The sequence below is a fragment of the Candidatus Atribacteria bacterium genome (genome assembly GCA_011056645.1).
Classification (GTDB): Bacteria; Atribacterota; Phoenicimicrobiia; order Phoenicimicrobiales; family Phoenicimicrobiaceae; genus Sediminicultor; species Sediminicultor quartus.
The window spans coordinates 1-57,533 of sequence record DSEL01000186.1 but is presented as its reverse complement, the minus strand read 5'-3'; the positions used below and the strand labels follow the sequence as shown (position 1 = coordinate 57,533).

Below are 57,533 nucleotides of genomic sequence, written 5' to 3'. Positions count from 1 at the left end.
TTTTCTTCTCTTTCTTAACTCGACAATAGATACTATATGCTTGATACTTTAATATCTCCCCTTGTAAAGTCTTGCGATACAATTTATAATTAAAATAGAAAAAAACTAAAAAAGTTAAACAATAGGGGAGCGGATAGGCTCTGGTGGGCCTTGCGGACTTCAAATCCGTGGGCGGTAATTATTTTTAATTGCTGCGGTGGGTTCGATTCCTACCCCTCCCGCCATTAATTTTTCACTTCGATATTTTTTTCTTCTAACTTTCATTATTATCTTTGTTTTAAAAAGATCAGTAAAGGAGAAATTTTACTAATTGAAGAATAATAAGGATTTAAACAATAATAAAATAAATTTATTGCTATCAAATATTCCCAGTGTAGAAATCATTTTACAAAATAAAGCGCTAAAACCTTTAATAAAAAAACATTCCCGAAAAGTGCTTACCCAAATAGTAAGAATAGTTATCTCTGAAGAGAAAAAAAATGCCCGTAAAAATAGCCGCCTCTATTCATCGAAAGAAAGGATAAATAAAATTAAAGGATATTTGGAAAAAGATAATCTTTCTATGTTGCAAGAAGTTATAAACGGCAGTGGGGTCATTCTCCATACTAATTTGGGGAGAGCACCGCTTGGCAAAGAAATGCTTTTAACAGTTCAAGCCTCTTTAAGCGGCTATAGCAATTTGGAATATGATCTTGCTGAAGGTGAAAGAGGGAAAAGAGGAGAAATTGTAGGAAAATTACTTAGTACCCTCAGCAACACAGAAAATAGCTTGGTAGTAAATAATAATGCTGGGGCGATATTCTTAATATTACACGCCCTGGCAAAAAATAAAGAAGTTATCGTCTCCAGAGGAGAGTTGGTTCAAATCGGAGGAGGATTCCGCATTCCCGAGATATTAGAACAAAGCGGGGCTTATCTTCGAGAAGTGGGCACTACTAACCAAACTTTCATCGATGATTATGAAAAAGCAATCAATGATAATACTGCTATGCTATTAAAAGTTCATCAAAGTAATTTTCAGATAAACGGTTTTGTTCATCAAACAGAAATCAATGAACTTAAAAAATTAGGAAAAAAATATAAATTACCGGTAGTAATAGATTTGGGCAGTGGAACATTTTTAAATACCGAGAATTTTGGATTGAAACACGAACCAACTGTTCAAGAAAGTATCAGAAACGGCGCTGATATTGTCTGTTTTAGCACAGATAAACTTTTAGGAGGTCCTCAGGGAGGAGTTATTTGCGGAAAAGAGATTTACCTGAATAAAATTTCTCAGCACCCTTTATTCCGAACATTAAGAGTGGATAAAATCACCTTAACCATTCTTCAGGAAATTTTATTATCCTATCTAAGAGGTGAAGCAGTAAACGAAATTCCCATCTGGAAAATGATTTCCTGTCCCTTAGAAAAAATTACTGCTCGCAGTCAGAATATCAGCCAAAAGCTGAAAGAAGAAAATATCCCCACATTTAACAAAAAAGGAGAGACTGCTATTGGCGGAGGTTCCTTACCCGGACAAAGCCTACCAACCGAATTAGTTGTTATAAAACCTCCCTGTCCGGCGAAAATTTTCTCCCAAGCATTACACTCCTATCGACCTCCTTTGGTAGGAAGAAAAGAAAAAGAATTTTTTATTTTAGATCCCCGCTGCATTGACCCATCTTTAGACAAGTTAGTGATAAATATAATTAAATCAACCTATTCTAAACTACAATAAAAAGAGGTTTCTATGTTTGTTTTTGGTACAGCAGGCCATATTGACCATGGCAAAACCGCTTTAATCTATGCGCTAACTTCCATAGATACAGATCGTCTACCCGAAGAAAAAGAAAGAGGTATGACCATAGATTTGGGGTTTGCCTGGATGAAACTTCTTTCCGGAGAAAAGGTAGGAATAGTCGATGTGCCTGGGCATGAAAACCTGATAAAAAATATGATCGCCGGCGCAACCGGAATTGATGCAGTCATTTTAGTGGTTGATGCCAATGAAGGTTGGATGCCCCAGACCGAAGAACATCTTCAAATTATAGAGTTCCTTAATATAAAATACGGTATCATCGCCCTAACTAAAATCGATCTGGTAGAGCAAGCCAGAGTGAATTTAGTGGAAAAACAGATTAAAGAGAGATTAAAAGACACTGTTCTCTCAAACGCGCCTATCATAAAAGTAAGCATAGTGAAAAATATAGGAATTGATCAGATAAAATCAGCAATCAAAGATTTAATCCCCCAGATGAAACCAAAAAGAGATGTGGGAAAACCGAGACTATCTATAGACCGAGTCTTTAATATTAAAGGAAGCGGCACAGTGGTCACCGGTACTTTAGCAGGAGGAACTCTCCAAAAGGGGATGGAAGTAACTATTTTTCCATCCCATAAAAAAGCCCGAATTAGAAATTTACAGAATTATAAAGAAAAAACAGAAAAAGTCTTTCCCGGAAACAGAACAGCCCTTAATTTAGCAGGAATAGAAAAAGAGGAGCTTCACCGAGGAGATATTATCTTCGGAAGTAAAGAGATTAAAGCCAGCAAGAATATAGATATCTATCTACAGATCCTCCCCCAGCTGAAAAAATATTCCTTAAAAAATCGGTCAGAAGTAGCTTTTTTTACTGGAACGAAAGAAATACCGGCAAAAATAATTCTCAACCAAACTGAAGACCTAAAACCCGGCGAAAAAGGGTTCGCTCAGCTTCGTTTTAAGGAACCGCTGTCAACTTATTTGGGAGACCGCTTTATTTTAAGAATACCTAGTCCACCCAAAACCATTGGCGGGGGATGGATTGTCGACCCTTTAGCCTACAAGCATCATTTTAAAGACAAAAACATCCTTAATCTCTTACAAAAAAGAATAAAATTGGAATTGAGAGAATTAATTTTAACTGAATTAAAAAAGAATCTTTTTATTAAAAAGGATGATCTATTAGTTAATAGTGGTTTTGCTGACTCAGAAATCAGGGAAGGTGTTGAATCTCTAAAAAAACAAGGTGAAATTATCGCTACTTCTCTCTGGCTGATTGAAAAAAACTACTGGCAAAAACAGATAAAAATATTTATGGAGAGATTAAATCAGGAATACAAACTTTATCCTTTACAAAACGGTTTCCCTACCAATAAATTCCAAAGTTATTTTCATTATTTAAAACCGGAAATATTTAAGTGGTTATTAGATGTTCTGATCAATGCAGAGAAAATAGGTTTAGAAAAAGGAAAAATGTTTTTACTCGAGCGTAAACCTAAAATTTCTTCACAGCAAGAAATATTAATTTTTAAAATATTAAAAATCCTGAAAGATAATCCCACCAATCCCCCTGACCAAAAAACACTTATTACCCAAATTTCAGGAAGCAAGGAAATAATAGATTTTTTAATTCAAGAAGGAAAAATTATCAAGTTAACCGATGGCATTTTACTTGAAAAGGAAAATTATGATATTATGAAAAATAAATTAATAAGTTTTTTAAAGATAAATGGCTCTATCTCGATTGCAAAGGTTCGGGAACTGTTGGGGATTAGTCGAAAATATATTATCCCTTTGCTTAATAAAATGGATGAGGAAAAAATTACCCAACGTAAAGAAAATGTGAGAATATTAAAAACTAAACTCAGCTAATTTAACTATCAAAAAGGAGACAAAAAAGATTTGACAGATAAAAGGAAACTAACCCAAATGGTTTCTGCTGCCGGATGAGCAGCCAAATTAAATCCTAAAGATCTCGGTGAGATCTTAAAAACAATTAATGTTAAAAAAGATATTAATCTATTAGCGGGATTCGAAAAATATGAAGATGCAGCGGTGTATCGATTACATGAAAACCAAGCTCTAATTTTTACCCTGGATGTCATTACGCCAATAGTCGATGATCCTTATACTTTTGGACAAATCGCGGCCGTTAATGCCCTAAGTGATATTTTTGCCATGGGAGGAAACCCTCTTATGGCTTTAAATATAGTTGCCTTTCCCGAAGATAGATTAGATGATTTAGAGCTTATTCTAAAAGGGGGAGCAGAAAAAGTAGCAGAAGCAGGTGCAATTCTATCCGGGGGACATACTATAAAAGACAAAGAACCAAAGTATGGATTAGCTGTAGTGGGATTAATTCATCCACAGAATATCATTTATAATGATACTGCCCGGGAAGGGGATTTACTAATATTAACTAAGCCTCTGGGAACAGGAATCTTATCTACTGCCCTTAAAGGTGGTATGGCCGAACCAAATTCCTCAGCCCTAAAGGAAGCAATTTTCTGGATGACTAAATTAAATCGCCTTTCTGAAGAATTATTAAAATCACCTATCCACAGTTTAACTGATATCACCGGTTTTGGTTTAATCGGCCATTTAAGTGAAATGCTCAGGAAAAATAATTTAGGAGCTGAATTATGGATTAATGATATTCCTTTCATTAGTAGCTTAGATAGATATATTTCCTCAGGAATGATTCCAGGAGGAACGTTAAAAAACAGGGAAATTTATTCCTGTTCTGTAGAAAAAATATCTAATATTTTACCGGAGCAAGAAATTATTCTTTATGATGCCCAAACTTCAGGGGGATTATTGTTGTCTATAAGCCCCGAGCAGGCAAAAAAAGCAAAAAATCTTTTATTCCAACAGGGATTTACTTCCAGCCAAATTATCGGGAAAATCATAAATGTTTTCTCAGGAAGAAAAATTAAAATAAAATAAATAAAAAATATCTTTATCTGTTTAACTAATTGTGATATTATTTATATAATTTTCAATAAATAATTTTATAAAAAACTACGATATATTTGCCATAGAAAGGAGGTGATTATCATTAAAAATAAGAAATTACTACTCAGCTTAAGTGTATTTTTAATGGCATTTTTATTTACCGGCTGCTTTCTTTTCAACAGCGCACCAGTTATTGAATCTGATCCGGTAACTACTGCAAAAGAGGGAGTTGCCTATACTTATGACGTAGAAGCTACTGATCCTAATGGAGATACTTTAACTTATTCCTTAACTGTTAACCCTACCGGCATGACTATTAGTTCTACGACCGGAGTAATCAGCTGGACTCCAACAGAAGACCAAATTGGTGAAAATGAGGTCGAGATTGAAGTATCTGATCAATATAAATCAACCACTCAATCATTTACCATTATTGTGGGCGAAACCTTGCTTTCTTCTATAGAAGTACTCCCGACCAGCATATCAATAAATGCAGGTAGCTCAAAAACCATTACTTCAATTACCGCTTATTATGATAATGGTTCTGAAGCAAATATAGCACTTACTGCTTGTACGTATACATCAAATAACTCTAAAATCACGGTCGCAAATGGAGTAATTACGGTTTTATCAACATGCTCGGCCACCACCGCAACTATTACCGTAAATTATACCGAAGATAGTGTAATGAAAAGTGATACAGTAACCGTCACAGTACCTTCAAGTGGTGGATGAGGGAGTTAAATACCACCAGTAGTTTACTGGTGAAAAATGAAGAACACTAAAATAGGGACACATCCCATTTTTCTAAGAAAAGAAAAATGGGATGTGTCCCTATTTTATTTTAATGTTGACAAATATACTCATATATAGTATTATCATATTCGCTTATAAAATTATATAAATATTTTAAATATTTAGAAAGGAAAGAAATGAATATAAAAGTTACCCACAAGGCTTTAGATGAAATAAAAAAAGTTTTGGCAGAAAAAAATAAATCTACTAAAGTAATAAGAATATTTTTAACAGGAATAGGTTGAGGAGGTCCAAAATTTAATCTTGCTCTGGATGAGCAGAAAGAAAATGACGAAACCTACTCAGAAGACAGCATTGACTTTGTAGCAGATAAAAACTTAATAAATCAATATAAAGGATTCAAGATCGACTATTCTAATTTTTTTCTACAGAGAGGATTTTTAGTCTATCCTTATAGTGGACCAGTTTCCACCTGTTAAGAAATTAAAAATAGGGACACATCCCATTTTTCTCTTCTTTATAGATAGAGAAAAATGGGATGTGTCCCTATTTTTTTTAGTGGAGGGTGCCGCCCAAGTTTAGCTTAGCTTCTCTTATTCCCAGGGTCCGACGATACCATCCGCCGCCCAATCCATAGTAGTCAGTTCAAATACAGACATTCGTAAGCCCTCGGGAACTTTCAGATTCCCGTCACGATCGTAGATGGGACCATTGAACGGATCGAATACCATCGATGGATCGGCCATCTGCTCCAACCTCTTCATCACCAGATCATAAACGCTAATCTTTCCCAGGACGGGATCATCTACATATTTCCCTTTTAATTTATCCTCGTAGGCGGGATTTATCAACATACCTGGCTCGGCTCCTATTTCTACTGCCTTTTCCTTTAGTAACCACCAGTAGTCTACATTAGTAAGGTTATGTGCTGTATAGACACCGGCATAGACTTTAGCAAGAAAATCAAGGTAGATCGCTTCCCAGTGGGCAATCTGTCCGGAAACGACATATTCGGGACTGAATTTGTACATCGGTGAGTAATGTCCAAAGGATGGAAAACCACTTTCTGCAGCGACCTGTACGACCGTCGGCGAGTCTTCAGTAAAGGCAAATACATCACATCCCTCGGCGAGCAAGGCTTCGGCTGCCTCCTTGGCCGCTGTGGGACTGAACCACTCATATATCCATCGTACATGCAACTCAGCCTCCGGATTGGTCTCCCTTACACCCACAGCGAAAGCATCCATATGACGTTTTACTTCGGGAATGGGGAAAGCACCTGCATAGGCAGTCTTATTAGTTTTGGTGAGCGCTCCGGCGATCAATCCATTCAGGTAGTAGATCTGGTAAAAATCAGCCATGTAGGTCATTAGATTTGGATTACGTTTAAAACCTGAGCAATGGGCAAAGATCTTATCCGGGTATTTCTGGGCTGCAATAAGTGTCCCATCCATAAAGCCGAAACTGGTAGTTAATACCACATCACAACCCTCTTCCACAATTAGCTTGTCAATATAAAGCCCCTCGCTTCCCTCAGCAACACTCTCTACATAGACCGTCTCCAACCAGGGGAAAGTATCCTCGCAGATTCTCCGTGCTTCATCGTGTGCATTACTCCAACCCAAGTCGCCAATAGGTCCGACATAGATGAATCCCACCTTAAGTGGTGTACCGGGAACGTACTCTTTAGCTATAACAAATGAAGCAAAGCTGAAGATGACTGTTATCAGTAACAGAGCTATTAACATGATTTTAATTCGTTGAACAGACATTTTGTAACCTCCTTTTTGGGCTGTTGAAACAGCCATTTTAATTTTTACAACTTTCACTGCTTACTTTAACCTATATTCAGGATTACCCACCTCACCTCCTACACTCGAATTATTTGTTGCCATTATTGAATATCGAATAATAATCTGCTTTCTCTTGATTTTTAATTATATTATTTTCCTAATTATCTTGTAAAGAATTGTTCGTCTTATTCTTGATCTTATTCTTTTTTTTATTTTACCATCATTATAAATTTAACAAACACTTTGGAAAAAAGCAAATCGTTCAAAGAAAGTATCGAACTCACTCCTCTCCCCTGGTGTAAGGTAAGGATAATGCAGCCGGTGATCCCATCCGCTTTTGTAAGGTTCCACGCGAGACAAATATTAATACCAGAATGGCAAATGCGTAAGGCATTGCTTTAAGCAATTCCGGTGATACCCACGGCTGTAGGCGATACGACAAATGATAAAGAGCGGCGAACAAGTAGGCTCCTAACATACCATTAACCGGATTCCAAAAAGCAAAAATAGTCAAAGCAATAACAATCCATCCCATTCCCGCAGTCATTCCCTCGGTCCATGCTGGTCGATAGGCAACCGAAAGATATCCCCCTGCTACACCGGCGAGGATCCCTCCTAAAAGTACACATACATAACGTACCCGATTAACATTTATCCCTAAAGAGTCGGCAGTAGCAGGGCTCTCCCCTACAGAACGGATGGTGATCCCGATTCTCGTACGATAGAGTATATACCACAATAAAGGCACAATAAGAATTGTTAGATAAACAATAAAATTCTGATTTTCGAAAAGTGCAGGCCCCAAAAAAGGGATACTGGAGAGTCCCGAAATGGTGATCTTGGGAAGCGGTACAGGAAGCGGCTTACCCTCCCAACCCCGTCCTAATACACCTGATAGACCAAGACCGAGCATGGTAAGGGAAAGTCCGGATATTACCTGGTTCGCTTTAAGTGTTACGCTGGTAAAAGCGTGGATTAAAGAAAAGACGCCACCGACAACTGCACCCATCAGGATCCCCAACCAGGGATTTTTAGTGATATAGGCAGTGGTGAAAGCAGAATAAGCCCCCATGATCATCATGCCCTCGACACCAAGATTCAATACACCTGAACGTTCCGCGTAGATCTCACCAAGTGTTCCCAAAAGAAGTGGCGTCCCATAAGCAAGAGAACGGCTGAGTGTTGTAATTATCCATGTTTCCCAACCCATAGCTACCTCCTCGATAAAAAGGATATTTTGTAACGAAGAATAATTTCACTTCCGATAAGGAAAAATAATATTAATCCGTTAAATACATTGATCAACTGGAAGGGTAGTCCAAGCGATACTTTAATTACATCCCCTCCGGTCATAATAGCGCCAAATAAAAATGAGGTGATGATTACCGCCAAAGGATTGCGCCTTGCCAGCCAGGCAACGATGATTGCAGTATAGCCATACCCCATCGAGATATTAGTCGGTCCCAATAGTCGTAGATGAATACCCGCTATCTCACCAACTCCGGCTAAGCCTGCAAAACCTCCGGAGATCAACATGACAAGCAGGGTGGTCTTAAGTTGGCTGATACCGGCAAATTTTGCTGCATCGGGATTTTCCCCGATAACTCGAATCTCAAATCCACTCCTGGTATGTGTAACCATTACGTACATCATAACAGCAAGAAAAAGCCCCAGCATTAATGTTGGCCAGTGGATGCGTGTATTGTAGATAGTCGGCAGCCAGGCAGCTCGTGGAAAGGTATCTGAATAGGCAAATCCGCGCGCAGAGGGTCCTTTCCATGGACCGTGGATTAACCATTCTATAAAGTAGATAGCAATATAATTCATCATTAGCGTCGTAATGACATCGTTTAATCCTAATATTACCTTTAAGATAGCCGGAATAAATCCCCATATTGCTCCGCCAATAAATCCACCAATAAACATCGCCGGTAAGAGTAGTGGATCCGGCAACCCACTAAAGAGAGCAATTCCAGTGGCAGCAACCGCTCCCATGAGGAGCTGTCCCTCAGCACCGATATTCCAAAAGAGGGCGCGAAAGGCAATGGTTAATCCTACTCCGCAGAGCAATAGAGGAATTGCTCTGCGTACTGTTTCGGCTAAACCAAATCTGCTTCCCAGTGATCCATGTAGTATTAGCTGATAGGCTTTGATAGGAGAAACGCCATAAACCCGGAAGAATATTCCTGCTACCAGGAATGCTGCAAGAATAGCCAGAAGTGATACAAAAAACACTTCCTGTCCAGAGGCAAGCGGTTTTCTCTCAATTTTAATACCTACATGTCTCTTCATTATTCTTCTCCCTTATGGTACCTTGTGCCAGCCATCATTAAACCAATCTGCTCTATATCGACTCTCTCTGTATTGAGAATACCCATTGCCTCACCATTGAATAGGACCAGAATCCGGTCAGACAGGGTCATAATTTCCTCTAAATCCTCTGAGATGAGCAAAGTGGCTGCACCTTGTTCCCGTTGTGCTAAGAGAGTTTGCCGCACCTGTTCGGTAGCACCGATATCGAGACCATAAGTAGGATGCACCGCAACAATCAGATTAGGTCTTTCGGATAGTTCGCGTGCCAGGATTACTTTTTGAATGTTCCCTCCTGAGAGGAGTTTTGCAGGTGTTTCACAACTCGGAGCAGTTATTTGGAAATCAGACATTGCGCAACGTGCATTATCTTCAATTGCTTTGTTGTTAAGAAATTCTCTATGAGAAAAAGGAGGTCGACAATATTTTTTCAGAATCAGATTCTCACGAATGCTAAGAGCAGGGACAATTCCCATCTTAATTCTCTCCGACGGAATGTGAGCAACATGCAGATCGTTCATTTCTCGCGCAGAATAATTAGTAACTTCTTTGTTGGCTAATAATATTTTTCCCCTTGTTGACTTACGTAGCCCGGTAATAACTTCCGCGAGTTCTGTTTGCCCGTTGCCTGATACTCCGGCTATACCCAGAATCTCTCCTCCGAAAAGATCAAAGGATAGTCCACGAAGAGCCGGGAGTCCGCGATCGTTCAATACATGCAGGTCATTTACCTCAAGAAGCTTCTCTCTTTGTTTCAAGGGGCTCTTCTTTAGACGAAAGACCACCTCGCGACCGACCATTAGCTTGGCCAAAGTTGGTTTATCCGTCTTGGTAGTAATGAGATTTGCTACAACCTTTCCCTTACGCAGTACTGTCACCCGGTCACTCACCTGCATCACCTCATCAAGTTTGTGAGTAATGAAGATAATAGTTAATCCGTCATCAACTAAGGTACGTAAGGTGGTAAATAATTGATCAACCTCCTGGGGGGTAAGGACACTTGTTGGCTCGTCCATGATCAGGATATTGACCTTACGATAAAGCGCCTTTAAGATTTCCACCCGCTGTTGTTGACCAACAGTTAACTGCCAAATCTTTGCCTGCAAGTCGACCGGTAGACCATATTCTCGAGCGATAGATGAAATCTTTTCTCTTATCTTGTGGAAATTCATAAATAAACCGGTTCCCTCATCTAAACCGAGAATAATGTTCTCCTCCACCGATAGCGTAGGAACAAGGCGGAAGTGTTGGTGTACCATTCCGATATGGTAATTAAGTGCAGTTCGAGGAGAGGTCATTTGAATTGGTTGGCCGTTTAGGATAATCTCCCCTTCGTCGGGTTGATAGAGGCCATAAAGGACACGCATTAAAGTAGTTTTACCTGCGCCATTCTCTCCGAGAAGACAATGAATCTCGCCACGACAAACCTTGAGATCAATACCGTTATTAGCAATTACACCGGGAAACCGCTTAACAATTCCTCGTAATTCGATTGCATAACCTTCTGAATTATCCAAGGTCACTCCTTTATCCTTCTTTGTTGTATGCGGGATTAATTAAAGCTCTTATCTGTACTATCTATTAAATTTATTAAATTAATGAGTATGGTAATAGGATTTTTTTTCAATAAAATCTTCTAATGATAGGACAGTAAATCAGTTGGTTTCCGGTAATACTCTTCGAATATATCGATACTATTCTTCCTAGATCGTGCTACTATTTTCATCTACTATAATTAGTATAAATATACCAAACGCCCAAGGAAAAAACAAGAGCCAACATTGGAAAATAGGGACACATCCTGATAAATTTAATGGGATGTGTCCCTATTTTTTTATTATAAACCATGCTCCAATTATTACTAATACAATTCCTGCTAAAAAAGCAAAATCAACAAAAAATAAATTATTGACCAAGAAAAATAGAGAAACGGTGCTCAAAATCCCGATTGGAATTAAGAGTCCCTTTTCTCGCGTTCCAAAAAGATAAAGCTGAAGTAAACCTATTGCTACCCCCAAAGGGAAGATAGGCCACAAATCTTCCATCAAGTGCCAGCCATATGTAACATTAACTAAAAATAATAAACCATAAGTAAGAAGTATCCCCCCTGGGACCAAAAGACCGGAATCATTCCTGTAGATAAAATAACTCAATTCAAAAATAATCCCCGGTACTAATAAAAATAAAGGCCATAAATTCTCCCAAATAATTTTTATTATCCCAAAGTTCGATAATATTAATACTATTCCTATAACCAAAAGCAAAAAACCAAATAGATAATTAATTTTTTTCATTGATTTCCTCCTCATTACACCATTTTTTTAAATATTCAAACAAAATTCTCTTCTTTTTTATTTTAAAAAATACTACTTATCACCTGCCAATCGAGTTAAAATCCATGTCCTTACTTTTTTCTTTCCCCAATCCAGGGCTTTTTGCTCATCCCCCAGGTCGTAACACACATCTATCCTGTTCCCTATAATAGCACTTCCACAATCATTGGCTAACCCTACTCCGTAACCTTCTATATATAACACATCTCCATAACGAAAAATACCGTATTCAGGGTCAATCGCTATGCTTCTATATCCGGCTTTGTAGTTCGTTGAAGTAAAACCATCAGCATAAGGCCAACATGATCTCTGGTGGGGAGTATAAGCGGTGGCCACTACGGTAAATTGCGGATAGGGCAGATCTTTATCCTTCCCGGCTTTCAATGCTTTTTTTATTTCTTCTGCTTTTGCTTCTGCTTTTTCCCAATCTATTTTATTAAAGCCATAAGGATCTGTCTCTTTGGGGAGACTATATTTTTCAATAATAGTGTAGCCTGCTGCCTTCTCTTCCCCGGTAATCTTATGCTGGGAAGTAAAGCGCACTATATTTCCCGCTTGATCCTTAATGACGTAAAACTTACTATCTGCTGAAAAATTACCTAACCACAGGAATATATTTAAGATCAGGATAAAAATTAGTAAAAAACTTATTTTATTTATTATAATTTTCTCCTTTGGAAAAAATGATGTTTTTATTATTTGCCAGTTAGATATAATTATAATTCTATAAATGTTTTTATAAATCCTCTTTTTTTACGAAAAAAATAAAAGCTCGCCTTGCCATGAGCAAAGCGAGCTTGTAAAGGAGGTATAATTATGAAAAAGATTGTTTTGTTGTTTGTTACCTTAATTTAGTACATCATTCAAACAATTATCAATTATACACTGAATAAGTATACTTATTTTTCATGCAATGTCAAGTAAATTTTAAACAAATTTTAAAAATATTTTTTATATCTTTATTATATAAAAATTGATCATCTATTGAATAAGCTTTATCCATATAAATAGGAGCTTTTACCTTCATAAAGACAGGGGGAGTTTTAAAATCGTTTCCAAAACTTCTCTGCTTGTTCTCTTACTCTTTTAGTAATTCTTTGGTAATCTATACCACATATCTCTCGATCTTCCATTAATATTTTACCTCCGACAATAGTGGTATCGACCATATCTCCACTTATACCAAATAAAATATGGAAATAAGCATTTTCACTGTTAATAGGAGTAGGCGGATAATAATCTACCACAATAACATCCGCTGGGACTCCAGCTTGAAGGACGCCCAAAGTTTCTCCAAAAAATCCGGATGCAATTTCACAGTTATTCTTAAAAACTATCTTAAAGACTTCTGCCCAGCCAGCCTGGGGATTACCTGAATCGTGTTTTTGTAATAGATTAGCTACTTTAATACTTTCAAACATATCGCTGGTATAACCATCTGTCCCCAATCCTACTATTACACCCTTATCCATGGCAGCTTTAATTGGAGCAGTACCCACTGCATTACCCATATTAGATTCTGGATTATGGATTAAGTAACTGTTGTGCTCCTTGATAACTTCTAATTCCTCTTCTTTAAGATAAACTCCATGGATAGCCAAAGTACCGGGTCGCAGGATATGAAAGCGATTTAAGCGTTCGGCTACCCCTTGATAACCCCTGGTTTTACTTTCATAGTAATCGGCTTTACCCTCAGCAACGTGAATATGAAAAGGGACTCTCAGCCTGTCTGCCAGAGCAGCCACTTCAGTTAAAGTCTCATTATTCAATGTAAAGGAAGCATGAAGTCCGATTAATCCTCCCAGGCAATTATTGCCTTCCTGCTGTGCTTTTTTAATAAATCTTTCGTTTTCTCTGATCCCATCTAAAGCTTTTTCATGACCATCCCGATCGGAAATCTCGTACGATAGATTTGCCCGAATACCGGTTTGTCGGACTGCTTCAGTAATAATGTCTAAACTACCATCGATAAGATTGCTGCTGGCATGATGATCAAAAATAGTGGTAGTTCCTTTTTTAACACTATCTAAAAGAGCATAAATAGCACTGCAATATATATCTTCTTCGTTTAAAATTTTATCTAATCTCCACCATAGTTTTTCTAATATTTCCACAAAATTTTTAGGTGGTTGCTCAGTTTTAAGGTTCATACCTCGAGCAAAAGTGCTATAAAGGTGCATATGAGTATTAATCATACCCGGCATTATTATCTTGCCTTGAACATCTTTAAATGCGGCTTTAGGATATTTGATCAGTAATTTTGCCGTATCCCCGACTGCCAAAATTCTCTCTTCCTCGATTACTACTCCGCCCTTAGAGATAACCCGGGAATTTTTATCAAAAGTAAGAACTGTTCCATTTCCGACGATCAACATCTTTCTCCCCTCCTCTATCCTTCAATCATTTTTTGGGAAATCTTGTTGGCCCTTTCCACCACTTTGTCTTCATTAACAGAGAGCAATCTTCCATCACGAACTACAATCCTGCCATTTACTATCGTAATATCCACAATTTGGGAATCACCGGAAGTAACCAGAGCAGAAACAGAATCGTGCAAACCCCCGGCAAATCCTAATCTTTTTACATTGATCAAAAACATATCTGCCGCTTTTCCTTCTTCAAGACTGCCAATCTCCGGCTGATTAAGGACATCACGGCCACCATTGGTCGCCATACTTAGCACTTCTTCGGCAGACATACTGGAGATACCATAAATTAATCGATGCATCAATAAAGCTGCTTTAAGTTCAGCAATCATATTAGAAGAATCATTGCTGGCGCTGCCATCAACTGCTAATCCCACCGGTACATTCTTTTTTAACATATAAGGAATATTCGCCGCTCCGGAAGCCAATTTCTGATTGGATACCGGACAATGCGCCACTCCTGTCCCTGTTTCAGCCAATAAATTTATTTCTTTTTCATTCAGGTGGACACAATGAGCAAACCAAACATCATTCCCCAACCAGCCGACTTTTTCCATATAATCTAATGGTTGAAGACCAAAAGTTTCCTGACAAAAATCATCTTCGTCTTTGGTTTCGGCTATATGGGTATGGCTCTCTACTTTATAACTCCGAGCTAATTTAATCGATTCCTTCAAAAGATTTTCAGTAACCGAAAACGGGGAACAAGGGGATAATACCACCCTTTGCATGGCAAAAGGCCGGTAATCATGAAATTTTTCGATAACCCGCTGAGAATCGTTCAAAATCTCTTCTTCTGTCTGTACTACTGAATCCGGAGGCAATCCGCCATCTTTTTCGCTCAAAGACATAGAGCCTCTGCTTCCATGAAATCGAATCCCAATTTCTTGAGCCGCTCTAAATTCTTCATCTACCAGTTCTTTGGGCTGGTCCTTGGGAAAAACATAGAATTGATCCACCGCAGTAGTACAACCGGTTTTTAGAAGTTCTCCCATAGCTACCAGACTACTGTAATAAACTGCTTCGGGAGTTAAGCGAGCCCAGATAGGATAAAGATATTTGAGCCAATTAAATAGCTCTACATTTTGCACCTGGGAAATATTTCTGGTTAAAGTTTGATAAAAGTGGTGATGGGTATTTATCAACCCAGGATAAAGAAAATAATCAGAACCATCAATTACCTTATCAGCTTCAAGTTTTATATCACGAGCAATTTTGCTGATTATATTATTTTTAATCAAAAGACTGTAACTCTTTAATCTGGTTCTTTCTCTATCCATAGTTACAATCTCTTTTATATTCTTAATTAATATAGAAGACATTTATAAAATCTCCTTCTTGCTATTGTCAAGGGGACGGTTCTACTGACAATATTAAATAGAAATATTGTCAGTAGAACCGTCCCCTTGACAATATTCAATCGCTTGGATAATTTGTTCATAACCGGTACAACGACAAAGATTACCTTCTATAGCAGTTTTAATCTCTTCTCGGCTGGGATGAGGATTGTGCATAAGTAATGCTTTGGCGGACATCAACATCCCCGGGGTACAGAAGCCGCATTGTATGGCATGATAATCAATAAAAGCTTGTTGTAAAGGATCAAGCTTTCCATTAGTTTCTAGCCCTTCAATAGTTAAAACCTCACTCCCTCCGATCTGCCCGGTAAGAACCAGACAGGAAGAAACTGCTTTTTCATCAAGGATAACCGTGCAGGCTCCGCATTCACCAACACTACAACCTTCTTTGGTTCCAGTTAATTTTAATTGTTCTCTTAAAGTATCAAGTAAACGCTCTTTAGGGCTTACTTTTAAGGTTACTTCCTTGCCATTAACCATGAAAGTAACTATAATCTTATTCATTTTTATTGATCTTTGCCTCCCCAATAATTTTTTTCAGCGCTCTCTTAACTAGAACAGCAATAGTCGGTTCTTTGTAAGGAGTAGACCATCTTTCTCCAGTGATAGAAATCATTTCCTTACTGATTATCTTACCAATCTCTTCTAAATCAATATTAAATATCGATTTACTATTAACCGCTTTTTCGGTCTCTGGAAGGGATTGGGGATAAGGTGTAGCTGAACCTGGTACAACTCTGGTATCTTGGAAAATACCTTCTTTATTTATTTTGGTAATCAGGGCAAGACTTAATCTGGCAATAGATAAGGCTTTTCTCCGGCCAATTTTTTTAAAATCACTATAATAATTATCACCAAGCAGAGGTATTTTTATCTTAGTCAGTAGCTCATTGGACTGTAATTTGGTCTTGTAAGGACCAGCTAAAAATGCTTCTAAAGGTAGTACCCTTTTGCCTTTCCTGAAAGTTAATTCTACTTCAGCTCTTAAGGCGATGAGAGGAGGTAGAAGATCTGCTGCCGGTGAAGCATTTAAAATATTTCCTCCGATAGTACCACGATTACGTATCTGGGTTGAACCAATGGTACAAGCTGCTTCCTTTATTATCGGAAAATTATTTTTAATAAGCGGCTCATTGATCAAACGGGAATGGGTTACCAGCGGCCCTATTTCTATAAAATTGTTATTTAAATTAATAATTTTTAATTCCGAGATATTGCTTATATCTAACAGGTAATCAAAGTCCGGTAAGCGAGAGCTTTTTTTATAAAGGTCAACTAAAAAGTCCGTTCCGCCAGCTAAAATATGAACCTTAGTTAATTTGTCTAAGTAATTCAAGGCTTCTTCTATTTTTCGGGTGGTCAAAAATTCATAAGATATCATTTCTTTGTTTTACCTTTTCTTAAAGAGTATCCCAGTAATACCCGTTCTAAATTAAGGGGTAAATGCCTAATTCTTTTTCCGGTTGCTTGAGCTACTGCATTGGCAATGGCAGGGGCACCCAGTTCTAAAGTTGGTTCACCGATAGATTTCGCTCCATAAGGACCATGAGGATCGGGATTTTCTATAATAACCGGGATAATTTCCGGCATATCTTTTACCGTAGGAATTAGATATTCATCAAAGTTAGTATTTTTGATATAGCCTTCTTCGCTTTCTAATTCCTCCATAATGCCATAACCCAAGCCCATCATTACGCCACCGTAGATCTGCCCTTTAAGGCAGGCAGGATTAATGGCTTTACCCACGTCATGAGCAGCGGTCATCTTTAATACTTCTACCTGACCGGTTGCGATATCAACTTCCACTTCTGCTATCTGACAACCATAAACATAGGTGAAATAGGGTCTGCCCTGACCAATTTCTTCATTCCAGGAAATATCAGGAGCTTTGTACCAACCATAAGCAGATAAAAATATTCCCTGCTGATCAGCTAAATTTACAACCTCATCAAAAGAAATGATCTTTTGATTTTTACTTTTATCATATATATTTTCATTCTTAAAATCCAAATGATCTGTTCTAATTTTAAATTTAGCGGCGACTATTTCAATAAGAGTTTCTTTTAATTGATAGGCAGCATTTTTTACGGCATTGCCACCTAATATAGTACTGCGGGAGGCAACCGTAGCCCCACTTTCAGGAGATACTGAAGTATCAACCTCCATATAGTTAATCCTTTGAGTGTACACACCTAATTCTTCGGCAGCTATCTGAGTAAAAACAGTCTTTAAGCCTTCACCATTTTCTGCTAATCCGCAGGAGATTAAGATACTTCCGTCACGCTGTACGGCGACTATGGCTCCTGCAGCATCGGTTGCTTCAGCACCCAGGCTACAGCCTCTAAAACTGACAGCCATACCGATTCCTCTTTTTTTATCTCCTGGCTGTGATTTGCTGTATTCTCTATATTTCTCCTTATAATTACTGACTTTAACCGCTTTATGAATAACCTCTTCCAGACTCACCTGGTGATTATCTAATTTCTGTCCACTGGCAGTAATAGAATTATTATGATAGATATTTTTCAAACGCAGCTCCATGGGGTTCATCTGTAGTGCTTCGGCCAGCTCATCCATTAATGATTCCTGGGCAAAGACAATCTGCGGGGAACCATAACCTCTCATTGCTCCGGTATATATATTGTTGGTGTAATAACCGTAAGTATCTGTCTTCACATTAGGCAGCTCGTAGGGACCGGTAGCCTGGACAACTGAACGCCAGGTAACAAAAGGAGTCTGGCAGGCGTAAGCTCCACTATCAGCCAAACACTTAATCTCCATTACTATCAGCTTGCCTTCTTTGGTGGCACCTACTTTGTATTTCATCCTATAAGGATGGCGTTTGTAGCTTTCGAGAATTGACTCATCTCTGGTATTAACCATCTTGACTGGTTGGTTGGTTATTAGAGCCAGGAGGGCAGCCCGGGCAGCCATGGAAGACATCACTTCGTCTTTGCCTCCAAATGATCCACCCATATGATTCTGAATTATTCTCACTTTATTCAAGGGTACCTTGAGTACGCTGGCCACAGCATTTCGGCAGGAAAAAGGGTTCTGAATTGAACCATAGATTGTTACTAAAGCATTTTGTTCATGGGGGACTGCGATGAGCGACTCAGGCTCAATATAAGCGTGTTCTACAAATTGTGTGGTATATTCTCTTTCCAGTATTACCTCTGCCTGAGTAAATCCCCCTTCAATATCTCCCTTTCTTAACTGATGATGAACCACCTGATTATTTTCTAGCTCCGGATGGATTAGAGGAGCATCTTTTTTCTCGGTTTCTTCCGGGTCAAAAATACCCGGTAATTCCTCATACTCTACTTCAATTAACTCCAGAGCTTTTGCAGCTGACTCTTTAGTCTCGGCAGCAATGACAGCAATGCCATCCCCGCTATAAAAAGTTTGTTGTCGAGCTAACACTTGTTGATTTTGAACAATAACTCCAAATTCATTATTAGGAATATCATCCGCCGTAATCACTGCTTTTACGCCCGGATAAGCCAGAGCTTTTTTGATGTTAATTTTCAAAATTAGAGCATGGGGATATTTACTTCGTAAAACTTTGGCATAAAGCATATTGGTAAAGAAAAGATCAGCACCAAATTTGGCTTTTCCAGTAACTTTTTCATAGGCATCAATCCGTTTTATTGGTTTATTAACTGTACTATAATCCATGCCTCGCCTCGCTTTTCAGTAGTTCTATCCCAAAAATACCAATAGATAATAAGATAGATAAATAATGTAGAATGCTAATCTAACTTCTCCATGCTACTCTATGCTAAAATTTTATACTTTTTGTTTGGATTTATTTTATTAACCACATAGAATTATCTTGTTTCTTATAAGAAGTTTATTCTTCGGCACCCAGAATTAATGCGAGCAAAGCCATTTTCAAAACAACTCCATTAAAGGCTTCCTGCCAATAACGTGCATGTCGGGTGATATCGACGTCTGGAGGCAGTTCATCCATTCTCGGCAGAGAATGCAATATAATTGAATTGGGTTTTGCTTTCTTCTCTAAAAGTTCGCGAGTTACCCGGTAATTATCAGGGGTTAAGCCTTTGTCTGACTTTGTATCTTCACGAGATTTGGTATAATCAGCCTGCACAACAGGTTCCATGTAGATAACATCCGCTTCATTAATTACATCAGCAACATGCTCTGCTGTCTTGAAACGCAAGTTGTAATTTTTTAACTCGGCTTTAAATTCTTCGGTCATTGACATTGCAGGTGGGGCTACGTAAATAACCTGGGCATCAAATTGGGTAAGTGCATAGGAAATGGAATGCATCGTGCGCATACGCATATCGCCAATACAGAGGAAAGTCAACCCATCAATAGTACCTTTTTCCTGTAGAATGGTATATAGATCGGTTAAAACCTGGGTAGGGTGCTCTCCCCAACCATCACCGGCGTTAATTACAGGAACGCTAGCCCATTTTGCTGTCTCAGCCGGGGCGCCCTGTTGAAAATGCCGCATTACAATAACGTCACCATAATATTCCAGCATTTTAACAGTATCTTTAATGCTTTCCTGATAGAAATCGCCCGCTCGGGTCATTTTTGCATCCGCAAAACCAAGTACATGGCCGCCAAGACGATGCATGGCTGCTTCATGAGACAAGCGGGTACGGGTGCTTGGTTGATAGAATGCGGTTACCATAGTTTTATCGGCCAGAATATTACTGTTTTTACGATTCTTGGCAATAGGTTCTAATTTTTTACAAACTTCAAAAATTCTAACAAAATCTTCCCTCTCAAAATCTTTCAAAGAGAGGATATCTCTTCCTAAAAAACTACGCATTGAAAACCTCCTATTTTATGTTCTAATTTTATTCTTTTATTTACTTTAACAGACCAGTCCTCTGATTAAATTCTCTAATCAATCTATCTATCTCATCGACCTGGTTATGAATACCACCCCAGTAATTTTCATAGTCATACCATTGGGCATCTAATTCCTCTAAACCCTTTCCCTGTTGTTCTATCCAGGTAAAGTATTTGAGGTTATGGATCCTTTTCTTATCATAGTAGGTTAATTCTTGCATATAATCAATAGTAAGTGCCTGCAGGTTACGATGAAAATCGATAGCTGCATCTATTTCATTATAGGGACCAAACTCTTCCTCTAACTCTTTTAACCGGGAGCCGTAAAGTTCCATGGAATCGGTAAAGACAGTTATGACGATGTCTTTTTCGGTTAATTCATAATATTTAGCAAACTTAATAGCCATGATCATATTAGCCACACTGGAGATTCCCATAAGAGGCAATTTTTTGATGATTTCTGCAGGGACACCTTTTTTGCTTAAATATCTCTGCCCAACCGGTTCATTAAATAGACGGATGATCCCCATACTGTTGTTATCATCTACGGCAATGACCAGATCGGTATTTTTGGCATTGTGTATCCAGGGGACATGTTTATCCCCTATCCCTTCAATGCGATGAGCACCAAAACCATTAGCCAGAAGTGTGGGGCATTGCAAAGCTTCACCGGCCGCGAGCTTGCTGGTAGGGAATCTTTCTTTCAGGTAATCTCCGCAACCCAGGGTACCAGCAGAACCGGTAGTCAGAACCACTCCGGCATAATGATCTTTTGAATTCATTACTTGAGATAAGACCTCTTCCATGGCATGACCGGTAACATCATAATGCCAGAGGTGATTACCGAATTCCTCAAACTGATTGAAGATGACCACATTATCCCTGGTCTTTTTTAATTCCCAGGTCTTATCAAAAATTTCTTTTACATTACTCTCGGTTCCCGGAGTAGCAATGACTTCTCCGGCTACTTTGGATAACCAGTCGAAGCGTTCTTTGCTCATCCCTTCCGGGAGAATAGCAATGGATTCGCAGGAAAGCAGGTCAGAATCATAGGCACCGCCCCGGCAGTAATTGCCGGTAGAAGGCCAGACTGCTTTCTGGGAAGTAGGATCAAACTGACCGGTCACTAATCTGGGGACCAGACAACCAAAAGTAGCTCCTACCTTATGGGCTCCGGTGGGAAACCATTTACCTACTAAAGCGTATATTTTAGCTTTTACTCCGGTTAATTCGGGAGGTAACTCTACAAAATTAACCCCATCGAATTGGCCACCCTTTTTTATCGGTTCATTCTTCCAGGTAATCCGAAAAAGATTATAAGAATTAATATCCCATAATCCTACATCTTTTAGATGATCTTTGATTTTTTGGGGAATAAGCTCCGGATTTCTCATCTGTTCAAAAGTGGGGATGACAATATTTTTTTCTCTGGCTCTCTTTACAGTTCTTTCTAATTGTTTTTCGTTAATAGTTAGATCAATCATTCTATATCTCCTTTATTTATTTGTAGACTGTAGGGGTCGGATTTATCCGACCCGAAACGGGTTTAATGAATCAAATCCCTACTCTCCAAATACTTTAAGTTATCAAATATTGTTCTTGATTCTGGTTACTGGCTTCTGAATTCTATCCTATAACCTTACAATTCGTAACTTTCAAGCTGACAGTTGCTTAACGAGAGATATTCTTGGTTATGTTAAGAATTTTATATAGGTATCTACTGCTTGATAAAGAGATTTCAATTCAATATATTCATCGTTTTGATGAGCCTGGGTAATATACCCGGGTCCAAAAATAATAAAAGGAATTCTCTTCCTTGGAATTATTGTCGCTCCATCAGTGCAGTATTTAGTAATTATTACCCCCTTTGCTCCGGAAACCTGCCGAAACTTTTCCACATAAGGATTATCTGAACTGGTAAAAATAGGAGGATGATAACTAAAAATCTCTTGCGCAAATCGCACTTTATACTTTTTTTCAATCTCTTCACCCGCCATTACCACTAATTCCACTGCTTTCTCTTTATCCTCATCTGAAATTACCCTGAAATCTAGTTGTATTTCTGAATAATCAGGGACAATATTTACCTGTGATCCTCCGTGAAACTGTCCGATATTTATTGAACTTTTGCCCCAAAAGTGATTTGCTTCAAATATTTTCCCACATCTTTCGGTGACTTTCACTACAAACTCACTTCCCGGTATAATTGTATTTACCCCCACCTCAGGAGTGGATCCATGGGCGGACTTCCCGAAAAATTTAGCTTTTATCCATAATTCTCCCTTTTCTCCGGTAGAAACTTGAAGGTTAGAGGGTTCAGCAATAATAAGAAAATCAGTCCGGTCAAAATAACCCTCATCAATTAAACTTTTTACCCCTCTATATTCCCATTCTTCATCTGCCGTAAGAGCTAATTGAATTGATTTTTTAGGAACAATTCCCTTTCTTTTTAAAAGTACTGCTGCGTAAAGAATGGCAGCCACTCCACCCTTCATATCTGATGTACCTAAGCCGTACATCTTCCCGTTTTCGATTAATCCCTGGAAAGCAGGTCTCGTCCACTCCTCTTCTTTTGCCGCTACCGTATCTAAATGCCCGCAAAGTGTAATATTTCTTTCCTCTTCTCCTTCAATTGTTGCTACAATCGAACTCCGGCTTTCTTCTAAAGGAACTAATTCGGATTGGATATTATTTTTTAAGAGAAATTTCTTTATAAAATTAGCAATTTGATTTTCGTTTCCCGGAGGGTTTATACTTTTAATCCGAATAAGCTTTTGAAGAAGATCTTGTATTTCTTTTTGTTCCGTAATATTCACTTTCTGTTCATTATCTCCTTTACCGCTTCTAAATTGGGGTCTATTACCAGGGCCTCTCCCCCGGCTTTTTTAGCACTTTCTACGTCCTTTAATCCATTTCCAGTAACTAATACTACAATTTTATCTCCTTTGGAGATTTTTCCCTCCTTTAGCGCTTTGACCATTCCGGCAAAAGCAGTAGAGCCCGCAGGTTCGGCAAAAATTCCTTGCTTAGAACCTAAATATTTAATCGCTTCCAATATTTCTTGATCACTAACTGCAACACCAAATCCTCTTGATTCTTTTATATCTCTTACTGCCATCAGTCGATTCCTGGGAATTCCTACAGCAATGCTATCGGCAATGGTATTCGGCTCCACAAATTTTACTTCTCCATCACCATTTACCGCCTCTACAATCGGCTTACATCCTTCTGCCTGTACAGCCACCAATTTGGGGCAATGGTCAATAAAGCCTAAAGAAAACATATCATGGTAAGCTTTGGCTACTCCAGAGATGATACAACCGTCTCCTACCGGTACAAATATATAATCTGGAACTTCAAAATTCATTTGTTCGATAATTTCCAATGCAACCGTCTTCTTCCCTTCCACCATATTGGGATTAAAAGCAGTATTTCGATTGTACCAGCCAAATTCTCTGGTAGCTTCAATGGACAGATCAAAAGCTTCATCATAGGTTCCTCTTACTGCAAAGACAGTTGAGCCAAATACTAAAAGTTGGGCAATTTTGGCACTTGGTGCGGTCTGGGGAACAAAAATGTAACTCTTTAAACCTACCGATGCAGCAGCTCCCGCCAGTGATGAGGCAGCATTGCCGGTAGAGGCACAGGTAACGATCTTCTCCCCCAATTCCCGGGCTTTTACTATTGCTATAGCAGACGGCCGGTCTTTTAAAGAAGCAGTGGGGTTCCTCCCGTCATCCTTGATCCATAGATTGGGTATTCTTAGATCTTCTCTTATTCTTTTCGCTTCATATAAAGGAGTCCAACCAACTTTTGACGGTCCAATTTTGGCAGGATTATCCACCGGTAAAAGAGGCAGGTATCTCCACATGGAAAATTCCTTATTTTTTTTGAGGGATTCCCGATTAAAAACCTTTTTTAGCTTAGGATAGTCATAAATTATTTCTAAAATCCCTTCATCCCCACATTCCGGACAATTGTATCTTACCTCTCCAATATCATATTCCCTTCCGCACAATAGGCATTTTAGTTTTTTTAGGTAACTCATCTCTATTTTTTCCTCCCCGGCTATATAATTATTTCTTTTTTCCCTCTTTTACCTCCCATTCATGGTTAGCATCATTACTGCTTTTGCCGTATGTAATCTATTTTCTGCTTCGTCGTAAATAATTGAATGAGGCCCATCAATCACTGAATTTTCAACTTCATTTTCTCTATCTGCCGGGAGTGCGTGCATATACATAACATCTTTGCTGGCAAGTTTCATCATTTTCTCGGTACATTTCCAATTTTTGCAAGATTCAAGCAAGGCATCCATTACTTCGCTTGTTTGATTAGTTGCCCAACTTCCCCAATTCTTGGGAATGACTACATCTGCTTCTCTATATGCCTTTTCTATATCGTGGGTTATGGTTAAAGTTCCCCCGTGTTTTTCAGCATTTTCTTTGGCTTGTTTAATAGCCCAATCCGGTAAATCATATCCTTTTGGATAGGCAAGAGTAACCTCCATTCCATATCTCGGAAATAAAAGAATTTGAGTAAGCGGAACTGAAATTGGTTTCTTGTGACTGCTTGCATAAGCCCAAATAACAGATACTTTAGTGCCTTTCAAATCTCCAATTTTTTCTTTCATGGTCATCAAATCAGCAATTCCCTGCATGGGATGATATAAGTCACTTTGCAGGTTTAAAATGGGAGCTGTAGACCATTTTTCCATTTCCTTTAGATATTTATTCCCTACTTCCCAAAAGCAATTTCTGCAAGCAATAGCATGGCCAAATCTGGATAAAATAATAGCTGTATCCTTTGCCACTTCACCATGAGCTATTTGCATGGTACTGGTATCAAGAAAAGTGCCATGACCTCCTAACTGAGCAATCCCTGATTCCATTGAGTTTCTGGTTCGTGTTGACTGCTCAAAAAACATTAAAAATATGGTCTTGTATAATAAATAAGGTGTTGGTATACCCATGGCAAATTTTTTCTTCAAATCAAAAGAGACATCGAGCAAGGTGTCTATTTCTCCTTTGTTCCAATCTTGAAGTGTAATAAAATGTTTGCCTTTAAATATAGTTTGCATTAATTTTTTCCTCCCTTTCTATGGATAATTTCTATTTGAGATCGTGATAAAGATAAATTACCAGAATTGCAGCAGAATCTGCTACTAATTTTTAAATATTAATTTTCCTTGCTTTCCACCAATTCACCGATTCCTTTTTCTCCAATTATTCCTTCATCTTCCTTGTATATTAATTCCCCACGGATAATCGTCATATATATTTTCCCTCTTAAAGTTTTCCCGGAGAGGGGAGAGTATTTTCCTTTGCTCATTAATTTCGATGGATCTACAGTCCATTCTTTATCCAGATCTATTATGGTAAAATCAGCATCATAACCAACTTGAATAGCTCCTTTTTGCTGGAAAAGTCCGTACCTTTTAGCAGAATTCTCAGACATTAATTTTTGAATCTCCCCTAACTTTAACCTACCGCCATGATAACCAAAATGAATTAAGGTTGGAGCAGCCAATTGAGCACCAGGAATACCAGCATAATTTTTCCAGATATTAGGTGATGATTTTTCCTCCGGATATTTTCCTGCCGCATGGTCGGTGGAAATAAAATCAATTGAACCATCTTTTAACCCTCTCCACAGTTCTTCCCTATCCTCTTCCTTGCGTAATGGTGGAGCGATTTTTAATATTGAACCAATCTGGTTAAAATCTTCTGCTGTAAAAACTAAATACTGAGGGCAAGTTTCAGCGGTCACATCCGTTCCCTGAGACTTCGCCCATCGAATAATATTTAAACCTTCTTTGGTAGAAAGATGAACAATATGAAGTTTATTTCCAACTTTTTTTGTAATTCCCACTACCGACCATATTGCTTCCGGCTCTGCTTCATAGGTCCTTCCTTCAGACCAACTCTCGGGGTCTTCTCTTCCCATTTCCTGCATAAGATGGGAATAATATTCTACTAAATAATAATCCTCTGCATGTACCGCACAAACTAGCATTAAATCCTTGAGAACTCTGAAGGCTTTATCCATATCGGGAATGGACATCCTGGGATAGAGTTCCATCCCGGAAATAGTGTAAAACTTCACTCCTACAACTCCCCTGTCTTTTAATTCTTTTACACTATTCTTGAATTCTCCCGATCCTATCTGTTCCGGAGTAATCCCTCCCCAGAAAGCAAAATCTACATAGGCTTTTGGTTTAACTATCTTTAATTTGTAATCAAAATTTTTACCATTCGTAACCGGAGGAATAGAGGTACAGGGCATATCGATAATGGTGGTAATACCGCCAGCTGCTGCACTTTTAGTCCCAGTCTCAAAATCTTCTCTCTCTGTAAATCCAGGATCATCAAAATGCACGTGGGAATCAATAAAGCCAGGAAATACTACATGGCCTTTGGCATCAATTTCTCTTTCAACTAAAAGCAATGCCTTATCTCCCGGTACAATATCTTTTATTTTTCCCTTTTCAACATATATATTTACTTCTTTCAACTCTTCATTTTTCACAATCCGGGCATTTCTGATCCTAAGCACCTTATCTCCTCTTTATTTCCTATTTTAAATAGAACTATTTTAATTATAACACTATCATTTTTCTATTTAAAGATAAATACTTTTCTCGAAGCATCCAAAAGGAGGGTTAAAAATTAAGAAGCTCGATGAATCGCACCTTTATCTACATTTGTTTTTTAGTCTTATGAATAATCATTAAATTCTTTAATTTAGTTTTTAGAGAATTGGGATCGGTAAAAAGAATAGAGCTGATACCGATTTTTTGAGCAGCAATAATATTCTCTTCGATATCATCCACAAAGACTGTGTTTTCGGGCTTAACCCCTTCTTTATTTAAAATATGCCGGTAAAAATCCGGGTTAGGCTTGGATATTCCCATTAAATTAGAGGCATAAACTTCATCGAAGATTTTATAACTGCCTTGGTTTAAAAGATAGTGATAATGCGCATCAATCGTGTTGGTCCCGCAAACAACTCTTGAATTATTTCTTAGCTGTTCTATTATTTCTTTTGTTCCCTCGATTATTCCCGGGTTAAAAAATTTACCAAATAATTCTTCTTTTACTTTTTTACCATATCTTTTAGAAAATCTTATCCAAAATTCATGACTGTTAATTTTTCCTTCAAGGAGTTTTTTAAAATTTTCACCGGTATAAATAAAAAAATTTTCTTCGGTAATTCCCAGATAATTACTTATGCCGGGAATATCATTAAAATCACAACATAGGACACCCCCCATATCAAAAATATACAGCGTCTTCATAACTATATCTGTTATCCTTTCCTTGATGAATACAGGGCTGCACCACCTAAAAAATACTTAGATAGTTTAAAAAATACTATTAATATTGGGATACTTGCTATAGCCGCAACTGCCATCATCGCCCCTTCGTCAGTGTGTTTTTCGGCCATAAATTTAACAATATACAAAGGTATGGTTTTCATTTCCTCACTCTGTACAACTAATAAAGGCCATAATAAATTATCCCATTGAGCTTTAAAGGTAAGAATAGCCAGAGTGGCTACAGCAGGAATACTGTTTGGTAAAATAATGGTTCGGAAAATCATTAATTCACTGGCTCCATCTATCCTGGCTGCATCCAATATTTCATCAGGGAAAGTAATAAAATATTGCCTCATTAAAAACACGCCAAAGGCATTGACCAGAAAGGGCGCTATTAATCCGGCATAAGAATCCTGAATTCCTAATTTAGTAGTGACCAGATAAAGGGGAATCATTATGGCTTCAAAAGGTATCATCATGGTGGCCATAATTAACATAAAAACCACGTTTCTTCCCTTGAAATAATATTTAGCCAGACCAAATCCGGCTAACGCTGATAAAATTACCGTAGTTACCGATACCACTGAAGCTACAATTATGGAATTTAAAATATTTCTGATATAGATAAAGCTTCCGTCATTTCCCTTTATCCCCTGCCAATAATTCTGCCAGTAAAAACCTTTGGGGAGCCAACGGTAAGGCATCTTCAAGATATCATTTGCCGGCATGAGAGAAGCAGTAAACATGAATATGATGGGAGCAAGGATAAATAAAGCCGCCAAAAGGAGAAAAATCCACACAAAGCTATCTATTACTAAAGATTGATGAGAAATCTTATTATTTTTTCTTTGCAAGGCAGGATTCATAAAAAAATATTCTCCTTAATAACTGATTTCATCAGCTCGTGAAGTTTTAAATTGAACCCAGGTAAATAACATCATAATAACAAATAAAATAATACTCATAGCACTAGCCCTGCCAATCCGATGATCTCTTATGGCAGTATGATAAATATTTAAAGTGATTACATTGATGGGAGCTAACGGTGCTCCCCCCTGAGTAAATAAATATTGGGTACTGAAAGTTCTCAAACACTGAAGCATAGAAATAATGGAAACTAAAATAGTGGTTGGTTTCAAAAGGGGAAGAGTAATATACCAAAAATTTTTCCAATCATTCGCTCCATCTATTTTGGCTGCTTCATAGATACTTTGGGGAATCGAAGCTAATCCCACAATAAAGATAATGGTAAAATAACCTACATATTTCCAAAAATAAACCAACATGGTAGACATTTGAACCATAACTGAATTAGCCAGCCATTTGTGATCAATACCGGGAGTGTTTATAATTAAATTCAACCATTGATTACCCAGCCCCCTGGGGTCAAAGATCAATAACCAGATTACTGCAGCCACAACAGAGGATAAAACTGCCGGAGAATAATAGGCTATCTGGAAAAAACTTTGAAATCTCTTTCTGGACATGATAAAAATAGCAAATATGAGACTAAAGATCAAAAGGGGCACAAAAGTACCTAAAGTAAAAACCACGGTAGCTCTCATAGAGTTCCAGAAATCCGGAGATTTAAGAAGATAACTATAATTATCAAGCCCGATGAAATCTGGCGGTCTTAACGATAACAGTTTTTTCTTGAATAAACTTGTATAAAGGGCATTAAAAATCGGATAGAAACTAAAAAGGGAAAAAAAGATGAGTGTCGGAGCAACGAATATCCATCCCCAGCGGGCTTTTTTCCGTTCAATGCTATAAGTTGGTATTCGTTTCCTCATTAACTACACTCCTTCTATGAGAACCACAGGGCTAAGCTAAATAATAAGCCAGCCCTGTGGTTTCAATTAAAGTTATTATCCTTCGTCGAGTACTTCCTGTACTTTTCTCTTTAATGTTTTCAATGCATCCTCTGGTGAGACCCCGGCTAACATGACTGATTCTACTGCTTCCCTGATATGTGACTGAATTTTGGCACTATTCTCTCCATAATATACGATATGGCCTTTTGCCATATCATTGGTAAATACATCAGAGTAAGGCATAGATTTATAGGTCTCTGAATTCATCAGTTCAACTGTAGGCTGGATAATATTGACTTTGGTCAGATATTCTTCTGGATGGCTAAGCATATAGGCAACAAATTTCCAGGCCATTTGCTGATTTTCTTTCGGTTTCTGCCCATTGACCATATAATAATGTCCATAATACGCTGCAGGAACATCTTTTACTGCATCTTCGAATTGCGGGAAGGGAACAATCATCCATTCTTTACTTTCATAAAAAGCAGGATTATCTGCGTTAATCCTTCCTACTTGATAAAGGCCGGTATTACACATACCTATATCATTATTATCCATGTTGAAAAGCTTTCTGGCATTGGTATAAGTCGGTGAACCGAGATTTCTACCGCTGGGACCCCATTCCTGCATAAATTTAAGAAATTTTAGCCAGGCTTGGTCATTGACAATAGCAGTTTTACCATCATCGCTAATTAACTGTCCTCCGAGTTGTTCAACCATAGGTACCATGGCTACAAGATAATAGGGGTATCTGAAGTCAAATCCTCTTCTGTTAAGAATTTCACCTTCGCGGATACATAATTTATCTGATACTTCCACCATTTCTTCCCAGGTTTTAGGATAATCCTTTTCAGGGTCTAACCCAGCATCCCTAAATACTTTTTTATTAATAAAGATACACCAATTAGTTAATTCTAATGGCAGTCCATAAAGTTGTCCTTTATAGGTTACCGGATCTAATACCCCGGGGATATAAGCATCGTAAACTGCCTGCAGACTGGGATAACCTGCCGCTTCGAAGTCAACAGGAGCAAGACGCTCATTGACTATATAGGCATATTCATCTTCAATCGACATATTGAAGATATCCGGACCTTGATTAGCAGCAAAGGCAGTAAGAACTAATTCCTGAATTTGACCTGAACCACTGGTAACTCTCTTGATGGTCACTCCTGGATTAGCCTGCTCAAATTCAGCAATATATCTATCTTCAATTTCCGTTCTATTCGGGTCCTCGTGCGTCCAGAAAGTAATTTCCATATTAGCAGCTGCATTCATGGTGATAGATAGAAGAAGCACAAAAAGAAAAATAGTGAATAACTTTTTCATAGATACAAACCTCCTAAAAAATAATATGGTAACTTTTATTTGTTTCCTATTAATTAAATTCTTTCTTCACCTCCCTTCGCTAAAAACTTGTTAGAGGAGATAACTATACAAATTCAAACTTCCTTTATATTAATATATTCAACACAACCTAACAAATTCCTGCATAAATATTGAAATTATTTCAATTTTTTTACCTTCTCAAATCAAAAACTAATCTTAGGGAGTCTGGATATTTCAATTTTAACTGAGGAGGACTATTGAAGTATGGAGCAGTATATCTCCTGAAAAAGCTAAATATACTTGGCAGAAAGGGGCAATATCTATGAAATTTTTCTAATGGTGCAGAGAAAATCCTATATTATAATAAAAGTTACTCTGGTAATCTCATTTTGTTAAAAATATCTATTCTATTAATGAATATTAGAGAGTACACTTCACTTTATTTTTCCTAACCTTTTCATAATATCCTTTAAAGACTCGTAGGCTTTCTTGTATTCTATGAAATACTGATCATATATCTTTTTCGCTTTTTTATCAGGATAAATGGTTCTGTCAAATCGTACCCAATCCTTAATCCTTTGATAGGAATCTAAAACACCTGTTCCAACACCAGCCAGTAAGGCATCTCCATAAGGAGCTTCCACATCTTGCGCGAGGGTTTTTATCGGATACCCGGTTACATCCGAAAACATCTTTACCCACAAGGGGGATTTCGTCGCCCCACCTACCATAATACATTCCTCTGTCAATTTTAATCCGCTTTCCAATCCTGCTTCTATATTGTGTCGTAAAGAATAAGCCACTCCTTCTAAAACAGATCGGTAAACATGTTTCTTGGTATGATATAAGGTCAGACCTATGATGGTTCCTTTTGCATCAGGATCCCATATAGGTGAACGCTCACCCATAAAATAGGGTAATAATAAAAGTCCCTCTGCTCCGGGGGAAATTTCCTCTGCTTGTTTATCTAAAAGTTCATAAGCAGAGGTTTTCGATTTTCTCTCGAGTTCTCTCTCGTTATAACCAAATTGATCCCGAAACCATCTAACTATTCCACCAGCAGTTGCTGCTCCGCCAAAAGTATAGATCATTTCATCATCGTAGGCAACGTAGGGAAAGCTTACCAATTTAGGAGACAGATGTTGTCCTTTATGAACGACCCCCCAACATATTGAAGTTCCTGCCATAGCAACATGACTTTTTTCTTCTAAAACACCTGCACTTAAGGAAGCTACCGGAGCATCTATGCCTCCGGCTACTACCGCTGTCCCTTCCAGTAAACCACATAATTTCGAGGCTTCTTTAGTTATTTTACCTATTACATCTGCAGATTTTACAATTCTTTGTGGTAACATGGATAGAGGGATCCCAAGAATTTTACACATTTCTTTTGACCAGGTTCGTTTCTTTAGGTCAAAAACCCCGCCAATATTTCCAGCCGATGAAAAGTCTGTAATATCTTCTCCGGTCAATTTATATATGACATAATCTTTGGGAGTTATAAAGCGGAATATCTTTTTCCAATTTTCCGGTTCATTATTTTTAATCCACATCATCTTGGTAAATCCATAGTAAGAATCGACGTAATTACCGGTGATTTTAAATATCTGATCTTTATCAACGTTTTCCTTTACCCATTGCACTTCATCCGTCGCTCGCCTATCCATCCATATCAGGCAAGGTCTTATTGGTTTCATATCTTTATCCACCGGTATACCTGAGCCGCCATAAAGCCCACTCAAGGCAATTCCTGCTATCTCGGAAGGTTTCACTTTTGATTTTAGCAATACATTTCTGATGGTATCAAAAGTAGCTTTTACCCATACATCCGGCCATTGCTCTGCCCAGGAAGGTTTTGGTTTTATTACATCATATTCTGAGAATGCTGAAGAAATTATTTTTCCATCAGGATTTACCAGTATTGTCTTTGTGCCTTGTGTACCTATATCTGTACCCAAAAGATATTCGTTACGCATCATATTTTATCTCCTTTAATATTATTGTCCATATTTTTCAGTATAGTTTTTATGAAGTATATTTATCATAGATCCTGGGATGGTTTGTGGTTCTCCCAAGATCTTGGACATAATTAACACTTTGGCAATTTCTTCTAAAAAGATTGCGGCTTGTAGAGCTTCATTAACATTTTTTCCAATGGTAAAAGGGCCATGATTTTTCATAATGATGGCTTTTGAGTTGCCGATCTTACTAACAATTTCCTTTCCTATCTCTTTTTCTCCTATCAGTACAAGCTCACCTACAGGTATATCGCCACCGAAGAAATCTGCCATAGCCGTAAGACAAACCGGAATCGGCTGGCCTATGGCTGCAAAAGCACTGGCGTAAGTAGAATGAGTATGAATCACAGACATAACCTCTGGTTTATATTTATATACATAAAGATGTGTAGTCATATCTACAGAAGGTTTTAGGTTTCCTTCAATTATACGGCCATTTAAATCAACAACTACTAAATGATCAGGGTGTAATTCATCGTAAGAAATGCCACTCGGCTTAATTACAACAAGATCAGTTTTTGGGTCCCTGCCGCTTACGTTCCCGGAGGTCCACATAACTAATCTATTCTCCCAAAGTTTCCTGTGAGCCTGGTATACTTCTTGTTTTAGATTCTCCAACATTCTTTCATCGTCCTCCCTGTATAATTTTTCTTATGAAATGATATAATAACGTAGGGTATTAATTCCTTTTTGAGGACATTCATCAAAAATTTTAACTTATTTTGAGATTATTTTACAAGAGCTTCGTATGACCAGCTCCGGATCATAAACAAAGTACGGATCATTTGCTTCTCTATTAATCATATCGATTATCATATGTGCTACTCGTTTGCCCATCTCTTCTTTTGGATGCTTAATAGTGGTTAATTTTACTTCAGTAGCCACTGCTAAATTTGAATCATCGTATCCTACCAATGAAATGTCCTGGGGAATCTTTAGGTTGCTACGGCGAATCGCCTCTATAACTTGAATAGCTATCTGGTCATTATAACAAACAATAGCGGTTGGTCGATTTTCTTTTTTTAACAAGTTTAAAGTAAAATTGTAGGGGAAAGTAAACATCTGCTCAGTTTTATAATTACCTAAAAATTCATTATTGACGGTAAGATTATATTTCTTCAAGGCAAATAAAAAACCTTCTTGTCGTCTTATTCCTTGCAAATCGTCAGATAAAAATATTCCGGCAATATTTTTATGACCTAGCTTTAATAAATACTCCGTAGCAATAAAGCCACCCTTTTCGTCATTCATAATTACATAAGCAGAATCTAAACCAGGATAGGTGGCATGTAATAAGATATAGGGGATATTACGTTTATCTAACTCCTGAAAGTATTTTTGATTGATATTAGGCTTAGCGCTTTTTGTTGGCTCAACAATAATACCCGAAATATCTTGTTCCAAAAATCTTTTCATACATTCTTCTTCTTTGAGCTTATTATTACCTGTACTGGCAATACTAAAGGAAAAACCTGATTCACATAATGTTTCCTCAATACCTCTGATAATATAGGGGAAAATATAGTTAGAAATATAAGTGGTTAGAACAGCTATTTTCTGCTCTTTTTTACTTCCTCTGAAAGCACAAAAAGTACCCTTTCCCTGTTCTCTATATATCCATCCTTCATTTTCTAATTCGCTAAAAGCATGGCGTACCGTATGTCTGCTTATTTTAAACTGGCGGACAAGGTCACTTTCCGAAGGTAGTTTTTGCGGTGGAATAATATCTCCATTTTGAATCATCTTCTTTAGGTATTCTTTTAGCTGGTAATATTTTGGTAAATACTTATCGGGTTTTATCATTTTTACCTTTCTCCAAATTAATAAAAAATAAATCACATATTCTGTTTTTACTTAATCACTTTTAGTTTACGATGTTTGACTATTATATTTAAGGTATTTTCCCTTTTGAAATTTAGGCAAATGGATTCTCATTTCTATACGGTAGATTGGAAGGTTGGTTAAAATCGATATTATTTATACCCAACATCTTCATAGCTTCAAATAAAACTTTTCCTGTATGTTTGAATGCTACAGCAGTATGATGAGGAAATCTTTTTGCAATAAGTATATGTCGATAGAATCTGGCCATTTCTTTAACTGCAAATACACCGATTCCTCCGAAAGATTTCGGGTTTATATCCAGCACTTCCCCTTGAGCAATATAACTCCTCAATTCATCATCAGCTGTACCTTGCAGCCTAAACAGGGTAATATCTCCGGGAATTATAGTTCCTTCAAGGGTACCCCTGGAAATATCAGGTTCCTTATTTGGTTCAAGCAACCGATGCATTATTAATTGGTATTTCATTTCAGCATGCTTTAAATAACAAATAGGAGTATTTCCACAATGGAATCCCATAAAAAGATCGTTCAATTTATAATTCTTTACTTTTTCTGTATTTTCTCCATACATATCCTTAGGAACTGTATTGTTGATATCCAGCAGGGTAGCCGGTAAACGAGTAGCCAAAGTGATTATGTATTCGCTTAATGCTCCATATATATCTGTCTCGCAAGATATGGGTATCCCTCTCTTGGCAAATCTCGAATTCACATAACAAGGCACAAATCCAAATTGAGTCTGGAAAGCCGGCCAACACTTATTAGCAAATATGGCAAATTCAGATGCACCAAGGTTCTGCTCCATCCAATCTTTTAGGGTAAGTTCATATTGGGCAAGTTTAGATAGTATTCCTGAATATCTGTTTTTATCACCTAATTCTTTTCCCATATCTTTAATTACTTCTGATATCCTTGAATCATTTTCGTGATGATTAAAAGCTTCGAAAAGATCCAACTCCGAATTTTCCATTATTTCTATCCCTAAATCATATAGAGGTTTTATAGGTGCATTACAGGCAAGGAAATCCTGAGGTCTGGGGCCAAAGCTGATTATTTTGAGTTTTTTGAGCCCAAGTAGTATTCTGGCTATATTTTCAAAATTCAATATCATTTCTGCTATCTCTTCAGCTGTACCAACCGGATATTCAGGAATATAAGGATTTAATTTCCTAAGTGCCAGACTATATGAAGCGTTTAGCATTCCGCAGTATGCATCTCCTCTATCACTTACTAAATTTTCTCCGCTTTCCTCTGCCGCAGCAACAAAGATAGTAGGTCCTGAAAACTTTTGAGCCAGCATTGTCTCTGGCCCTTCAGGGCCAAAATTACCCAGATAAATGACTAATGCATTAACTTCTGCTTCTTTCAAATCCCGTAACGCATTTAAAACATCCCTTTCATTTTCCACGACTGTCTCAATTCCCTTAATCAATATTCCCTTTTTTTTGCATTTCGTTATAACATTTTCTCTCCTACTTTTACTAAGTTCAACAGGAAAACAATCACGGCTTACTGTAACTATCCCTATCTTTACTTCAGGAATGTTAATCATTTAAATCTTCCTCCTAAAACATTAATAATCCTATGATGACCTATAGCTAAAATATCTAACAACCCGAAAATTTCAAGCTGAAACTAAAAATATTTTAGTTCTTTTTCCCCTTTTAATTTCATATAACTTTTTGCTTTATAATATTATATGATTTAAACCTGGTGCTTAAAACCTTGTTTTCTTCTCTTTGCCAGAGTATGAATAATAACCGAGACTATAATCAAAACACCGCAAATAAATTGTGTCCAAAAACCAGAAAGACCGGCAGCCACAATACCTGCTTCTAAAGAACCAATAATAAAAGCACCAATGAAAGTACCCTCAATGCTGGCTTCACCGCCAAACATAGAAGTACCACCCACAAAAGTAGCAGCCATTACCATCATTAAATATCCTTCTCCCATGGTTGGCCACCAGGTTCTCATCCGGTAACAACTAAGTATCCCGGCAAAGGAAGCTATTACTGCCATCAATATAAAGACCATGATTTTTGTTCTTTTTACATTAACGCCCATCATTCCCGCAGCTTCCTGATTATCACCTAAAAATAATACATGCTCACCAAACTTGTGTCTTAAAAGCAAGAAATAGAAAAAAATTGCTATTCCTACAAACCAAATTGACTGCACAGGAATTACCCATAGCTTTTCTGCAAATATTTTGTAAGAAATAGTTTTATCTAATACTACCGTCCTGGCTAAACCATTCGATATAATATTACTAAACCCCCTGATTAAAAATTGCATGCCTAAGGTAGCTACAATTGACGGAATGCCTATTAAAGTAACTAATGTTCCGTTAATAAACCCCACTACTACGCCGGATAAAAGACTACATATTATGGCTAATACAACATTGTTTGTAGCCTTAAAAATAATGGCAAAAATAAAACCAGATAAGGCCATCACTGAGGGAAAAGAAAGATCTATTTCGCCCATAGCCAGCACAAAAGTCAAACCGAGAGCCATAACCCCCATAATAGGAACTGTGGATAAAAATGATTGATATATCCTTCCTTTAAGGAAAACTTCGGGACTGGTAATCATAAACAACCCAAAAATACTGACCGTCATAATTAATAATGCAATTTGAGATTTGTATTGAATAGATTTTTTCACTGTGAACTTTTTTTCCAAATTATCCATATTATAATACCTCTACACCTTGATTAATCTGTGTGCTTGACTTAGTATATCTTATCAACTCCTCGCTAAGCTCCTGTAAAGATATGTCCTTACGATCATATGCACCTACTATCTTACCTCGGTCAATGGCTACAAAACGATCAGAAACAGGATAAACATTAGCGATATTATGAGAAATATAAATGCAAGATTTTCCTTTATCCTTAATATTTTGGATAAATTTCAAGACTTTTTTTACTTCTTGTAACGATAAAGCCATAGTCGGTTCATCTAAAATGACCAGGTCTGCTTCAAAGTACATTGCTCTTGATATGGCAACTCCTTGTCTTTCTCCGCCGGACAAAGTTTTAATAACTGAATCAGCGCTGACACCTATTCCTCTAAATTTCATTAAATCACGCATAATTTTATTGGTTTCCTCTTTTTCTTTTTTTATATTAAGAAAACCAAGTTTATTGGTAATTTGCCGACCGACAAAAACGTTTCTCCATAAGGTTTGCTTATCTGCAAGCGCTTTTTCCTGGTATACTGTTTCTACGCCCAGACTATGAGCCATCTTTACAGAATATTTTTTAGGATCAATTTTTACACCTCTAATATACATTTCCCCATCATCAAAGGAGTGCACGCCGGAAATAATTTTAATCAATGTGGATTTGCCTGCGCCATTGTCACCTAAAATACCTACCACTTCATTAAAGCCTACTTCAAAATCTATTCCCTTTAAGGCAACTACTCCATCATAGGACTTATATATATTTTTCATCTCTACCAATTTATCCATATATAACCCTCTCCTTTTTTATAGTCATTAATAGTGTAACCTAAAATAATCCTGCAGGAAGAATTTTTTTTAAATTCTTCCTGCAGGATACCATGAAATGAGTATTCTAACTATTATTTATCTTATTCCTTTTTCGGCTAAGGGGGCTATCAAATCTATATTATCCTTGCTAATTAAACCGCCTCCTGTATCAATATGTAATCCGGAGAACCCATACATCTTAGTTAAATAAATTTGCATAATGGGCAGAAATCCTTGCAAGAAAGGCTGTTGGTCTAACACAAGATCAGTATAACCACTCTTAATACTAGTTACAGTAGCCGGCGATAAATCAAAACCAGCTCCAAAAATATCATCCGGACCTAAACCTGCTGCTTCAAAATAAGTACGTTGTGTAGAAGTTAAATTACCATGATCGGTGACCACCACTTTACAATCAGGATTTGCCTGTAAATAACCGACTATAACAGAAATACCGTTGGAAGCATCCTTGTCTACTTCAGCTGAAATTTCCACATAATCTACTTTTACACCTACTTCTTCAAAAGCATCTATGGCTCCTTTTGTCCTCAATCCTCTGGTGGGTTGTGACAAAAGACCCCAAACAAGTGCTCTGTCTCCTGTTTTTAATCCTGCACCTTTAACCGCAGCTTCACCGAGAGTATAACCTGATTCATAAAGTCCCTGACCTACATAACCAAATCCATTGGCTGCGTAAGCTTTTTCCAGTTCGGGTAATGTTGTATTTTGACTGGTAACGATAATCCCCTGTTTTTCAGCTTCTTCAACGAAAGGTTTATATGCTTCATCTCCGGGATGCCCCATTATGGCTATACCATCAGGATTGGCTGCAATAGCTTGCTGAAGTTGATCAACCATTTTCTGCGGGCTCCATTCTGACCACAAATATCTTATTTCAACTCGATCACCTAATATTTCCTCTGCTGCTCTAGCGCCATTATAAACTACGGTAGCAAAGGTACCTCCGGCAGCGCCACCCGGGAAAAAGTAAATAACCACAGGACCTTCACTTGCCTGTGTCATTACCGGTAATACCAAAAGAGCAACACAAGTCAATACCAACAAAACTAAAATATTAATTTTCCTTAACATAACTTTTCCTCCTTTTTTAATATCTCTAAATATTTTTTCGCCATAAATCTCGCTCTAGCAACCTGAATACAAAGTGCTAACGTAGATCTTTGTTCTTTTTTCACCTCCTTTAATATTAAGGGGTCAAATACCCCTACTTATACGGACAACCGTACAACTATTATATATTTCATTAATTGTATATGTCAAATTATTTTTAAATTTTTTTAGAGATCCAATGGAAAATCAAAAAGAATATACTTTTTTATAATCACAATTAACATTTCGAGGCAGTAAGATAAATGTAGGGAGCAAGTTAAGTTAATAAAAATCCGCATAAAAGAGAAAAATTTGGGAAGCGGACAAAAATACTAACTTAATTGACAGAAAAACGGTGTATTGTAACCTGGTGGTAGCTTCCGTCCGGATATAGGATAGGAGAAGGAAACGCCGGTTCATTAATTGAATTGGGGAAAAATTCTGTTTCTAAGCAGAGACCGCTGTACTTCTGAAAGTGTACTCCGTCTGCACCTTTAATAGGGTGAAGAAAGTTCCCGGAATAAAATTGGATGCCTGGTGTGGTGGTCAAAATTTCCATCGTGCGCCCACTTTCCGGTTCGTAAAGCATTGCCGCTAAATTGAGTTCTTGATTTGAGGATTCGATAACAAAGCAGTGATCATAACCGCCTGCAGTCTCCTTTATATCTTTTCCAATTAATTTCGGTTTGGTAAAATCCAGAGGGGTGCCGTACACAGTCTTAATTTCTCCGATGGGAATTAGATTATTATTAACCGGAAGGTATTTTTTGCTGTTCAGAGTCAACTGATGATCCAAAACCGTTCTAGAACCAGCACCAGCCAGATTCCAGTAAGTATGGTTAGTTAGATTCACGATAGTCGGTTTATCTGTTTTAGCATTATATTCAATTTTAAACTCATTATCTTCATTCAAACTGTAGGTTATCTCTACTTTTAGATTTCCAGGGTATCCTTCCTCTCCGTCTGAACTGAGGTAGGAGAAGGTCACTCCACAAAAATCAGGTTCTTTAAAACTCTCGGCTTGCCAGATAACCTTGTCAAATCCTCTATTCCCACCATGCAAGTGATTCAAACCATTCTCATTACGGGCGAGACAATATTTTATACCATCCAACTGAAAAACTCCGTTGGCGATACGATTGGCAAAACGACCAATTGCAGCACCAAAATAAAAATGACTGGACAAATATTGTTGAAGATTATCAAAACCGAGAGTTATTTCTTTAATTTCTCCTTCCCGGTCAGGCATTTTAAGGGATATAACGGTACCTCCCAAGCTCATTACTGTAACCGTAATCCCTCTAGAGTTATTTAAAAAGTATTTTTCGATTTTTTCCCCTTTTGGGGTCGTTCCAAATAATTCGTAGTTAACGCTCATAAAATAACCTTTCGGATTTTTATTTTTTATTATATCTATATTTGAGATAATTTCAAAAATATTTTTAAAGAGAGTCTTAATAATGGCAATTCACTTAACAACTACTTTAGCTTTTTATAATCTCATATCGGGAACCGACCTCGGGTAACTTGTTTACCTCGATTCTTACCGGAAAAGCGTCTTTTAATGATTCCAGGTGAGTTATAACTAATATTTTATCAAAATCATCACTTATCGATTGGATAGCCTGTACCAGATTATCGATTCCTTCTTCATCCTGGGTGCCAAATCCCTCATCCATAACCAGAGTCCTTAACTTAGTCCCCGCTCTTCTGGTCAGTAACTTAGACAGAGCTATTCTTAATGAAAAATCTATCCTAAAGGCCTCCCCGCCGCTATACAACTCATAGTCCCGGATTCCCAACTCATCACTTATTTTGATATCCAAAGTTTCTTTTATTTTTCCACTCTTCAAATCACGGAGGGACTCGATAGAAATCTGGGTGCTGTTGTTAGTCAACCGGGCTAACAGGTCATTAGCCTCTCCTTCAATTTCCGATAAAACATTTTCGATAATCAGGGCTTGAATTCCATTCTTTCCAAAAGCTACAATCAGTTTTTCGTAAATATTCTGCTCTTTTTTATTTTCTTCCAATTCTTTTTTTATCTCTTTCTTCTCTTTCTCTAACTTAAAACACTGCTCGAATTTACTCTGATATCCGCCTCTTTCTTCTAAAATTTTGTCTTTAAAGATATGATCGGAATTTAATATCTGTTCTCCTTGAACTAATTTTTCTTTCAGAGAAGGAAGTTCTTTTAATTCTATTTGTATTTTCTCTCTCCCCTTTTCCAAATTTTTTAAGTCTAATTCTTTCTGTTGATAATGCTCTTGTAATTCGAATAGTTCGTCTCTTAAAACATCAATCTTCTTCTCTGCCTCTTCTAATTTTGCTTTTCCCAGAGGAGCATGAATCAATTCTTCTATCTTGCGGTTTAACTGACGGTGCTTTGCTTCATCGTAACCCATATTTTTGATTTGGCCTTCAAACTCTTTTAATCTTTTTTGTTCTTTTAGGGCATAATCCTTTTCCTGAATAATTTTTTCTAATTTTTCAATCTCTTTCTGTAAGTCAATCATCAGTTTTTCAGCTTGCTTGGATTCTTCAAGTTCAAAATGCGCCTTGCTTAACTTCTGCTGCCAAACATTTTTAACTTTTACCCGTTGACTAATTTCCTTCCATTTTTCTAACAATTTGTCCTTCTGTTTGTTTGAATCTTCTTTCTCTTTTATTAGTTTCTCTATCTCTTTAAGATTTACACTTATTTCGTTATTTATATTATCCTCGATCTTCCCTTTTCTCTCCGCATTTAAATTCGCCTCACACAAAGGGCACTCTCCCTCCGGATTCTCTTGTAACAAACGTAGTTTTTCTTGGTTATCTTTATTGCCTTTTTCTAATCTTTCTATCTGACTTCTAATACTATTTATTTTTACCTTTAGTTCGCCGCCCTGGTTTCGAATTTTATCCATCTGCTCTTCGAGTAACTTTATCTCTTCCACCTTTTTTTCTAATTCCGAAACCTTGGCCATGTTCTTTATCCCCTGCTGAGCTTTATTCTCAAAATCCTTATATCTGTCTTTTTTATTCCTAACTTCTACTTCTAAATCTGCCCGCCTGCTTTCTATCCTTCTTTCGATAAGAACTTCCTCTTCTTCTATTTTCCTTATTTTTTGGAGCTTTCGGCTAAATTCATTATTTTCATTGTTAAATTTCTGATAATTTATGAAATCAACTAAAATTTTCTCCTTTTGGGAAATCATCTTTTCATATTCAATAATTTCTTTCTTTCTTAATTCAATCTGTTTTTTCCCTCGTACAATCTCTTGCCGATACTGCCCTATTCGATCTTCCAATTCTGTGCATTGTTTACTTTTATGTTTTAAGAGATTTATTTCCTCTTTTAATTGACCTGTTTTTGTCTCTTCTGTCTTTATCTTCCGGGAAATTTCTTTATAACTTTCTGACAATTCCCCTATTTTCTCTTTATAAAAATCAAAGTTGGCCGTTTCCTGATAGATGTATGCCAATCTGCCTTCTTTAATCATGAGAATATTATTCATTTCCTTAAGATGGGATTTGGCTAAATTGGCTAACTCATCGTAACGGGAAAGACCTAAAATTTCGGATAAAATTTCCTTTCTTTCCCGGGCACTCTTTCGGCTAAATTCATCTATTCTACCTTGAAGGATAAAAGCGGAGTTGATGAAGGTCTGGTAATCTATCCTCAGGGTTTTAGTAATTCTTTCCTGGGTTTCCCGAATAGAAGGACAGGTGAGAGAAATATATTTATTTTTATCTTTTTGTTCAAAAACCTGAAATTCTAAACCGGAGCGAGCGCTTTTCCCAGCCAGAGAATAATTCCTGATAATTCGATATCTATCCCCTTCCAGATCAAATACAAATTCTACTTGCATATCTTTCTGCCCTATCCGCAAAAGACTATTATCGGCTTTCTTCTCCTGGCTGGCTTTTCTTCCCTCTCCCCATACTGCCCAGGTTAAAGCGTCCAGAAGAGCGGATTTACCCTGACCGTTATTTCCCGAAAGACAGGCGACATGAAACTGGGTAAAATCGAGAGGGGGAACACCTTCCCCATAACTTAAAAAATTTTTCAAGGTTAATGTGACCGGTATCAATTTTTAATCCTTCCTTCTTTAACCATTCCCTTCTAATTCTTTTTCTAATTTTTGGGCATAAATTTTCAATTCACGAGATAAAAGAACTAAATCGGAATTATTTTGAATATATTTATCCATAGCCTCTAACATTCCTAAATTTTCTGTCATTTCCTCTACTCTTTTTCTTCGCTCTAGCGGTTTAGATTTTTTGGCAATAGTACTTACTAAAAAGGCTTTTTCCAGGGCAGAGTTTATCCTCTTAAAATCCAGTAATTCTTCCCTCTCTGCAGGTATAGTATAAAATACTCTCACTACTTCCTCAGATAAATCAAACTTTTCAATTTCCTCCACTAAAGTCCTGGTGGGATCTTGCTCTCCGCTAATTACCACATCTATGGTGATAAACTTTCGAGCGGGAAGAGGAATAAATTCATAAGAAGTGTTGCCTTTTTCTATATTCACCAAACAAACCCCTTTGTCATCCTTCTCCTCACCAAAGTTTATTCTTTCGATACTCCCCGGATAGACTACCGGGGGATGATGGTTAAGATTTAAATCCTGAAATTTATGGATATGACCTAAGGCTACATAATCAAATTCTTTTTGAAGCAATACTTGTGTAGGAAATACCGGGTCTCTTCCGATGATTGCCGACCTCTCTGAACCGGAATAAGTGGCTTCTGCAGCAGCCAGGTGGGCAGCAAAAATTGCGGGAGTACCCGGCTTTATCCTCCGGGCAAATTCTCTGATTTTTTTACCTGCTCTCTTTTGAATTTCCCGGGTGATTTCCTCATCGGTAAAATCTTTATATTCTTCTTTATTAAGAAAAAGGGCTTTGGTAGGCCAGGGCAGCCCAAAGACTTGAACCTGCCCTCCCTTAGTCTTAATATTTAGCAGCTCCGGCTTGGTTACCACTCTTACTCCGGAGATGTTTAAAGTTTCGAAGATATCCAGTGAGGCAGCTCGACCGAAAGATACGGGATTATCATGATTTCCATTTATCAGGATTACCGGAATCTCTGCTTCGCTTAATCGATAAATCTGCCGGGCGAATTCACGCTGATGAGTAGAATTAGGATTGCTATTTTTGTAAGCATCACCGGCAAATATTACCAAATCCACCTTTTCTTCCAGAGCAATATCAATCGCAAAGCTAAAACATTTTATAAAATCCTTTAATCGGGTATGTAAGCCGGTGGAAGGGTCTATCCGTCCATAATTTTCCATCCCCAGATGAATATCGGCCAAGTGAAGAAATTTCATCTAATTTTTTACCTTTCCAATTTTTCCTCAAGGTTAAAATTACTATGTTTTCCTGATCTTCTACATTAAGGGAGATTGCTTTTTAATTATAACACAAAGTCTTAGTTCATTTTACAGCGCTTTGGCCGGCCAGGTATCCGGTGCTCCAACATTCCTGTAGATTATATCCCCCTGATGGTCCGTCAAGATCTAAAATCTCCCCGGCAAAAAAAAGATTTTTCATCCTTTTGGAACCCATAGTATTCGGATCCACCTCTTTAAGGGAGACTCCTCCGCTGGTTACTACCGACCACTTAAATCCCAACAGCTCTGTGGGAGTTAATTCTAATTCTTTTAACAGGTGAACTAACTTATTTCGTTCTTCCCGGCTAATGTAATCCACCTTTTTCTCAGGATTTATAGCGGAAAGCTTAATTATTACCGGTATCATCGATAAAGGTAATAACACCTTTAGGGAATTTTTAAACATTCTCCCCCTAAACTCCTGAAAATCTCGCTGGATGCGCTGATCTAATTTTTTAAAATCCAGAGCAGGCTTTAAATCTAAGAACAATTTTAGCGAACCATTTTTCAACAACGCTCCGATGTTTTTACTCATATCCATGACAATAGGTCCACTTACTCCAAAGTGAGTAAAAAGCATCTCGCCAAAACGTTCATCCTGTTTCTTGCCATTCTGAAACAATTTGAGTGAGACATTTTTAAGAGATAAGCCCTGTACCTCTTTCGCCCAAACTTCAGAGGTCTTTACCGGATTGAGTGCGGGAGCAGGTTCAACTACCGTATGTCCTAATTGTTTGGCCCATTGGTAGCCGTCACCAGTAGAACCGGTCTGGGGATATGCCTTTCCTCCTGAACAAATAATTAATTTATCGGCACTTATCTGGCGGTCTCGAAGAAGAACCTGGGGTATTTTTTCCTTCTCCTGTGTAAATCCGATTACCTCAGAACTGATTAAAATATTGACTTTTCCTTCCGTCAAATATTTTAAAAGCATGTTCAATATATCCTGGGCATCACCATTCTCCGGAAAAACTCTATCTCCTTGCTCTACCTTTCCTTTAATCCCTCGGGAGGCAAAAAAATTGATCACCTCTGGCACTCCAAATACCGCTAAAGCGCTATAAAGAAAGCGTCCATTTCTGCCGAACTTTTCAGCAAATTTTCTTATATCTAACTCGTAATGGGTAAAATTGCAACGTCCCTTGCCGGTAATCAGTAATTTTTTCCCCAGAATTTCGTTCTTTTCGATTAAAACGATTTTTGCTCCTAATTCAGCTGCCCGACCAGCTGCCATCATCCCGGCTGGCCCTCCGCCTATTACCGCAACATCAAACGAATTATTTTCTTTCATAGCAAGTACATCCTTCACCGTGTCAGAGGGACGGTTCTTCTGACACGATTTCCAATGAAAATAAATATCTGTTTTCCATTATATCTTACCATAATATCTAAAAACAATAATTTTAAATTTCGGGGCAAATGTTTAAAAATATTTTGAATTTCGTGTATAATAGATTCATTAATTTACCAATTGACCAATTAAAGATTCGGAACAAAAGATTTAATGATTAACCAACTAATCAATAAACGAATCAAAATTTAGAGGAGAAAATATTGATGATTTCCCTTGAAAATGTCAGCATTGGTTTCCAGGAGAGAGTTCTCTTTGATAATTTAAACTGGAGAATCCCCAGAGGCAGCCGTATTGGTTTGGTAGGCAATAACGGTACCGGAAAAACTACCCTATTTCGATCCATTGTAGGACTTGTTCTACCAGATAAAGGCAATATTGCTTTACCACGAAATCAGCGGATTGGCTATCTTCCTCAAGATTTAATAGAACTTAAAAGCAACATCGACCTTATCTCTTACTTGAAAGAAAAATCAGGTATTACTAAATTAGAACATTCCCTAAAAGCTTGCGAAGAACATCTGACTTCACTATCTGCTGAGTCAAAAGCATATCTGGCAGCTTTTAAAAAATATGAACAGATAACCAATCTCTTTGAGCACCGGGGAGGCTATACTTTTTCTACCCAGGCACATAAAGTACTTAAAGGTTTGGGCTTCCGAGAAAAAGATTTTACCCGACAATGTACTGAATTCTCCGGAGGATGGAAGATGCGTATAATCCTGGCTTCCATACTTCTTTCTTCACCGGATATTATTTTGCTCGATGAACCGACCAACCATCTGGATACCGAAAGCCTGGAGTGGCTGGAAAATTGGCTCTTAAATTTTTCCGGTACTATCTTAGTCATCTCTCATGACCGGTACTTTATGGACAAACTTATGACCCAAATTGCAGAATTAGCCCATCAGAGATTGACACTCTATCAGGGAAATTTTTCCTATTACTTGGAAGAAAAAGATAAGCGGCATGAACTATTGCAAAAAGAAGCGAAAAATCAACAGGAAAAGATAGCCAAAACCGAAACTTTTATTGAAAGATTTCGTTACAAAAATACTAAGGCAACACAGGTGCAAAGCAGAATAAAAATGCTGGAAAAAATGCAAATAGTAAAAATTGATAAAACCCCTAAAAAAGTAGCCATCTATTTTCCTAAATGCCCCCGAAGTGGGGATCAAGTGGTAAGTGTAGAAAACTTGGCTAAAGAATATGAAGAAATTAAAGTATTCAACGGTCTTACTTTTACCTTACACCGCGGCGAAAGAGTAGCTCTGGTAGGGGTAAATGGAGCAGGTAAATCTACCCTCTCCCGATTGATTAGCAAAAGAGAAAGACCGACTTCCGGAACAGTACACCTGGGACATAAAGTAAATCTGGCTTTCTTCTCTCAGGAAAGCTCTGACAATCTCAACTACAACCATTCTGTCCTGGAAGAAATATCTGCTGAACCAAGTTCTATGACTTCCGGAGAAAGGAGAAATTTATTGGGAGCCTTTCTCTTTTCCGGTGATGATGTCTATAAACCAATTAGTGTTCTTTCCGGAGGAGAAAAATCCCGGCTATCCCTGGCAAAGATTCTGATGCAAGAATCTAATTTTCTGATACTTGACGAGCCGACCAATCATCTGGATATAATTACTAAAGAATTATTTCAACAAGCCTTGCTAAAATATAGCGGGACTATATTGATTGTATCCCATGATCGTTTCTTTCTGGACAATCTAATTAGCCGGGTAATCGAGATCCGTGATGGACGGATCTATGATTATCCTGGGAATTATTCCTACTTTATAGAAAAACGGAATCAACTACTGGCAGAAACTAATGAAAGGAACTTATATATAAAAAAAACAGAGCAGCCAAAACAAAGCGCAAAAACTTCTGATAAACTGAGAAAACAGAAAGAAGCAGAAGAACGGAATCGTATCTATCGGCAAAATAAGGATGTTCTAAATAGATTGAAATTAGCCGAAGAAGAAATAAAGCTCATAGAAAAAAATAAAGTTGATATAGAAAATCAGCTATGTGATCCGATAGTCCTTAAAGATTCAAAAAAAGTCCAAAACCTGATGATTGATCTAAAAAAATATAACCAGGAACTCGTCAACCTAAATAAAACTCAAAAACAACTTATCTTAAGTTTGTCAAAGGATAATCCTTTAATAGACTAAATTAATAACTATTTGTTGCAGGTAATGGGTTAATCTAAAAAGTTATTTCCCTAAGCTTATTTATGAGGATTTTGAGAATGGATTGCGGAAAAACACATTTCTTCCCGTGAATTTTTAGAACATTCTTTAAGAATTAATTTTTCTCTATTCAAATATTATAAAAAATAATTTATAAAACGATTATCTTATATATTATTTTTTCAATTCAATTAGATGTTATAATATTAGCTGGAATTTCACCTTGAAATACTTGAATTATTTTTTTCGCAGCTTCTTTAGTCATTTTAATATTCGTTTCTACTGTATTTGTCCCCATGTGAGGAGTTAATACCACATTAGGAAGGCAAGTTAGTTCTTCTGGAACATATGGTTCAGTTTCAAATACTTCTAAGGCTGCTCCTTTTATTTTCTTTTCTTTTAAGGCTTTTATTAATGCATTTTGGTCTATTACCGCTCCTCGAGAAGCATTTATTAGGTAAGAGCTTTTCTTCATCATATTTAACTCTTTTTCACCAATTAAATGATGAGTACTTTTCATATAAGGAACGTGTAAAGTAATATAATCCATTTCGCTAAGTATTTTTTCAAAAGATAAGAAATTAACTTCTAACTCAGTTTCTCTATCATGCGAGACATCAAAATAATAAACTTGCATTCCAAAAGCTAATGCCCTTCTTGCTACGGCTTTGCCAATTCTTCCAAAGCCCACAATACCAAGAAGTTTGCCAAAAAGTTCGTGGCTATTAAATAAAAACGGGTGCCAGTTTTTATCATTTGCATATCTTATATATCTATCTGCTTCAATTAGTCGGCGACTTACTGCTAACATAATCATAAATGTTAATTCTGCTGTACTTTCTGTAACTACATCGGGTAAATTTGTAACTATAATTCCTTTTTTATTAGCGGCCTTTATATCTAAATTGTCGTACCCAACACCATAATTACTAATTATTTTCAATTTTTTAGCTTTCTTTATAAAATCCGCGCCAATTACGTCACCAACCGAAATAATTGCATCCAAATGAGGTGCTAAACGAAATAGCTCTTCCTGAGAAAATGATTTGCTTTCAGTTTCAGGCATATAAATATTACAATATTTTTTTAAATCTATTAATCCTTCGCTTGGTATATGTTTTGTAATTAAAATATGATAAGCCAATATTATTTTCTCCTAATATCTACTTATTTTTTGTTTCTATATTTTTAATATTTCTTCAAACTTTTTTTTAAAAAATCAAGGGCTTGTAAAATATGGGCTTTAATCTTTTCTTGAGCTTGTTCAACTTTTCCATCAATTATTAAAGAAAGCAATTCCCTATGCTCAACCGCTAATAATTGGAAGCGTTCATAAAAACTACTCTCTAAATCAATCAAAACTTCTATTTGCGTTTGAAACCCTTCCCAAATATCAATTAATTTTTTATTGCCAGAAAAAATGCAAATATTACGGTGGAATTCAATATCTTTGCTAACCAATTCTTTCAATTGGTTTTTTTTCACATCTTTTTCTATGTCTTCAATATTTTTTCTTAAACATTTTAAAATTTTCTCATTTTTATTTTCTATTACTTTTTCTATAGCGTAAGCCTCAAGTAATCCTCTTATAATATACATATCTTCAATATCTTTTTTCCCAAGCAAGTTTACAAATGTTCCCTTATAAGGAATACTGACCACAACTCCTTCTTTTTTCAGCATTTGCAATGCTTCTCTAACTGGAGAACGACTAATACCCATATCTCTTGCAATTTGTGTTTCATTAATTTTTTCACCTGGCTTAATAATGCCATTCGCTATTGCTCTCCTAATATCGGTAGTTATTTCTTGGGCCATTATCTTTGGTTCCTTTTTTAGAAAAATCATATTTATTCCTTCCTTCAAAATATATATATTTATTAGGTGATTCCTCATTTTTTATTGTTTTAAAAAATTAATAAGAATTTAAGGTCATTTACATTTGTTCCGGTAGATCCGGTGATAATTGCATCACCCATTTTTTCAAAAACTTCCACAGTGTTATGCCAATCAAGTTCATGCTGGAGTGATATGCCTATTTTTTTTGCCATGAAAGTAAAGTCGGTGTCTACAATAGCTCCGGCAATTTTCGTTGGTCCATCCGTACCATCAGTATCCAATCCTACTATCACTATATCTTTCAAACCTTCTAAATAGAGCGCAGCACTCAGAGTAAACTCTTGATTTGGACCACCCATTCCATAATTCCCTTCTAACTTTATGGTAGTTTCACCCCCACCAATTAAAGCACAAGGAGTTTTAAGCGGTCTCTTATTTATTATAATTTCTTTAGCAATTGATACAAAAGCTCTCCCTAATTCCTTGCTTTCTCCTTCAAACATAGTTGAAAGGATCATTGTATTAAAACCCATTTCTTTTGCTTTTGCTTCTGCTGCAACACAAGCTGTATCTCCAGCTATAATAATAAAATTATATAAATGATAATTGGAAAGATCTTTTGGAGTTTCCATTTCTGAAGTAGCATTTCTAAGGTAGTTCGCTACAGATACCGGTAATTTCTCCCAAAGTGTATACTTGGAAATTACATTTAGAGCATCATTAAATGTAGAAGTGTCGGGAACAGTCGGACAGGTAATATAATCTAAAGGGTCACCAATAACATCAGATACAGTCAAGTTAATTAAATGTGCTTCTGGGTGAATGTTTTTTGCGAGTCTACCACCCTTTACTTGGCTTAAATGTTTGCGAACAGCATTTATTTCAATTATATTAGCACCACAAGTAAGCAGTAACTTATTTACTACTTTTTTTTCTTCTAAGCTCACTTCAGATACCGGTAAGGGCATAAGTGCAGAACTACCACCGGTAATGCAGGCAAATACTATATCTCCCGGTCTTGTTTTTTTAGCTAATATTATAGCCTCTTTGGTCGCCAGAAGCCCAGCTTCATCCGGAATAGGGTGATTAGCTAAGTATAATTTAGAATACTTTAGGTATCCTTCTTGCCCGTATTTACAAATCACTATTCCATCAGTTATTTTATCCCCCAAAATTTCCTCTAGTGCTTTCGCAATTGGAAAAGTAGCTTTTCCGGCTCCTAGAATAAAAATTCTTTTATGATTTTGCAAATTGAAAGTTAAGCTTCCAACATGTAAATTATTATTCTTTAAAGAGACTAAATTCTTAGTTGCAATATACGGGTCGGCTTTTTCTAATGAATGCTCAATTATTTCTAAAGCAGCCTTGCGCATTTCTATATTACCATGAGATAATAACTGTTTTTTGTTTTTAATGTAAATCACTTTTCCCTCTTCTCTGGTTCCACACCAAATTTGTTTTAAAAAGACAATTATCTTAAAGGGCCATCTTAAAATCTCTTCCCGCATATTTAGCCAAAGAACCAAGTTCTTGTTCAATTTGTAAAAGCCTGTTGTATTTCGAAGTTCTTTCACTGCGCACTCCAGCACCGGTTTTAATCTGCCCAGCGTTAAGGCTAACAGTAAAATCTGCTAAAATTGGATCTTCTGTTTCACCTGAACGTTCTGAAACCATAATCCCCATACTGTTTCTAAAGGCTATTTGTGCGGCATCCAAAGCCTCTGAAACAGTACCAATTTGATTAAATTTCCACAATAAAGCATTTGCTCCCCCTAAACTGGAACGTTCTTTGATTAAAGCAGGATTGGTACAGAAAAAATCATCTCCAACAATTTGAATACCTAATTCCTTGGTCACCTGGATAAAACCTTCAACATCATTTTCATCTAAGGGATCTTCGATCGTTGCTATTGGATAACTTCTTATTAAATCTTTATAATAATTAATCATATCATTAGTAGTTAATTTGTTTCCTTCTAAATTGTAAAGCTTGGTGTCTTTATCATAAAAATGACTGGCGGCAGAATCAAATCCGTATACAATTTTATCAGCAAATCCAGATAGCTCTACTGCATGAACTAAATGATCCATTGCTTCACGAACTTTGACAATTGGCGGAGCAAATCCCCCTTCATCTCCAACATTTGCTGCAATTTTACCGTAATTGTCGATAATTATAGTTCTTAACTCTTCATTTACAGCATACCCAATTTCCATTGCCTGTTTAAAAGATTTAGCGCCTACTGGGAATATACACACTTCTTGAAAATCAAGGTCATTAGAAGTAAGTTTTCCGCCATTAATAAGATTTAACAATGGAACTGGTAATACGTGAGCATTTGGATTAATATATCGATATAATGGTAAACCCATTGCATTAGCTGCAGCGCGAGTACATGCTAAAGATACTGCAATTATTGCATTTCCACCTAAATTTTCTTTATTCTTAGTTCCATCAAGTTCTATCATTTTATAGTCTATTTTTCTTTGCTCAGTAACATCCATACCGATTAATGCTGGGGCAATAATTTCGTTAACATTTTTAACTGCCTTGGTTACTCCTAAACCATTAAAACGCTCTTCATTATCTCTCAATTCACTTGCTTCATTTAATCCAGTAGAACGTCCTGCCGGTGCATCAGCTTGCCCAACAATTTCATTGTTTACCTGAACTTCTACTCTAACAGTAGGAGTCCAGCGGCAATCTAAGATCTCTCTTGCTTTAATGGCTGTAATTTTAAATTTATTCATCTTTTTCTCCTTTTTAAAATAATATTTTTACATTATATAATCTACGCATTAAAATATCATAAAAAAACAAAAACTATAATTTTGTTCTTAAATTTTCTCAAAATTTAAACCAGGATCGGTAAAGTCCTCTGTGGCTGCGGGAAAAACAATACTTTAGGTTTAAATTTTCCGGATATATCTAAAGCTCTATTTACTGCTTCTTGTGGATTTCTAAAATACTCCAGATATATTTTGTTTAATGTTTGTTCCTCTAAATTAGGTGATGAAGTAATAATTTTTATATTCTTCTTTAATATTTTACATAAAAGAAGTGCATGATCCATTTGTATTTTATAATTTTTCATAAGCTTACTGACTACCTCATCCAAACTTTTCACCCCTTTAAATGGTAAGAGCATATCATCTGAGTTAAAACCATCGGGACACAAACTATACAATACTATTATCCCCTTTTCAGCCATAATCGACTCTAGAGAAATTAATGGTTTAATAGATTGATAAAAATCAATATTTAGTGGAGGCCCGGGCGTAGTAACTACAATATCAGGTTTCTCTTTTATCTTTACTTGACAAAATGATTTTATAAATTCAACTGCTCTTTGATGAGCATCAAAAATATTCCCCGCAAAAAGACCAATGGTATGACCCATTGAATTAAGTACAAAATTTATACTGAAGTGAATTCCTAACATTTTTGTTGCCTCTATCATATCTTTATGTATTGAATTATCTTTTAAACAACCAGGTCTTGATCCATATTTCAGGATCATTTCAGGTCTATGATTTTCTTTTATGGTCCTTTCACTGCTAATTCCAGGTAAAACTGACTTTCTCCCACCGGAAAACCCTGCAAATTCATGAGGTTCAACTTTTCCTATATTTATCCTTAAATCAGCTTGAAAAACGGTTTTGTTTACCTCTATTGGAGTACCAAAAGAAGTCTTACCTAAAAAAACCAATTCCTCTTTATTGTAAGGATCGTGATTTATAATTTTTACTTTTTTTAAATAATCTTTACCAATAATTTCTTCAATTTCTCTTGAAGTTGCTGGTCTATGAACTCCAAGTGCAATTACTATAACTATTTGTTTAAAATCTACTCCCGCACTTTGAAGTTCCTTAAGAATTATCGGTATAATTTTTGAAGTAGGTACTCCCCGGGTAGAATCAGAAACAATAATAACTACCTTGTTAACACCTTTCGCTAACACTCTTAGTAATTTACTATTAATAGGTTTTTCAAGGGATTTCTTAAATTCTTCCGGCCATTTTAATTCTTCTGGCTCTTTTATACTGATTAAACCATGATATTTTTCTTCATTTATTGTAATTTTTATTTTCTCTTCTGTATCATAGTAAATAACATTTTTATCTTTGGTCTCAGTAAAATACATAAATAAATTCCTCTAAAAGATTTAATTTGTTAATTATTTTTTACTTTTAAAGCAACTTTGAAATCTTCGATTATATGAGCTATTCCATATAAGGTCATTAAAATAAACGATATTGGAATAGCGGCATAAGGTAAAGCAACCGGGATCCTTAAAGCTGGTGAAAACTGTCCTTGTACTCTTATCATTAAATTTACACCATAAATAGCAGTCAACGAAGTAGCTACTAATGCTAAATAGGGTAAAGATCTCTCTAAAAATATCTGAATTTTTTTAGGCATCATTTCCCGAAAAGTAACTATACCTAAATGACCACGTTTTTTGTGAATAATGCTGGCACTTAATAAAGCAAACCATACTAAAGAGAATCTAAGAAATTCTTCAGACCAAGTTAAAGAATTATTAAAAATATATCTTCTTATTACATGTACCCAAGCTACAATTAACATTGTTGCACATATTATCATTACAGTATATAAAGTAATCTTTTCTAATATATCACAAAGTTTAAAAAACCAGTTTTTTTCTACTTCATTCACTATATTACCCACCTCTTACTTGAATAGCTGTTCTTTTACAATAATTTCGATATTATAAAAAGGTTTCAGGAGAAAAGCAGGTGCGCCTTTCTCCTGAAACAGAGTTAATATTATAGACCTGCTTTAATATCTTCCCCGGCTTTATCAATAGCTTTTAGCCACTCATCTACGAAAGCTGGATCAGTATTTTTCTTGATCGCCTCTACTACTTTAGCCTGAGAAGCATCTCTCATTCTTGCTTTTTCCTCATCTGTAACATCATTAATTATCATTCCTTTTTCAGTTAATAGTCTGGCCAACTCTTCTTCGCGGGCGTTGTTAACAAATCTACTGTAATTTTGCGCTAAAATTGCACCTTTTTCAATAATGCTCTGTTGTTTAGGAGTTAAGCCATTAAACCATTTTAAATCTGCAACTAATGGCATAGGATCATAAATATGACCAGTTAAGGAAGCGTATTTTTGCACTTCGTACATCTTAACTTCCCATAAATTTGCCAAAGGATTTTCCTGACCATCCACTATTTTTTGTTGTAGAGTTAAATATAGTTCAGTCCATGGAACTGGAGTAGGATTAGCACCTAATAATTTAAAATTCTCCATGTGCATTGGAGCTTCCATAGTACGAATCTTAATATTTGCAAAATCTTCTACTTTAGTAACTGGTCGTACGTTGTTAGTAACGTGACGAAAACCATTTTCCATAAAGCTCAATCCTTTTAGTCCAACTTCTTCACAAGATTCAAGTAATTTCTGCCCAACCGGACCATCTAAAACCATCCAAGCTACATCGTAACTATTGAAAGCAAAAGGAATATCTAAAACCATAAATTTACTATTAAAAGTAGTCAATGGACCAGCAGAAGCAGTAGCCATTTCTAAAGAACCATTCTTACATTGTTCTACTGATTCTCTTTCGGCACCAAGTTGTGAATTAGGATATACATCTACTATCATTTCGCCATTAGTTTTTTCTTCCACGTAATTCTTAAATATTTCCAAACCAATATTTTGTGGATGGGTGGGGGCATTACAAACCGAAATTCTCACTTTTGTTGCAGCAAACCCAACACTTGATAGAGACAATACTAATAGTAATACTAATAAAACTGCTATACACTTTTTACTCATAATAAAATACTCTCCTTTTATAAATATTTTTTAATTTTTAAAAACAGATATTTTTACTAGTTTTTTCTATAAGCATCCTCTCCTTTCTGTTTCATACTTCTAATAGCCAGAAAGTCTAGGTAACCATAAAGTGAGCTGTGGAATATAAGTTATTAAAATTAGCGCTGCAATACTTACAGCTATAAAAGGTAAAGCTTCTTTAACGGTATCTTCAATTTTTACTCCTGCCATAGGACTAGTGACAAAAAGAGCGATACCAAAGGGTGGAGTTGCAAGTCCAATTACCAAATTTACGCATACAATCGCCCCAATTTGTAAAGGGTCAACTCCCAATTTCCAAGCAATTGGAGCAAGAATTGGACCTAATATTACGACTGAAGCATAATCATCCATAAACATTCCATTTATTAATAGTAATATATTTACTAATAATAGAAAAACCCATGTAGGAACATTAGAAAGTGGTTCAACCAACATATAAATGATCCGTTCATTAGCAATAGCCCAAGCAGTTACTGTAGCAGTGCCAGCTAATAAAATAACTAAACCTGATGTTAAGGCAGTTTCTAAAAAAATACCTGGCAGATCTGACCATTTTGCTTCTCGAAATACAAAAAAACTTACAATAAAAGCATATAGTGCAGCGACTGCAGATGCTTCAGTAACTGTAAAAATACGACCAAAAATTCCACCTAGAATAATTATAGGCAAAAAAAGGGCTGGTATAGATTTTCTAAATTGAGTCCACTTCTCTGGCCAATTAGTCTTTGAATGGCTTGGGTAATTACGCTTTTTTGCAATAAAATAAACAGTTACCATCTGAAAAAAAGCAATAATAAATGCTGGAATAATTGCTGCAAGAAATAAGCCTGCAATCGAGGTTCGACCTACTGACATACAATACAGAATCATTAGTACACTGGGCGGCATTATAGGTCCAAGTAATGAAGCACTTGCCATTACAGCTGAGCTAAAAGCTGGTTTATATCCCTCCTCTTTCATCATTGGAATTAAAAATGAACCCAGAGATGCAATTTCTGCAAGAGCTAAACCTACAATTGATCCCATAAATAAACAAGTTCCGATTGTTACCAGAGCCAAAGCTCCTCTTACATGACCGATAAAAGCATTAACGAAATCCGTTAAAGAACGAAGAAGATGCCCTTTTACCATAAATTGTCCGGTAAGCACAAAAAATGGGACAGCTAATAAAGCAAATCCATTCATTCCTTCAAACATTCGTTGAGTAACTAAAGTTAAAGGGTATCCTCCAACTATTAAATAAATTATTGAGCTTAGCAATAAGTTAAATGCAATAGGAAAACCGATAATTAATAAAACTACGAAAGAAATTAATAAAGATAATAGTGCCAAAATTATTCACTCCTTTTAGAAAAGTAATTAACTGCAAAAGCTTCAACTATATTTCTACAAACTTTTTTCTTAATTATTTTCATCTTGGTAATATGACTTATATTAAAGAAAATCACAATATATAAATATAAGATAACCGTTATA

General features: G+C 36.7%; 45 protein-coding genes. 5 read left to right on the top strand and 40 right to left on the bottom strand.

Annotated features, from left to right (window positions below):
- The first annotated feature begins 310 nt into the window (after positions 1–310).
- From ENO17_09025 to ENO17_09010, 4 genes are all read left to right on the top strand, one after another.
- Positions 311–1,720 (top strand): L-seryl-tRNA(Sec) selenium transferase, encoded by a 1,410-nt coding sequence (locus ENO17_09025; protein HER25176.1) that lies wholly within the window; start codon positions 311–313, stop codon positions 1,718–1,720.
- 12 nt (positions 1,721–1,732) lie between these two features.
- Positions 1,733–3,616 carry a selenocysteine-specific translation elongation factor gene (selB, locus tag ENO17_09020; protein HER25175.1) on the top strand — a complete coding sequence of 628 codons (1,884 nt, stop codon included), beginning with the start codon at positions 1,733–1,735 and terminating at the stop codon, positions 3,614–3,616.
- Positions 3,617–3,727: 111 nt separating this feature from the next.
- Positions 3,728–4,690 (top strand): selenide, water dikinase SelD, encoded by a 963-nt coding sequence (selD, locus tag ENO17_09015; protein ID HER25174.1) that lies wholly within the window; start codon positions 3,728–3,730, stop codon positions 4,688–4,690.
- Between the two features lie 102 nt (positions 4,691–4,792).
- Positions 4,793–5,434: a hypothetical protein gene (locus tag ENO17_09010; protein HER25173.1), complete on the top strand. Its 642-nt coding sequence runs from the start codon at positions 4,793–4,795 to the stop codon at positions 5,432–5,434.
- A 614-nt stretch (positions 5,435–6,048) separates the two neighbouring features.
- On the opposite strand, the gene ENO17_09005 is transcribed toward ENO17_09010, so the two are convergent.
- The 32 genes from ENO17_09005 to ENO17_08850 all read right to left on the bottom strand — a co-directional run bounded on the left by ENO17_09005 (position 6,049) and on the right by ENO17_08850 (position 46,116).
- Positions 6,049–7,227 (bottom strand): BMP family ABC transporter substrate-binding protein, encoded by a 1,179-nt coding sequence (locus tag ENO17_09005; GenBank protein ID HER25172.1) that lies wholly within the window; start codon positions 7,225–7,227, stop codon positions 6,049–6,051.
- Positions 7,228–7,528: 301 nt separating this feature from the next.
- Positions 7,529–8,458, bottom strand: a complete 930-nt coding sequence (locus ENO17_09000) for an ABC transporter permease (protein HER25171.1) — start codon at positions 8,456–8,458, stop codon at positions 7,529–7,531.
- Positions 8,459–8,460: 2 nt separating this feature from the next.
- Positions 8,461–9,540 (bottom strand): ABC transporter permease, encoded by a 1,080-nt coding sequence (locus tag ENO17_08995; GenBank protein ID HER25170.1) that lies wholly within the window; start codon positions 9,538–9,540, stop codon positions 8,461–8,463.
- A complete protein-coding gene (locus tag ENO17_08990; GenBank protein HER25169.1) occupies positions 9,540–11,075 on the bottom strand; it encodes an ABC transporter ATP-binding protein in 1,536 nt (511 codons plus the stop codon). Before ENO17_08990 ends, ENO17_08995 begins: the two co-directional genes overlap by 1 nt.
- A gap of 309 nt (positions 11,076–11,384) precedes the next feature.
- Positions 11,385–11,852, bottom strand: a complete 468-nt coding sequence (locus tag ENO17_08985; protein ID HER25168.1) for a hypothetical protein — start codon at positions 11,850–11,852, stop codon at positions 11,385–11,387.
- 72 nt (positions 11,853–11,924) lie between these two features.
- Positions 11,925–12,635, bottom strand: a complete 711-nt coding sequence (locus ENO17_08980; GenBank protein ID HER25167.1) for a hypothetical protein — start codon at positions 12,633–12,635, stop codon at positions 11,925–11,927.
- Positions 12,636–12,934: 299 nt separating this feature from the next.
- Positions 12,935–14,266, bottom strand: coding sequence for a putative aminohydrolase SsnA (ssnA, locus tag ENO17_08975; GenBank protein HER25166.1), 1,332 nt, complete (start codon positions 14,264–14,266; stop codon positions 12,935–12,937).
- 14 nt (positions 14,267–14,280) lie between these two features.
- Complete coding sequence (locus ENO17_08970; GenBank protein ID HER25165.1) at positions 14,281–15,639, bottom strand: 8-oxoguanine deaminase; 1,359 nt, start codon at positions 15,637–15,639, stop codon at positions 14,281–14,283.
- A 51-nt stretch (positions 15,640–15,690) separates the two neighbouring features.
- Positions 15,691–16,179 (bottom strand): (2Fe-2S)-binding protein, encoded by a 489-nt coding sequence (locus ENO17_08965; protein ID HER25164.1) that lies wholly within the window; start codon positions 16,177–16,179, stop codon positions 15,691–15,693.
- Positions 16,172–17,056 (bottom strand): xanthine dehydrogenase family protein subunit M, encoded by an 885-nt coding sequence (locus ENO17_08960; GenBank protein ID HER25163.1) that lies wholly within the window; start codon positions 17,054–17,056, stop codon positions 16,172–16,174. The genes ENO17_08965 and ENO17_08960 overlap by 8 nt, the downstream gene beginning before the upstream one ends.
- Positions 17,053–19,353, bottom strand: coding sequence for a xanthine dehydrogenase (locus ENO17_08955; protein ID HER25162.1), 2,301 nt, complete (start codon positions 19,351–19,353; stop codon positions 17,053–17,055). The genes ENO17_08960 and ENO17_08955 overlap by 4 nt, the downstream gene beginning before the upstream one ends.
- 175 nt (positions 19,354–19,528) lie before the next feature.
- Positions 19,529–20,482, bottom strand: coding sequence for an aspartate carbamoyltransferase (gene pyrB, locus ENO17_08950; GenBank protein HER25161.1), 954 nt, complete (start codon positions 20,480–20,482; stop codon positions 19,529–19,531).
- A 40-nt stretch (positions 20,483–20,522) separates the two neighbouring features.
- Complete coding sequence (locus tag ENO17_08945) at positions 20,523–21,989, bottom strand: pyridoxal-phosphate dependent enzyme (protein ID HER25160.1); 1,467 nt, start codon at positions 21,987–21,989, stop codon at positions 20,523–20,525.
- 207 nt (positions 21,990–22,196) lie between these two features.
- Positions 22,197–23,321 (bottom strand): M20 family peptidase, encoded by a 1,125-nt coding sequence (locus ENO17_08940; GenBank protein HER25159.1) that lies wholly within the window; start codon positions 23,319–23,321, stop codon positions 22,197–22,199.
- On the bottom strand, positions 23,318–24,559 hold the full coding sequence (locus ENO17_08935) for a threonine synthase (GenBank protein HER25158.1): 1,242 nt from the start codon (positions 24,557–24,559) through the stop codon (positions 23,318–23,320). Before ENO17_08935 ends, ENO17_08940 begins: the two co-directional genes overlap by 4 nt.
- A 42-nt stretch (positions 24,560–24,601) precedes the next feature.
- Complete coding sequence (locus tag ENO17_08930; GenBank protein HER25157.1) at positions 24,602–25,585, bottom strand: ornithine carbamoyltransferase; 984 nt, start codon at positions 25,583–25,585, stop codon at positions 24,602–24,604.
- 98 nt (positions 25,586–25,683) lie between these two features.
- Positions 25,684–27,060, bottom strand: coding sequence for an allantoinase AllB (gene allB, locus ENO17_08925; GenBank protein HER25156.1), 1,377 nt, complete (start codon positions 27,058–27,060; stop codon positions 25,684–25,686).
- A gap of 142 nt (positions 27,061–27,202) precedes the next feature.
- On the bottom strand, positions 27,203–27,802 hold the full coding sequence (locus ENO17_08920; GenBank protein HER25155.1) for an HAD family phosphatase: 600 nt from the start codon (positions 27,800–27,802) through the stop codon (positions 27,203–27,205).
- A gap of 11 nt (positions 27,803–27,813) precedes the next feature.
- The gene (locus ENO17_08915) at positions 27,814–28,689 is read right to left on the bottom strand and encodes a carbohydrate ABC transporter permease (GenBank protein ID HER25154.1); all 876 of its coding nucleotides are present in this window, start codon (positions 28,687–28,689) and stop codon (positions 27,814–27,816) included.
- A 15-nt stretch (positions 28,690–28,704) separates the two neighbouring features.
- Positions 28,705–29,616 carry a sugar ABC transporter permease gene (locus tag ENO17_08910; GenBank protein ID HER25153.1) on the bottom strand — a complete coding sequence of 304 codons (912 nt, stop codon included), beginning with the start codon at positions 29,614–29,616 and terminating at the stop codon, positions 28,705–28,707.
- 75 nt (positions 29,617–29,691) lie between these two features.
- Positions 29,692–30,966, bottom strand: coding sequence for an extracellular solute-binding protein (locus ENO17_08905; GenBank protein ID HER25152.1), 1,275 nt, complete (start codon positions 30,964–30,966; stop codon positions 29,692–29,694).
- Between the two features lie 434 nt (positions 30,967–31,400).
- On the bottom strand, positions 31,401–32,942 hold the full coding sequence (locus ENO17_08900; protein HER25151.1) for a hypothetical protein: 1,542 nt from the start codon (positions 32,940–32,942) through the stop codon (positions 31,401–31,403).
- Positions 32,943–32,963: 21 nt separating this feature from the next.
- Complete coding sequence (locus ENO17_08895) at positions 32,964–33,605, bottom strand: hypothetical protein (GenBank protein ID HER25150.1); 642 nt, start codon at positions 33,603–33,605, stop codon at positions 32,964–32,966.
- 96 nt (positions 33,606–33,701) lie between these two features.
- Positions 33,702–34,787 carry a GntR family transcriptional regulator gene (locus ENO17_08890; GenBank protein HER25149.1) on the bottom strand — a complete coding sequence of 362 codons (1,086 nt, stop codon included), beginning with the start codon at positions 34,785–34,787 and terminating at the stop codon, positions 33,702–33,704.
- A gap of 112 nt (positions 34,788–34,899) precedes the next feature.
- Positions 34,900–36,381: a fucose isomerase gene (locus tag ENO17_08885; protein ID HER25148.1), complete on the bottom strand. Its 1,482-nt coding sequence runs from the start codon at positions 36,379–36,381 to the stop codon at positions 34,900–34,902.
- Between the two features lie 152 nt (positions 36,382–36,533).
- Entirely contained in the window at positions 36,534–37,526 is a 993-nt protein-coding gene (locus ENO17_08880; protein HER25147.1) for an ABC transporter permease, read from the bottom strand.
- Between the two features lies 1 nt (position 37,527).
- The gene (locus tag ENO17_08875; protein HER25146.1) at positions 37,528–38,310 is read right to left on the bottom strand and encodes a sugar ABC transporter ATP-binding protein; all 783 of its coding nucleotides are present in this window, start codon (positions 38,308–38,310) and stop codon (positions 37,528–37,530) included.
- Positions 38,311–38,427: 117 nt separating this feature from the next.
- A complete protein-coding gene (locus tag ENO17_08870; protein ID HER25145.1) occupies positions 38,428–39,423 on the bottom strand; it encodes a hypothetical protein in 996 nt (331 codons plus the stop codon).
- A gap of 355 nt (positions 39,424–39,778) precedes the next feature.
- Complete coding sequence (locus ENO17_08865; protein ID HER25144.1) at positions 39,779–40,819, bottom strand: galactose mutarotase; 1,041 nt, start codon at positions 40,817–40,819, stop codon at positions 39,779–39,781.
- A gap of 106 nt (positions 40,820–40,925) precedes the next feature.
- The gene (locus tag ENO17_08860) at positions 40,926–43,517 is read right to left on the bottom strand and encodes an SMC family ATPase (GenBank protein ID HER25143.1); all 2,592 of its coding nucleotides are present in this window, start codon (positions 43,515–43,517) and stop codon (positions 40,926–40,928) included.
- 18 nt (positions 43,518–43,535) lie between these two features.
- Positions 43,536–44,762: an exonuclease SbcCD subunit D gene (locus ENO17_08855; protein ID HER25142.1), complete on the bottom strand. Its 1,227-nt coding sequence runs from the start codon at positions 44,760–44,762 to the stop codon at positions 43,536–43,538.
- Positions 44,763–44,868: 106 nt separating this feature from the next.
- A complete protein-coding gene (locus ENO17_08850; GenBank protein ID HER25141.1) occupies positions 44,869–46,116 on the bottom strand; it encodes an NAD(P)/FAD-dependent oxidoreductase in 1,248 nt (415 codons plus the stop codon).
- A gap of 266 nt (positions 46,117–46,382) precedes the next feature.
- On the opposite strand from ENO17_08850, the gene ENO17_08845 reads away from it, so the two are divergent.
- The gene (locus tag ENO17_08845; protein ID HER25140.1) at positions 46,383–48,347 is read left to right on the top strand and encodes an ATP-binding cassette domain-containing protein; all 1,965 of its coding nucleotides are present in this window, start codon (positions 46,383–46,385) and stop codon (positions 48,345–48,347) included.
- 205 nt (positions 48,348–48,552) lie between these two features.
- Here the strand turns inward: ENO17_08845 and ENO17_08840 are convergent, their stop codons facing one another.
- The 8 genes from ENO17_08840 to ENO17_08805 all read right to left on the bottom strand — a co-directional run bounded on the left by ENO17_08840 (position 48,553) and on the right by ENO17_08805 (position 57,395).
- Positions 48,553–49,515, bottom strand: coding sequence for a hypothetical protein (locus ENO17_08840; protein HER25139.1), 963 nt, complete (start codon positions 49,513–49,515; stop codon positions 48,553–48,555).
- A 38-nt stretch (positions 49,516–49,553) separates the two neighbouring features.
- Positions 49,554–50,261 (bottom strand): GntR family transcriptional regulator, encoded by a 708-nt coding sequence (locus tag ENO17_08835; protein HER25138.1) that lies wholly within the window; start codon positions 50,259–50,261, stop codon positions 49,554–49,556.
- Positions 50,262–50,272: 11 nt separating this feature from the next.
- Entirely contained in the window at positions 50,273–51,712 is a 1,440-nt protein-coding gene (locus tag ENO17_08830) for a glycerate kinase (GenBank protein ID HER25137.1), read from the bottom strand.
- On the bottom strand, positions 51,681–52,955 hold the full coding sequence (locus tag ENO17_08825; GenBank protein HER25136.1) for a phosphopyruvate hydratase: 1,275 nt from the start codon (positions 52,953–52,955) through the stop codon (positions 51,681–51,683). Before ENO17_08825 ends, ENO17_08830 begins: the two co-directional genes overlap by 32 nt.
- Positions 52,956–53,059: 104 nt before the next feature.
- Complete coding sequence (gene larA / locus ENO17_08820) at positions 53,060–54,349, bottom strand: nickel-dependent lactate racemase (GenBank protein HER25135.1); 1,290 nt, start codon at positions 54,347–54,349, stop codon at positions 53,060–53,062.
- Between the two features lie 29 nt (positions 54,350–54,378).
- A complete protein-coding gene (locus tag ENO17_08815) occupies positions 54,379–54,885 on the bottom strand; it encodes a TRAP transporter small permease (protein ID HER25134.1) in 507 nt (168 codons plus the stop codon).
- Between the two features lie 110 nt (positions 54,886–54,995).
- Complete coding sequence (locus tag ENO17_08810; protein ID HER25133.1) at positions 54,996–56,015, bottom strand: TRAP transporter substrate-binding protein; 1,020 nt, start codon at positions 56,013–56,015, stop codon at positions 54,996–54,998.
- A gap of 99 nt (positions 56,016–56,114) precedes the next feature.
- On the bottom strand, positions 56,115–57,395 hold the full coding sequence (locus ENO17_08805) for a TRAP transporter large permease (protein HER25132.1): 1,281 nt from the start codon (positions 57,393–57,395) through the stop codon (positions 56,115–56,117).
- Positions 57,396–57,533: the final 138 nt, after the last annotated feature.

Coding starts and splice junctions, on each gene's coding strand:
- ENO17_08845 (HER25140.1), top strand. CDS start 46,383: ATGATTTCCCTTGAAAATGTCAGCATTGGTTTCCAGGAGAGAGTTCTC.
- ENO17_08905 (HER25152.1), bottom strand. CDS start 30,966: ATGAAAAAGTTATTCACTATTTTTCTTTTTGTGCTTCTTCTATCTATC.
- ENO17_08825 (HER25136.1), bottom strand. CDS start 52,955: ATGAATAAATTTAAAATTACAGCCATTAAAGCAAGAGAGATCTTAGAT.
- ENO17_08985 (HER25168.1), bottom strand. CDS start 11,852: ATGAAAAAAATTAATTATCTATTTGGTTTTTTGCTTTTGGTTATAGGA.
- ENO17_09005 (HER25172.1), bottom strand. CDS start 7,227: ATGTCTGTTCAACGAATTAAAATCATGTTAATAGCTCTGTTACTGATA.
- ENO17_08900 (HER25151.1), bottom strand. CDS start 32,942: ATGCGTAACGAATATCTTTTGGGTACAGATATAGGTACACAAGGCACA.
- ENO17_08855 (HER25142.1), bottom strand. CDS start 44,762: ATGAAATTTCTTCACTTGGCCGATATTCATCTGGGGATGGAAAATTAT.
- ENO17_08875 (HER25146.1), bottom strand. CDS start 38,310: ATGGATAAATTGGTAGAGATGAAAAATATATATAAGTCCTATGATGGA.
- ENO17_08835 (HER25138.1), bottom strand. CDS start 50,261: ATGAGGAATCACCTAATAAATATATATATTTTGAAGGAAGGAATAAAT.
- ENO17_08890 (HER25149.1), bottom strand. CDS start 34,787: ATGATAAAACCCGATAAGTATTTACCAAAATATTACCAGCTAAAAGAA.
- ENO17_08965 (HER25164.1), bottom strand. CDS start 16,179: ATGAATAAGATTATAGTTACTTTCATGGTTAATGGCAAGGAAGTAACC.
- larA (HER25135.1), bottom strand. CDS start 54,349: ATGTATTTTACTGAGACCAAAGATAAAAATGTTATTTACTATGATACA.
- ENO17_08960 (HER25163.1), bottom strand. CDS start 17,056: ATGATATCTTATGAATTTTTGACCACCCGAAAAATAGAAGAAGCCTTG.
- selB (HER25175.1), top strand. CDS start 1,733: ATGTTTGTTTTTGGTACAGCAGGCCATATTGACCATGGCAAAACCGCT.
- ENO17_08955 (HER25162.1), bottom strand. CDS start 19,353: ATGGATTATAGTACAGTTAATAAACCAATAAAACGGATTGATGCCTAT.
- ENO17_08915 (HER25154.1), bottom strand. CDS start 28,689: ATGAATCCTGCCTTGCAAAGAAAAAATAATAAGATTTCTCATCAATCT.
- ENO17_08885 (HER25148.1), bottom strand. CDS start 36,381: ATGATTAACATTCCTGAAGTAAAGATAGGGATAGTTACAGTAAGCCGT.
- ENO17_08895 (HER25150.1), bottom strand. CDS start 33,605: ATGTTGGAGAATCTAAAACAAGAAGTATACCAGGCTCACAGGAAACTT.
- ENO17_08850 (HER25141.1), bottom strand. CDS start 46,116: ATGAAAGAAAATAATTCGTTTGATGTTGCGGTAATAGGCGGAGGGCCA.
- ENO17_08945 (HER25160.1), bottom strand. CDS start 21,989: ATGATTGATCTAACTATTAACGAAAAACAATTAGAAAGAACTGTAAAG.
- ENO17_09000 (HER25171.1), bottom strand. CDS start 8,458: ATGGGTTGGGAAACATGGATAATTACAACACTCAGCCGTTCTCTTGCT.
- ENO17_08995 (HER25170.1), bottom strand. CDS start 9,540: ATGAAGAGACATGTAGGTATTAAAATTGAGAGAAAACCGCTTGCCTCT.
- ENO17_08865 (HER25144.1), bottom strand. CDS start 40,819: ATGAGCGTTAACTACGAATTATTTGGAACGACCCCAAAAGGGGAAAAA.
- ENO17_08910 (HER25153.1), bottom strand. CDS start 29,616: ATGAGGAAACGAATACCAACTTATAGCATTGAACGGAAAAAAGCCCGC.
- ssnA (HER25166.1), bottom strand. CDS start 14,266: ATGTTGATCGTCGGAAATGGAACAGTTCTTACTTTTGATAAAAATTCC.
- ENO17_08880 (HER25147.1), bottom strand. CDS start 37,526: ATGGATAATTTGGAAAAAAAGTTCACAGTGAAAAAATCTATTCAATAC.
- ENO17_08810 (HER25133.1), bottom strand. CDS start 56,015: ATGAGTAAAAAGTGTATAGCAGTTTTATTAGTATTACTATTAGTATTG.
- ENO17_08930 (HER25157.1), bottom strand. CDS start 25,585: ATGCAAACTATATTTAAAGGCAAACATTTTATTACACTTCAAGATTGG.
- pyrB (HER25161.1), bottom strand. CDS start 20,482: ATGCGTAGTTTTTTAGGAAGAGATATCCTCTCTTTGAAAGATTTTGAG.
- ENO17_08830 (HER25137.1), bottom strand. CDS start 51,712: ATGCGGGAAGAGATTTTAAGATGGCCCTTTAAGATAATTGTCTTTTTA.
- ENO17_08920 (HER25155.1), bottom strand. CDS start 27,802: ATGAAGACGCTGTATATTTTTGATATGGGGGGTGTCCTATGTTGTGAT.
- ENO17_08870 (HER25145.1), bottom strand. CDS start 39,423: ATGTTAAGGAAAATTAATATTTTAGTTTTGTTGGTATTGACTTGTGTT.
- ENO17_08970 (HER25165.1), bottom strand. CDS start 15,639: ATGTCTTCTATATTAATTAAGAATATAAAAGAGATTGTAACTATGGAT.